Raw genomic sequence first — 57671 nt, forward strand, 5'->3', positions numbered from 1 at the left:
CAGATTATCTCGCGCAATACGTCACTACCGGTGGGCTCCACCGTCATGGCGATCGACGTTGCCGTGTGCGCGCTGTCGGCCCCGGTCTTCTCGGTCGAAAACGCGCTGTATGCGGGCCTTTCGATGGTCATTAGCGGCTACGTGATCGATGCCGTGGTCGACGGCGGCAACAGGCGCCGTATGGTACTCGTCATCTCGGACAAGTTTCCCGATATTGCGGCCGACATCATGTATGGCCTGGGTCGCGGCTGCACCAAGTTTAAGGCGACCGGCATGTACTCGGGCGCCGAGAAGCCGGTGATCATGGTCATTGTGAGCCGCCGCGAGCTCAACACCCTCAAAACGATCGTGCGCGAGCGCGATCCTCACGCCATTGTGACGGTCGCCGACGTTACGGAAACCTTCGGTGAGGGATTCAAGGACATTAACGCGTAGGGCCGACTGCGTTCCATCCAAAAGACGTTCACATTGATAAACCGTTTCATCAGCGGTTCTGCCTGCTCAATTGTTCAAATAATGATAAATACTCTGGTAAAGCTTCCAGTTTCCAGCATAATGAATGACGTACGTGCATCGCGGCTGTGTTGGGACTACCTTTCCGTGCCGTGCGCATCTTGTCTTAAGAGGATGAAAGGAAGGCACAATGAGCGACGAAGAGCTCAAAAAGGTTGCCAACGAGGTAAGGAAGGGCATCGTCACCGGCGTGCACGCTGCCAAGTCCGGCCATCCGGGCGGTTCGCTCGGCGCTGCCGACATCATGACCTATCTGTACTTTGAGGAAATGAACGTCGACCCGGCCGACCCCCGCAAGGCCGACCGCGATCGCTTCGTGCTTTCCAAGGGTCATTGCGCGCCTGGTCTGTACGCCGTGCTCGCCGAGCGCGGATTCTTCCCCAAGGAGGATCTCGAGACGCTGCGCCACATCGGCAGCCACCTGCAAGGTCACCCCAACATGAACGACACCCCGGGCGTCGATATGTCCACCGGTTCGCTCGGCCAGGGCATCTCCGCCGCCGTGGGCATGGCCGTTGCCGCCAAGCACTGGGGCGACGACTATCGCACCTACGCCCTGCTGGGCGACGGCGAGAGCGAGGAGGGCCAGGTTTGGGAGGCCGCCATGTTTGCCGGCAACCAGCAGCTCGATAACCTCTGCGTGATCGTCGACCACAATGGCCTGCAGATCGACGGCCCCGTCGAGGAGGTCAACGACCCCATGCCGCTCGCCGACAAGTTCCGCGCCTTCAAGTTCCACGTGGTGGAGCTCGCCGACGGCAACGATTTCGATCAGATCCGCGCCGCCTTTGCCGAGGCCCGCGCCACCAAGGGTCAGCCGACCGCCATCATCGCCGAGACCACCAAGGGCAAGGGCGTTTCCTTTATGGAGAACCAGGTGGGTTGGCACGGCAAGGCCCCCAACGATGAACAGTTTGAGCAGGCCATGGCAGAGCTCACGGCCGCCGGAGAGGAGCTCTAGGATGGCAGACGTCAAGAAAATCGCCACGCGCGTAAGCTACGGCGAGGCCCTCGTCGAGCTCGCCAACGAGCACGATGACTTTGTGGTCCTCGACGCCGACCTGGCCGCCGCCACGCAGACCGGCAAGTTTAAGGCAGCCTGCCCCGACCGCTTCTTCGATGTGGGCATTGCCGAGAGCAACCTGATGGGTGTTGCCGCCGGTATCGCGACCACCGGCCGCGTCGCCTTCGCGAGCACCTTTGCCATGTTTGCCGCTGGCCGCGCCTTTGAGCAGGTCCGCAACTCCATCGGCTATCCGCACCTTAACGTTAAGATCGGTGCCACGCACGCCGGTATCTCGGTGGGCGAGGACGGCGCCACGCACCAGTGCTGCGAGGATATCGCTCTCATGCGCGTCATCCCCGGCATGACCGTTATCGTTCCCGCCGACGACGTGGAGGCTCGTGCCGTGACGCGCGCCGCCTACGAGTGCGACGGCCCCGTATACATGCGCTTTGCCCGTCTGGCCTCGCCGGTCATCAACGACCCCGAGACCTACAAGTTCGAGGTAGGCAAGGGCATCGTCATGCGCGAGGGCACCGACGTCACCATCATCGCCTGCGGCCTAATGGTTGGCGAGGCCCTCGAGGCCGCCGAGCAGCTCGCTGCCGAGGGCATCGATGCCGAGGTCATCAACATGCACACCATCAAGCCCATCGATGCCGACCTGATCGTCAAGAGCGCCACCAAGACCGGCCACGTCGTGACCGTCGAGGAGCACTCCGTGATCGGTGGCCTGGGCAGCGCCGTTGCCGACGTTCTGTGTGAGCAGTGCCCGACGCCGCTCAAGAAGATTGGCGTCAACGACACCTTCGGCGAGTCCGGCCCGGGTGCCGAGCTCCTGCACAAGTACGGCCTGGACGCCGCCAACATCGTGGCGACCACCAAGGAGTTCTTGGCATAAGGCGGTCTGCTTTGGCCTTAACTTGAGAGCCGCTTTTCGCATTGGGTAACGAATAAGCCGGGGCGCCTTCCATGTGGAGGGCACCCCGGCTTTGTGTTTGAAGGCGGCGGGGAAAGAAGTTAGAGAGGTTTTACGGTCGGGCCAGGGCGCAGTTGCGCAACGTTCAGCCCTAAACCCTAACAGCCAGAGGCGAATCGGAGAGGATTTCGCCCTGACATACGTGAGTTTCCGCAGGTCAGAAAGAGGGAGTAAATTTCGGGGCTGGCACCCGCAGGCCAGGGCGTTGCGAGCTAAATCGGCGGCGCGATAACAAGAAGGCGGGATTAACTCCCGCCTTCAGACAATCCACCTTCGCCCAGATGGTACGCAATCACTCGAAGGTTCGCCGATTCATGCATTCTTGGCGGCAACGGCTCTGCTTGACATCATCAGGCAACCTGATGGCGTTTGAACGTCCTTATCGCGAGAACAATGCCCGCCGCGAAAAGCAGAAGGTAGAAAGCAGCGAGGAACACGGGGAGCTCGACCACGACAGGGCCTATGGCGTACGAGACCATGTCGAAGAGGTTCAAGGGGTTCAGTGCGTCGTAGGGGAACAGGTAGATGATGTGGTTCGCGATGCTGCTCGTCATCGTCGGCACGAAGATCGGAATCAAGATGAGAGCAACGCCGGCTGCGAGGATTCCCATGGGGCTGTCTACCTTGGCCGACAGCGCAAGCACTATCCCAAGGAGGGCGAGGGTTGCGAGATACCCGACGAGGCAGCATATGAGGGCGGCGGCTGACAGGCTTATGCCGTAGGTGCATGTGATGTTGCAGATCTGGATGGGTAGACCTGCGCCGTCGGCTCCGTAGAAGACGAGCGGTATTGCCAGGAAGACGAGTGTGAAGACCCAGTATATGGCGCTTGCCGCGATCACAGAGGCTGCCGCCTTCGCGCGCCCGAGCCTTGATTTGCCGAACTTGGTGGACAGCAGGATGGCGTCGGTTTTGGCCCGGTACTCCCCGTTGAACACCGATGCGCACGTTATCACGACTGCGAGCATCGCGAATATGAGGAACTGGGCGAGGTTGAGGAACTCCGCCCACCCTCCTGCGTATCCGTACTCGATGGGCGTGTGCACACCTTGCGCCTTCTCGCTCCAGAACGCCCTCTCCTCGTCGTTGTACGAGAGGGCCCCGTTCGCGTGGAGCTCGGAGACTATCTTCGAGCGGACTTGTCCGTAGAGGTCGACGGTGCCAGTCGTGTCGATAGTGGCTACCGCGGACACGGGCATCTGGTTGTCTTGCATCCAAGGGCTTGTCAGCAGCGCCATAAGGGAGCCGTTCTTCGCTCTGAACTCCCAGTACTCGTCCGCCTTTTCCCCGTAGGGCTTTCTGTCCATTCTGTACTCTTCCTTGACCTCGCCGTCCGGACCGACGAACTCCTTGAACTCGCGGAGCGCCTCGGTGGCCTTCTTGTCGGTGATGGGGCCTGCGAGCGCTTCCGCGTTTGCCTTTATCTGGGCGATGGCGGCAGTGCCCTCGAATTCGGTGCCCATCTCCTTGGGTTCGAGGGCGTACTGGGACGTTACGTAGAAGAAGGCTATGACCGCGACCAACACCAGGACGGCTGCTATAGAGACCTGCGAGACGCGCCTTGAGAGCATCTTCTTGAGCTCGTATCTGATGAGGCTACCCACGGTGCGCTCCTTTCCTGCGTGCGATTGCGTCCTGCCCCACTTCCGCTTTCGTTTGCGAAACCGGCAGGCACCCGGACTGCTCTTGGAAGAGGTAGAGGCAGACGTCCTCCAACGTCGGCTCCACGGCGCGCGCACTCGGATGCGGACGCTGCTGCGCCACCACGCGAACGATGGCAGAGCCGTCCTGGGCGTAGTGGATGTTGCCCACCGTGAGCGATGCCGACATGGCGTCTGCCTCCCTCGGAGCGACAGCGCACTCCCAGACGCATCCCCCGATGTCCCCCGTGATCTCTTCGACCGTGCCCGTCGTGATGATGCCGCCAGCGCGCATCACGAGAATCTCGTCGGCGATGTACTCCACGTCCGAGACGATGTGCGTGGAGAGGATGACGATCTTGTCTTGGGCGAGAGAGGATATGAGGTTGCGGAAGCGGACGCGCTCCTTGGGGTCGAGCCCCGCGGTGGGCTCGTCGAGCACGAGGACGGACGGGTCGTTGAGCACCGCCTGGGCGATGCCGAGCCGCTGCTTCATGCCGCCGGAGAAGGTCTTGACCTTCCGCTTTGCGGCCTCTGCGAGGCCGACAACGCCCAAGAGTTCGCGCGTGCGCACTTTCGCCTGCTGCGCGGTGAGCCCCTTGAGCGATGCCAGGTACATCATGAAGTCGCAAGCCGTGAAATCCGGGTAGTAGCCGAAGTCCTGGGGCAGGTACCCGAGGCGCGCCCGATAGCCGTCGCCAAGCTGGTCTATGGGGGTGCCCCCGAACAGCACGCTTCCCGATGTCGGCCTCATGACGTCGCATATCATGCGCATGAGCGTGGTCTTGCCCGCGCCGTTGGCCCCGAGTAGGCCGTAGACGCCGGGCGTGAAGCTGAAGCTCACGCGATCGACAGCGATATGGCTGCCGAACTGCTTGGTGAGCCTGTCGAGCCTGAGTTCCATGTTCGTTCCTTGTCCTTCGTTCGATGTTGCAGATAAGCAGGAGGAGAGCTAGAGCGCCGCCTTTGACAGGTGTGGCGAGAGGCCGCCCGAGACGCAGCGCATGAGCCTTGACGCCTCCAGGGCGGCGAGCGCCATGGAGGCCATGAGCGCCGCGACCCATACGGCGAGAGACGCACCCTCGTACCAGAGGGGGAACGTCGCGCTCAGCAGCCAGAGCGCCGCGAGTACGGACATCGCGGGAGCGACGCTGGCGACGAGCGAGTTGCCCGGCAGACGGCGCGCCGCATAGAAGCAGGTGGCACACGAGCAGAAGAACGGCGTGCATGCGTACAGCAGTACGCGAAGCGCGTCGATCCCCGCGAGCGCTGGCACTGCCGCAACGGCGAGCGTAATCCAAAGCACGTCGGCCAGGCCGAAAAGCAAAAGCCTGCTCGCCAGCACTTGCACGCAGCTGAACCGGCATGAGTACTCCATCTCGCAGACGCGGGTCTCGAAGCTCTTGAATACCGATGGTGCCGCTATGGCAACCGAGAGGGCCGATGCCGCCATGACGACGATGGGGCTTCCCGAGTGCGGGCCGATCTCACCGACGAGAACGAGCATGCATGCCAGAAGCGCGATCTGGAGCATCCATGCCCAGGGACGCACGAACCGAACCTGGCTCGCGACGAACCGCCAGAGCGGGATGTAACCCGCCTCCCTCGCGCCTCCGCAGGCGCGAGCCGCCTCTGCTTCCACGAGCAGCAAGGTGCGCTTGCGCGCCGAAGCGTCGGGGGATGCCGCGTCAGCGGCGTAGTAGCTCCTCAGCGCATCCTTTAGCTTCGAGTCATTCATGGCCTTCTCCCATCAGTTCCTTGAGCCTGCCGAGCGCGCGCCGCTCGATTCGATAGAGGGCGAACCTCGACTTCCCCGTCACGGCGGAGATGTCGGACATAGGCAGGTCCTGGCCGTAGCGCAGCTCGATGATCTCGCGCTCCTCTTCCGTAAGGCGGGCAAGGGCGTCTGCCATGATCAGCCGTCCGTCCATGTCCACATGCCGCGCGTCAGGAATTGCCGGCGCATCGTCCTCGTCCAAGGTGCCAACCGGTTTTTGGCCTCGGTAGAAGTCGGCACAGACGTTGCGCGCGCAGGTGTAGAGATACGCGAGGGGCTTTCCATGCTCGGCGTATAGCGCATCGCTCCGCACGAGTCGAAGGAACACCTCCTGAGTCACGTCTCGGGCATCCTCTTTCGAGGGGAGCCTTCGCGCGCAGTAGCGGTATACCTCGTCGTAGTGCTCCTCTGCGAAGCGCCCCACCAAAGAGTCGTTTTCGCGGCCTGGCGCGTCCGTCCTGCCGTTGCTGCCGTATGGAAAGCCTTGCATTCTCTTCCCTCACCTCCTATAGGGCATAACGTGGTTTGGCGCCGGGATGTGCGCGGAATTTTGAAATTTACGTCCCATGCAATGGGGGAAACCGCAGTCAGCGATGCTCGGTGAGTGGCGGATATGCGAGGGTGTGGCAGGCGGAAAGGGAGCTTATTCGCTTTCCCAAACCGCTCTGGTCATTTGAACGAGACGCGCCGGAGACCGTAACCGTCCCGAGTCATCTTCCCCGACTTGAGGTTCTCCTGTGCGTCCTGCCATGCCTTGATGGCAGCGTCAAGCTTCTGGGCTCCCTTTGCCTTCGGGTCGATGCGCAGAGCGCCAGACGGGCTCATCGAGGAAATCGGCCTGCTATACGTCGGCGTCACGCGCGCTCGAAAGGCGGTATATGCCTCCGCCTCGATGCAGTGCAGGACAAAATCGGGGGACTATCAGGCCACCTGTCCCTCTTGTCTAATATCTATTCCGAGTATTGCACCTGTGGGCTGGGCGGTGATGGATGCGGAGAGCTGACTTCTGGTGCTACGAGACGTGTCCGCTATGGCCGTGAGAGCCGGTCAGCCGTCTTGTCCATGACCTCGCTGAGCATGGCCAGGCCGTTCTTCAGCTCGCCCTGCTTGGAGAAGTAGTCCCTGTGCGCCATGAATCGTCTGCGCAGGGCTCGGAGCTGCCCGGCGGCGTCCCCTCTTGCGTTCTCGCTCTTGGCTATGTGCATGTAGCAGAGGGCGAGGGCGGTGAAGTCGTGGACGATGGGCGCTCTCTTAGTGAGTGACACGAGCTCGCGGTCGATCCCCAGCTCCTCGACCGCCATGTGTCCAGGGTCTCCGTACTTCTCGATGAGCCCGCGGGTGTATGAGGACCCTCCCAGCCCGGCGAGACTCCTCTCGGTGTGCTCGGGGTCTATCCCGTCGAGCGAATCCGATGCAAGGTGCAGAATGGAGGCTAGAGCGGAGATGACGGTCTCGGCGTCCTGGGCGGCCAGGTCTCCGGACAGGCCCATGACCGTCGGGGCTTTCGACCGAACAGAGTCGAGATCGACCCTCTTCTCGAGTACCCTGACCTTTCTCTCGCGCTCGGAATTGAAGAAGGACGCCATGAGCTCGTAGGGATCGTCTCCCTCGTCCATGATCATCTTGTTGAGCTCGACCTTCATGTAGTGCTCGATGTCGAGTGTGAGGGAGAGGACTGTCTCGCGAAGGTGGTGGTCGAGCCTCGTGAGCTCGGCGAGGTGGGCGAAGTCGAGGTTGATGTAGGAGCCGAAGTGCTCCGAGTCGGGGTTGGTGTAGCGGGAGAAGCACTTCGCGAACGCCTTCACCTTGAAGAAGAAGTTGCTCTCTCGCAGGAACCGCTCGGCCTCCCGCTCGTCTGTCAGCTCGAAGCGGACCCCTCGGTCCTTGAGGTGGCGGACTTGCTGGGCGGCGCCGATGAGTGGCCGTTCCCTTGTTGTGGCGGTGCCGGAATCTCCCATATCGGCTCCAAAAGATAAGAAAAATGCGGCTGAAGGTACAGGTACCCGCAGCCGCTAAAAGCCCTAGGGCTTTTCACAATGACTGAAGTATACCCGATTGAGGCGGACGGGGGAGGTGTTCGGATGAAGTTGATATTCAAGGGGGCCGACGGGATCCCTAAGCACGCCATGCTTCTTATGTGCAGCAAAGCTAATGCTGCTAAAATACAAAGCGCTCATGTAGTTTAAACGCACGACGATAAGGAGCACCAGTGGGTAACCACTTCCGTACCTCCGGTGCGGGCGATGATGCCCCCAAGACGCAGACAGGCGTCCAGGGCAGCCGTTTCGCCACTCCGGATTCAGAGGGCCAGCCTGTTGCTCAGGCCCCCGCTCAGCCGGCAGATCAGGCACAGCCGGCATCCGATCCCTTTGCCTACAATCCCACCAGCGATGTCGCGCTTTCCGGCACGGCGGGTTTTGAGCCCGTTCAGGCCGTGACCGCTCGCGTGGAGCAGCCTCAGGCTGGCGCCGCCACGCCGCAGCCTACCATGGCCGGCATTCCCGACCCCATGGCCCCTGCGACGCCGGTTCCTCAGCCTGCGCAGTCCGGTCTCTTTGCCGCTATTCCCGATCCCACGCAGCCTGCTGCCCCGGTGGTCGAGAGCGATCAGGCCGCCGAGGTCGCAAGCCTCGATAACGCGCTCAACAACCCCGATTTTACGTCGGTGTTTGCGCCCATCGATCCGCAGGCTAGCCGCAAGAAGATGGCCAAGCAGGCCGGTGTCGAGCCCGTCATCCTTATGGAGCACGTCACTAAGATCTACCCGGCGCAGCCCAACAAGCCCGCGCTCGACGACATTAACATCGAGATCTATCCGGGCGAGTTCGTCTTTTTGGTCGGTCACTCCGGCTCGGGCAAGACCACGCTGCTGTCGACGCTCAACCGCGACGTCAAGCCCACAAGCGGTCGTATTTTGGTCGCCGGCCAGGACCTCATGAAGATCAAGAACCGCAAGGTCCCATTCCTGCGTCGTCAGATTGGTGCCGTGTTCCAGGACTTTAAGCTCCTGCCGCAAAAGACCGCCTACGAAAACGTGGCGTTTGCCCTGCAGTGCATCGGCAAGCCCAAGGGCGTCATCCGCAGCCAGGTGCCCGAGGTGCTGCGTCTGGTCGGTCTGGCCGATCAGATGGACTCGCTGCCCGATCAGCTTTCCGGTGGCGAGCAACAGCGCGTGGCCGTTGCCCGCGCTATGGTCAACCGTCCGCCGCTGCTGATCTGCGACGAGCCCACGGGTAACCTCGACCCGGCGATCTCGCTGGGCATCATGAAGCTGCTCGAGCGTATTAACCGCACCGGCACTACCGTGATCGTCGCCACGCACGACCGCGAGATGGTCGATAGCATGCACCGTCGCGTGATCGCCCTCGAGGGCGGCCACGTTATCCGCGACCAGGAGAGGGGAGGTTACGGCAACTATGGCACCAACTAACGTGGGCTACTCCTTCAAAGAGGCAATCAGTCACTTCTTCCGTAACTGGACTACCTCGCTCGGCGCCGTCATCACGATCTTCCTTTCGCTGTTTATCATCGGCCTGTTCATCATGGGCTCCGCGATGCTGAACTCCGTGATCGGCACCGTCGAGGATCAGGTTGTCATCAACGCGTTCATTAGCGATGACGCCGATCAGGCCGATGTCCAGGCTTTTGAGGCCGAGCTTAAGACGTGGAATAACGTCAAGTCCGTGACCTATAAGGACAAGGACGACGCGCTGGCCGAGTATACGAGCAAGATGTCGGGCAACGCCGACGCTACCATGAGCGCGCTCGATGGCCAGAACCCGCTGCCGGCTTCGTTTGCAATTGAGATGGACGATCCGTCCAAGGTCGAGAGCACGGCCCAGAAGCTCAAGAAGAACGCCGACTTCCAGAAGATCGCGGATGACGGCGACGTCAACGCGAGCGTGCTGTACGGCCAGGAGGAAGTGAGCCGCCTGTTCCAGGTGACCAACTACATCCGCATCGCCGCCGTGGTGCTCGTTGGCCTTCTGACCTTTATCGCATTCATCTTCATCAACAACACGATTCGCCTGTCCATCACGGCGCGTCGTCGTGAGATTGCGATTATGCGTCTGGTCGGCGCCAGCAACGGCTTCATTCGCGGCCCGTTTATCACCGAGGGCGTACTGCAGGCTATTTTGGGCTCGCTGCTTTCCATCGGCGTTCTGGAGCTGCTGCGCAATCTGATGATTCCGCGTTTGCAGGAGAGCATCGGCTGGATGTCGTTTGCCCTGCCGATGCAGTACTACCTGGTGACCTATGCTGCGCTGATTCTGGTCGGTGTGATTATCGGTCTCTTTGGTTCTGCCATAGCCATGCGCCGCTACCTGCGCGTGTAGGCATGCCTGGAATTCATCCCTTCCAACGGGTCGTCTCTTATGGGGCGGCCCGTTTTTTGATCCCTAGGGGACGGCAGGAAAGCGAATCATTTGGGTAGACTCTTTGGAGTTCGTCATCGATAGCAAGGAGGCGCCATGGGGCGCAATAACAAGCATAAGCGTGGAGCTCGCAATAAGCGCGGGCCGGTGCGCAGCGAACGCCGTCCGAGCCTGACCGGGCGCGTGCAGCTCCATGAGCATGGCGCCTATGTCATAACCGAGAGCGGCGACTACAAGGTTATGGGCCGCGGTACGCGCGAGATCATGGATGGCGATACCGTTGCCGTGAGCATTAAGAACAGCCCGCACGGTGAGCGGCGCGCCGTGATCGAAGGCGTGGTTGAGCGCGCAGCCATAAGCGTGGTGGGTACGTACCAGACCGCTGGTCCGCTCGGTGTGATCGAGCCGCTCGATTCGCGCCTGAAGGCCGACTTCTTCATTCTGCCCGAGGATACCTCGGCGGATCGTCTGGGCGTCCACCCGGGTGATGCCGTTGTCGCGCGCATTTTGACCTACCCGACGCGCCTGGAATCGGGCACCGTGACGATCGAACGCCGCATTGGCGGAGATGACGCGCCCGATTTGGGCGTTCAATACGTGATGGCGCGTTACGGCTATACCGATAGCTATCCCGAGGCCGCGCTGGACGAGGCCGAGGGGCTTTCGCTCGATGTGTCCGCGGCGCTTAAGGACCCGCTCCGCCGCGATCTGCGCGACCGCTTTGTCATCACGATCGACCCGGTCGACGCGCGCGACTTTGACGATGCCATTTCGCTTGAGCGCACGTCCGAGGGTGGCTACAAGCTGGGTGTGCATATCGCTGACGTTTCTCACTATGTGGCTTGGGACGGGCATATCGATCTTGAGGCTCGCCATCGTACGACATCGGTGTATCTGGCCGATCGCGTGCTTCCCATGCTGCCCGAACGCCTGTCCAATGACCTGTGTTCGCTTCGCCCTGACGAGGACCGTCTTGCGTTTACCGTTGACATTGAACTCGATGCGCAGGGTCGCGTGCGGCATTACGATCCGTACCCCAGCGTGATTCGCTCGCGTGTGCGTATGGACTATGACGGCGCCGAGGCGCTGCTGGTGCGTGCCGGCGCGGTGGAGTATGGGGTGCTGGAGGGTGCGGCCGAGGATGTTGCGGCTGCTGAGGCCTCGCGCGAGGAGGCGCTTGAGCGCGGTCTTGCGTGCGAGAAGGCCGCCCGCGGCTGCAACGTCGACCTCGGCAATTACCTTGTCGCCGCCAACGAACTCGCCGAACTTCGCCGTCGTATTCGTCGCGTCCGCGGCTCAGTCGATTTTGACACGGCCGAGATTCGCGCTCTATTGGATGAGGACGGAGTACCCGTGCAGATTGTGGCGCGCGAGCGTTCGTGTGCCACGTCGCTTATCGAGGAAGCCATGCTGCTCGCCAACGAGTGCGTTGCAGAGTGGCTGGCAGACCGTGATATCGAGGCCTGCTATCGCGTGCATGAGGATCCGAGCCCCGATAGCCTGCACGGTGCCGCCGTTGCGCTGGCGCAGCTGGGCATCATCGACGATCGCCGTGCTGCCGGTATTGCCCTGGGGAGTCCCGATGAGCTGCAGGCTGCAGTTGATGCTGCCGCCGGTACGGCCAACGCACCGCTCGTCAACACGCTGCTTCTGCGCAGCATGCAGCGCGCGCTGTACAAGCCGCGCAACGAGGGCCACTTTGCGCTCGCCGCGCCGTGCTACTGCCACTTTACGAGTCCCATCCGTCGCTACCCCGATCTGGTGGTGCACCGCGTGCTCAAACTGCAGTTGGCCTATGAGCAGCTCGGCGGCAAGGACGCCTTGGTCCGTACGCCGCGGCTGATCGGCAAGGGGCGCGAGTCGCTGCCGCGCATTCTGCCGCAGATTTGCCGTGCGTGCAGCGATGCGGAGCGTGCGGCCGATGCCGCCGGCCATGCGACGCAAAAGATCAAGATTGCCCAGTACTATGAGGATCGCCTGGGCGAGCGCTATGCCGGAACGGTCTCATGGGTCAGCAGCATGGGCCTCTTTGTGCGCTTGGACCTGACGCAGGTCGAAGGCTTGGTTTCGATCAAGAGCCTGGGCAACGAGTGGTTCGAGTTCGACGAGGATGCGCTCACGCTCACAGGTGCCGACACGGGGACTCGCTATGAACTGGGTCAGCGCGTGATTATCGAGGTCTCGCGCGTCAATACCACGCGTGGGCACTTGGACTTTAAGCTTATCCATTAGCCAAATCTCGACTCATGGCGGGAGAGCGGAGGGCGGTCTTTCGGGGCCGCCCTCCGCATTTGGATCATGGCTACCTTGCCGTCTGCTCGGCCGCCCGCTTACCTGCTATTCGAGAGGTAAAACCTACCAAAATAAACCTGTCCCTTTTTGGCAGGTTTACAAGAAAGCGGGGATGAGATGGCGACGGTGTATGGTTATGCGCGGGTGAGTTCGCGCGATCAGAATCTAAATCGGCAGCTGGATGCGCTGGGCGCCTATGGCGTGGGCTCGGCGAATATTTATGCCGACCATGCGAGCGGCAAGGACTTCGATCGCCCGCGGTATCGCGAGCTGCTGCACATCCTGGGAGACGGGGACGTGCTGGTGGTGCTTTCTATCGACCGACTTGGCCGTAATTACTCCGAGATTCTTGAGGAATGGCGACGCATTACCAAGGAGCTCGGGGTTGCCATTGTGGTGTTGGACATGCCATTGCTTGACACGCGCGCCAGGGCCAGCGGCGCGCCGGATGTGACCAATACCCTGATTGCCGATATTGTGCTACAACTGCTGAGCTACGTGGCGCAGGTGGAGCGCGAGAATATTCATCGGCGCCAAGCGGAGGGGATTGCGGCGGCGCGGGCGCGAGGGGTCCGTTTCGGTCGACCTCGCAAGCCGTGCCCTCCTCAGTTTGAGCTGGTACGCGATAGCTATGAGGCAGGCGATATTACCCGCAGCCAGGCAGCAAAGTGCCTGGGCGTGTGCGTGGGGACGTTCGATCGCTGGATGCGCGAGGCGGGGTAGGGGTTTGCGCCGCTTTGGCGCTTCCTGTTGCGATTCAAATTTTGATACGGTGGCGATGTCATTTGGGGCTACACTCGCTGATATTCAAAAAAGGAGGTAGGCCCTTGGCGCGCGTAAAACAAATAATCGGATGGACCGCGATCGTTCTGTTCGCTGCAACGCTGGCGGGCATCTGGGTGCTGACGGAGCAAAATGCGGTGGAGACGTCGTTGCTGAGCGAGTCCACCGCGCGTGTGGTGGAGGGTCAAGCTACGGGCGTACAGGCTGCCGATGCCACGGGTGAAGCTCAGACGGAGAGCGGAATGACCGGGGGCACCGATTCGGCTGCCTCGAATGTACGGTCTGGCCGACTTGCTTCCATTCGCATGTGGGTGGGCGCGAACGTCCGTCGCGTTGCCCATACCGTAGAGTTTTTCTTCGTCGGATTGTTCGCCTCGGTGGTCGTGGTTTGCTTTTCCGGGCGTCCGTGGAGCGTGTGCTCCCGTTGCGTGCCCGTGTTGCTCTTTTGCGCCGTCTGCTCCGTTGGCGATCAGGTACATAAGATCTTTGTTCCCGGCAGGCATTTCGACGTTATCGATTTAGGATTCGATGCTGCGGGCTATGTCACCGCGATGCTGCTGGTATTGCTGGCAGCGGCGTTGGTGCACTATGCGACTCGGCCGATTGGCGCCCATGCGAGGCGCTAACCGGTAACAAACCCGTTTCTGATAATGCGACCTTGTTGAATTATTTTGTGTCGCGCGTATTTCCGAGCGGTCGGATTTGAGGGGCGAGCGGTAGAACGCTCGCCCTTTGTGCGCCACGATGCGGCACAATGTACCGTAAAAGCTGTTTGTATCCGGTACGAATCGTTCGTTGGTCTTTAATTCTTCTCAACGGAGGTGTTTGAGATGGCAAACGGATTGCTTTTAAGGCTTCGCGAGCGCGAGCTCAGCGCGAGTCCGGCGGAACGCAATGTCATCGCATACGTGAGCGCTCATCCGCACGAGGTGGTCGGGCTGTCCGTCCGCAGTCTTGCCGACGCCACGTTCTCCTCGCCCTCGAGCATTTTGCGTTTTTGCAAGCGCTTGGGTTTTGCGGGCTACAAGGAGTTCCAGCGCGAACTGATTGCCGAACTGGCACTCTTGGGTGACAAGAAAGACGTTGCCCTCGAGGACATCTCCATGGATGACAGCGTCGAACGTATCGTGGGGAAGGTGATGAAAAGCAACGTGCGCACGATCGAGGCGACGGCGCGAACGCTCGATTACACCGTCTTGGAGCGATGCGCGGCCCATCTTAAACGGGCACGCGCGGTCAATCTGTTCGGTATCGGTGCCTCTCGTTTGGTTGCGCACGATCTGGCGCAAAAACTCATGCGTGTCGACAAAGAGTGCCATCTGTACGACGACTGGCATGATCAGCTCCTGTGTGCAAAGAACATGCATGAGGGCGATATGGCAATTGCCTTTAGCTACTCGGGCTTAACGCAAGAAGTGCTGGACTGCACCGTCGAGGCTCAACGTCACAACTGTCCCGTTGTGGCCGTGACCAAAGTAGATGGGTCGTCCAAGCTTGCCGCTATGGCCGATGCCGTGCTCGGCGTCGCTGCGAGTGAGCCCTTGGTCCGCAGCGGTGCCATGGCTTCGCGTATGGCCCAGCTTATGGTTGTCGATGCCCTGTACGCTGCTTACGTTGCCAGCGACTACGAGCGGGCGACGCATGTCATTAAGCAAAACTACATCGAGAAACAGGAAAGATGAGGTGAATGAAATGCTCGATTTAACAAAATTCACGACCGAACAGCGTAATCAAAGGTCAATGGACCTCGATACGATGACATCGCTGCAAATCGTCACGACGATGAATGATGAGGATCTTCGTGCCGTCCAGTCGGTTACGAAAGTGTTGCCCCAGGTTGCCACAGCAATCGACTGGGCTGCCGAGACACTCGAGCGCGGCGGGCGCGTCTTTTACATGGGTGCAGGCACCAGCGGTCGTCTGGGCGTGCTCGACGCTTCGGAGTGCCCGCCCACGTTTGGTGTGTCACCCGATTTGATTGTCGGGCTCATTGCCGGAGGCGAGACGGCGTTTATCAAGGCTGTCGAAGGTGCCGAAGACAGCGAGGAGCTTGGCGCGAGCGACCTGCGGGAGCGTGGACTCTCGGACAAGGATCTTGTCGTTGGCCTGGCGGCAAGCGGTCGTACTCCCTATGTGGTGGGCGGTCTTGTGTACGCCAAAGCAACTGGGTGCAAGACCATCGCAATTGCCTGTAACCAAGGGTCGAAGATCGGGGAGAGCGCAGATCTTGCCATTGAGCCCGTGCCCGGTCCCGAGGTACTGACCGGCTCAACGAGGCTCAAAGCGGGAACGGTCCAAAAGCTCATTCTCAATATGATTTCGACCGGTGCCATGGTCAAGATTGGCAAGGTGTACCAAAACCTGATGGTCGATGTGCAGCAGACGAACGAGAAGTTGGTGGTGCGCGGCCAGAACATCGTGATGGAGGCGACCGGCTGTACGCGCGAGCACGCTATTCAGGCGCTTGCAGATGCCGGCGGCCACGTAAAAACCGCTATTGTCTCGGTGCTGCTGGACTGCGATGCCGAGCAGGCTGCGGTAGCTCTTGAGCGGGCGCGAGGCCATGTCCGTACTGCGGTGAGCGGCCATGAGAAGAGCGATGCCGATGCCCAATAGGTGCACGGCGTGAGCTGATATGACATCCAGACGAGATACCCAATACAAGGAGGAGTTATGACGAACAAAGAGCTGGCTCAAAAGCTGCTGGACCTTTTGGGCGGTAAAGACAACGTGCTCGCAAACGCGGCGTGCATGACGCGCCTGCGCGTGACCGTCAAAGACACGGGCAACGTCGACACGGAGGGTATTAAGGCACTCGACGGCGTGATGGGCCTTGTTGAGGACGACACGATGCAGATCGTGCTGGGTCCGGGCAAGGTGAATAAGGTGCTCGAGGAATTCTCCAAGCTCACCGGCCTTGCGAAAGGCGTTGCTGACGAGAGCGTAGTTGACGCTGCGGCCACAAACAAGGCCGCGCAGAAGGCCAAGTACGAGTCCAAACCGGTTCAGGCCTTCCTTAAGAAGATTTCCAATGTCTTCGTCGCCCTGCTTCCCGGCATCATTGCGGCTGGCCTCATCAACGGTATCTGCAACGTCATCAATGTCTCGACGGCAGGTGCGCTTGCGGGCGAGTGGTGGTATCAGGGCATTCGTTCCATGGGTTGGGCCCTCTTCGCCTATCTGCCCATTTTGGTGGGCTATAACGCGGCACGCGAGTTTGGTGGCTCCGCTGCACTGGGCGGTATCGCCGGCATGATGTGCATCGCCAACAGTGCCATGCCCCTGCTTGCGCCTGGCGCTGCTGATCCTGCCACTGCCATTCTGCTGCCGCTCACCAATGCGCAGTACAATCCTGCCGCGGGCGGCATGATTGCGGCTCTCATCGCTGGTGCGTTTTTCGCCTGGATGGAGCGTCAGATTCGCAAGGTCATGCCCAACGCGCTCGATACGTTCCTGTCCCCGCTGCTGGTGCTCATCATCGGCGCCTTTGCTCTGATGCTTGTCATCCAGCCGGTTGGCGCATGGCTGACGGCCGCAATCTTTAGCGTCCTCACCTTTATCTTCGAGAAGCTGGGCGTCCTGGGCGGCTATATCCTGTCGGCAGGCTTCTTGCCGCTGGTGTCCGTCGGCCTGCATCAGGCGCTCACGCCGATCCACGCTATGCTCAACGATCCCGACGGCGCTACCAAGGGCATCAATTACCTGCTGCCCATCCTTATGATGGCTGGCGGCGGCCAGGTCGGTGCCGGTTTGGCGCTGTACTTTAAGACCAAGAACGCCAAGCTCAAGAAGTATGTCGCCGAGTCCATCCCCGTTGGCATCCTGGGCGTGGGCGAGCCTCTGATGTATGCCGTTACGCTGCCGCTCGTTCGTCCGTTTGTGACGGCCTGCCTGGGTGCCGGATTTGGCGGCGCGCTCGCGGCGCTGCTCCACATCGGCACGGTTTCTCAGGGCGTTTCCGGTCTGTTTGGCCTGCTGATCGTCGTTCCTGGTCAGCAGCTCGGCTACGTTGCCGCTATGCTGCTTGCCTATGTCGCCGGCTTTGTCCTGACGTGGTTCTTTGGCGTGGACGAGCAGAAGATCAACGAGTTTTTCGGCGAGTAGCCTGATGCTGCGCGCTATGTCATTCGAACGTCTTGACGTGACGCAGATCTCTTGATGCTATGGTTGTGCCGGCGGGGCTAACTGCTCCGCCGGCCTTTTTTAAAGGAGCGTTGAAGCGTGAAAACGGGTATTTCGATTTATCTTTCCAGCCCTCTGCAGGATATTGAGCGGACGATTGAGCGTGGTACCGCGGCGGGTGCGCGCTATGCGTTTACCTCACTGCATATTCCCGAGGACGGGGGAGCGGCGTATGCTGATAAGGTCCGCCAGGTGCTGTCGCTGCTTTCCGCCCGCGGCATTGCGCTCATTGCCGACGTGGGGCCGCGCACATGCGATTTGCTCGGGCTTGAGCGCATCGAGGATCTGCGTGACCTGGGGCTGGAATACCTTCGTTTGGACTATGGCTTTAGTGCCCAGCGGGTTGCGGAACTGTCCGGTGTATTTCGCATTGTGGTCAATGCATCGACGGTGAGTTCTGATGAAATCGCATCGTGGCGAGAAGCCGGTGCCGATGTGACTCGTTTTGCCGCCTGCCACAATTTTTATCCCAAGCCTTATACCGGTTTAGCTCTGGAGGACATTGCTCGGACGAATCTTCGTCTTGCGGCGCTCGGCTTCGAAATCATGGCTTTTGTGCCGGGTGATGCCAACGTTCGCGGGCCGGTATTCGAAGGACTGCCGACGGTTGAGGCACAGCGCGGTCGCGCGTCAAAGGTTGCCCTCAACATGCTTGAGCTCGCACATGGCGCCGATTGCGACATTGTGTTGGTCGGCGACCCCGATCTTTCCGATGCGGGTTGGGCACAGTTTGCTCAAGTTTCCGCCGGATACGTAGACCTGCAATGCGAGCTTGACTCCGGCTATGCCTATGTACGTGGTCAGATTCATCACGACCGGCCCGATTCGAGTACCCTCATCTTTAGGTCTCAGGAGTCGCGCGCGACGCTTAAGCCAGATTCCGTGCCGGCGGATACCGGTGCCGGCCTGCCGCGAAAGGCGGGGTCGATCGCTGTGAGCAATAGCGGCTATGGGCGCTACGAAGGCGAGCTTGAGATTGCGCGGGTCGATCTTTCCGGTGACGAGCGCATGAACGTTGCGGGCCATATCACGCCCGAGGCAATGGAGCTGCTGCCGTTCATCAAACGCGGATTCGGGGTACGCTTCGTTTAGCGTGTGACCCGTGGGCTACAATTGCCATATCATGCGAAGGCGCCTCGTATGGTGTGTACCTGTGTTGGCCGATCTATATTCGGAGGATCCCCATGACCGTACTGTTTGTTGAATATCCCAAATGCTCGACGTGTAAAAAGGCCAAGGCATGGCTGGACGAACATAGGGTTGAGTATATCGACCGCGATATCGTTACGGACAATCCCGCGGCCGATGAGCTTGCGACCTGGATTGCTCGTTCGGGGCTGCCGGTGCGACGCTTCTTTAACTCGTCGGGCATGAAATATCGAGAGCTGGGCCTGAAGGCGCGTCTAGATGCGGGCATGACGGATCGGGAGTGCTACGAGCTGCTGGCGACCGACGGCATGCTGGTCAAGCGTCCGCTGTTGGTGGGCGACGACTTTGCGATTCCCGGCTTTAGGGAAGCAGCTTGGACCGAGGCGCTGCTGTAGCGGCTGCGGAAAGCGCGACCCGTTTTGAGCTTCGATTACGGGATACGGTTTCCGGTTGAGGGCTCGATAGGAAAGTGGGGACCAGTTTGAGCTTGAAATCTGGGACGCACTTTCCGCCGGCAGGCTTGCCCCAGTCAGTCCTCCAACTGCGCCCATTCGTGCGGATCGTAGACCTTTACGTGCTTGTTGGGCTTGCCGCTCCAGTACTCCTCGTCCATAAAGGGCAGATATGCCTGAACGCCGGGGCAGATAAAGGGAATCCGCTGCTGTTGCAGTCGCTCGCGCTGTCGCTGCTCCAGGTGCGCCTCGGATATGACAGTCGGCATACCGGACAGCTCGACGAGGCTTGCCTGGATTCGCTTAAGGTCGGGGAGTCCCGCGTGCCATGACATCCGCATGATCAAAAAGGATGCACGGCGGTAGTTTGCCTGCATCACCGTGATGGCGGGGCGCAGAGTGGGATGGATTTTGTCCCGTTCGGGCCAAAGGTCAGCAGTGATCTCGAGGCCCAGGGTCTCCCATAGGTAATCAAGCTCTTCGTCCATGGCGCCTCGATATCCGTGCAATGATGACGGTTCGATTGTGCCATCAGCCGTGAGTGCTGCATTGTTGTAATCTACCAGCGGTAGATGCGGGATGTTTTACGGGCTTTGGCGCCGTACGTGTCGCTGGCGCTTCACAGGTCCTTCACGTGTCGGCCGTATTTGACTGAATTTCAAAAAAGTCAAAATTGGGGCTTGCGTCACGGCCGGACTTCCCGTATATTTCTTTCTTGCGCAAAGGCACAGCCGAGCGCAGCGATGCAGTCATTGGGATGTCGTCTAATGGCAGGACAGCGGATTCTGGTTCCGTCAATGGGGGTTCGACTCCCTCCATCCCAGCCATTGCATTTGCTACATATGGCCCGTTCGTCTAGCGGTTTAGGACGCCGCCCTCTCAAGGCGGAGATCACCAGTTCGAATCTGGTACGGGCTACCAAAATTGAACGCCCGGGCCTCGTAAGAGACCCGGGTTTTGTGTATTGACCGATATTTAAGGCGCGCGTTGAGTCTGCCGCCCGGACCGAGGAGTTGTCATGGACCTGCCTATCAGCTTGGAAGACATCACGTATGCCGAGAACTATCTGGCGCAGGGCGACCTGGCTACGGCGACGCCGCTGCTTGAGCGTCTGGTGGAGCTCGCCGAGGAGTATATCGACGCTGAGTGCAAGACGGAGGAGAAGCGCCAGTACTTTAGCTTCGACAGCAAGTTTGAGCGCCTGGCCTATCGCCGCGTGGAGAAGGATCCGCGCGAGCTGGTGCAGGTCGAGGTTCCCTTTGACCGCCTGTACTCCGACATGGCGTTTGCCTACATTCGCCAGCAGGATTATGTGAGTGCTCGGAATGCCCTGATGCAGGCCGTGCGTTGGGATCCCATGAACTGCAACTATCGCTTGGACTTGGCCGAGCTGTTCCGCGCGCTCGAGGACAAGCAGGAGTGGGCATCGCTCTCGTTCTCGGTGCTGGGGCGTGCAAGCGATGGCAAGTGCGCCGCCCGCGCTTACGCCAATCTAGGTCAGTACTTCTTGGAGCCCGAGACCGAGAACGTTTCGGCTGCCGTGGGCTGCGCGCGTCTGGCGCTGCGCCTGGCGCCCAATGATGCGCATACGACGCGCCTGCTCAACAAGATCCATACCACCTATCCGGATGCCGCGGACGAGAGTGACGACCATGTGATGGGTGAGCTCGCCCTGCAGGGCGTGCCGACCTCGCCTTCGGCCGAGATCGCCATCTGCCTGATCATGTGCGCGACCGACGCTGCGAGCGACGGCGACAAGCAGGAGGCTACGCGCCTGACGGTCCGTGCCCGCGACCTGGTGGGCGAAGAGGCGTGCGCGGCGATTATCAAGCTGGTGCGCGAGAGTGATGCCGAGCTTAACGCCGAGCGCAAGGCAAAGCGCGAGGCTGCGGGCTCAAACGCCGATGGCGCCAAGGAGGCCGGCGATGCCCAGTAAGCGCGAGCGCAAGCTCATTTCCAAGAATCGCTCGGCACATCACGAGTACTTTATCGATGAGACGTTTGAGTGCGGTATTGAGCTGAGCGGTACCGAGGTCAAGTCGATTCGCGAGCGCGCGTGCCAGATTACCGATACCTTTGCACTGATTCGTGGCGGGGAGTGCTGGCTCGTCGGCCTACATATCCACCCTTATAGCCATGGTGGCGTGTGGAATCGCGATCCCGACCGTCGGCGCCGTCTGCTGCTGCACCGCAAGGAGATCGACTTTCTTGACGGCAAACTTCGCAACCGTGGTTATGCGCTGGTTCCGTTGGAGCTCTACTTTAATACCGACGGTCGCGTAAAACTGCTGCTGGGCCTGGGTCGCGGCAAGAAGCTCTACGACAAGCGCGAGGACATGGCCAAGCGCGATGTCCAGCGCGAGATCGACCGCGCCCTTAAAGAACGCAACCGCTAGGAGCGAGTTCACGGGAAGGTGCCCTACCGCGCCCGCCCCGTCTTCCTTGCTGTTTTGCCATATATTTCCAAAAGACGGCGTCCGTTATGGGCGCCGCTTTTTATGGGTACATACAGCCTTAAGGTTCAATCCCGGGTTAGGGGAGTACTTGTTATGGACAAAACTGCGTTCTTTACCATGCCGAGTGGGCTCTATGTGGTGAGTGCCGCGGCCGACGGGCTGCGTGCCGGCTGCGTTATCAACACGGCGGTGCAGGTGACGGCAGCACCACCTCGCATCTCGGTTGCCGTAAACAAGGAAAATGTGACCGCTGGCGTGATCGAGACTGCCAAGGCCTTTGCGCTGACCGTGATCGACCAGACGGCGGATATGCTCTACATTGGCAACTTTGGATTTCGCACCAGCAGCAACTATGACAAGTTTGCCAAATACGAGACCCGCGAGACGGCTCTGGGCATGCCCTATGTGCCCGAGCATGCGGCGGCCCTGTTTAACTGCCGTTTGATCGACACTGTGGATGTGGGCACGCATCTACTGTTTATCGGCGAGGTCGAGGATGCCGAGCGCTTGAGCAACGAGGCGCCACTCACCTACGATTACTACCATAAGGTCCTGAAGGGCAAGACGCCTCCGAAGGCGTCCTCGTATCAAGGCTAGAAATGTTTTAAAAATACTTGCATTATATTATTGAGAATCTATACTGATAAATGAAGTACATCACCAGTCACGTTCGAGAGGAGAACATCATGGCTGAGGAGAAGAAGACGTATAAGTTCGTGTGCATCGTTTGCGGTTACGAGGTTGAGGTCGATACGCCCGAGCTGCCCGAGGATTATGTGTGCCCGGTGTGCGGCGTCGGTCCCGATCAGTTTGAGCTCGTCGAGGAGTAGCTCGCAGGCACACGACTTGCAGCAACACATAGCTCTGTCCAAGGGCCCCGGTCGAATTCACGGCCGGGGCCCTTTTCTTCCGTCCCTAAGGGATCACGGCTGCTGTTAGCCGATCCTGCCTGTCGTGAGTCCGGCCGACCGTTTGTCTCAATCTGTAACATCTAGCAGTGAAAACGGGGTCTACGTGTTACAGATTGAGACAAACGGAGCTGTCCCTCGGAATAATCTCGATCTGTAACATCTAGACATCAAAAGCGGGTTTAGATGTTACAGATCGAGACGTTTGACTGGGTGGACATGCGGCCTCGTTACATCCCGGTCAACAGCACGGCGTCGAGCGCCGTTACGACGACACCGATCCCTACAAGCAGCGCGTTGAGCGGGCGCGAATTGGCGTATTTGCCCATGACGCGGCGTGAACTGGTGAGTCGTATGAGCACAAAGACCGTAATCGGCAGCTGAAGCGACAGCAGTGCCTGGCTCCAGATGAGACCTTCAAAGGGATTTGGAACGACCAGGCACGCCGCCACTGCTCCGGCGAAACAGGCCGCCACCCCGACCGAGGAATGTCGGTCGTGGATGTCGTATTCCTCGTCGAACATGCCCGCAGTGATGGTTCCCGCCGCCATGCCCGCTGTCACGCTGCTCGATAATCCCGCGAACAGCAGCGCTACCGCAAAGATGGTCGAGCTCGTCGGGCCCAAGATGGGGGAGAGCGTGGCCGCTGCGACGGCGAGGTCGTCTACGACAATGCCGTGCATAAAGAAGGTCGTTGCGGCCAGGATGACCATGGCCGAGTTGATTGCCCAGCCCACGCCCATCGAAAAGAGCGTGTCGAAGAGCTCGTAGCGCAGACGCTCTTCGATAACCTGCTCGCCTTGGCCTTCGAAGTGCATGGATTGGATGACCTCGGAGTGCAGAAAAAGGTTGTGGGGCATAACGACCGCACCCAGGACACTCACGATAATCGCGGCAGAGCCAGTGGGCATACTGGGCGTGATCCAGCTTGCGGCGGCTTGCGGCCAGTCGACCTTGACCAGTGCAAGCTCGGCCAAAAACGAGAGTCCTACCACGCCTACGAAGGCGATGATCCAGCGTTCGGCACGCTTGTAGGAGTTGGTCATGAGCATCGCCATCGATACTGCCGCCACGATGACGCAGCCCGCGCGCACGGGCAGCCCAAAGAGCATTTGAAGGGCAATCGCGCCGCCCAGGACTTCGGCCATGGTGGTGGCGATGGTCGCGAGATAGGCGCTGCCGAGCACCGCGCGTCCCACGATGCGGGGGAGAAAGCGGGTCGTGGCCTCGGCAAGACAGGCGCCCGTGGCGATACCCAGGTGTGCCGCGTTGTGCTGCAGCGCAATGAGCATAATCGTGGACAGCGTGACGATCCACAGCAGCGCGTAGCCAAACTGCGAGCCCGCGGCCATATTGGAGGCCCAGTTGCCCGGATCGATAAAGCCGACGGTCACGAGCAGCCCGGGGCCGATATGCCGCGCAATGTCTAGGCCTCCGTGACCACCGGTGCGTCGGGAGCCAAAGTGTTGTTTGAGATGGTTGAGCATGGTGCGCTCCTGCGTATGGGCGGCGTGACGTCGCATCTGGGTCGTGCGGCGCCACGCGTCGGATTTGGGTTGGGGCTACTTGTGCGCTTTGCCCTGATTGGCCACGGCGTCGATCTTGGCGGCGATGGTCGCCGGGTCGCCGATGTAGCGCTTGTCGAGGACGTTGAAATCGGTGTCGAAGGTGTAGACGAGCGGCACGCCGGTGGGGATGTTGACCTTGAGGATCTCCTCGGGCGTGAGGTGCTCGAGCTTCATGACGAGTGAGCGCAGGGAGTTGCCGTGTGCGGCGATGAGTACGCGCTTGCCGGCGAGCATCTGGGGGCGAATCTCGTCTTCGAAATAGGGCCAGGCGCGGGCGATCGTGTCCTTGAGGCACTCGGTATAGGGCAGCTGATCGGGCGCGACATCACGGTATTGCTCCTGGGAGTGGGGATCGCGCGCGTCGTCCGGCTCGAGTGCCGGCGGGCAGACATCGAAGGAGCGGCGCCAGATGAGCACCTGCTCGTCGCCGTGCTCTGCCGCGGCATCGGCCTTGTTGAGACCCTGCAACGCGCCGTAGTGGCGCTCGTTGAGCTTCCAGGATTTGATGACGGGCAACCACTCGCGATCCATTTGGCCGAGCACGATGTCGAGGGTGTGGATCGCGCGCTTGAGGCGCGAAGTGTAGCAGACGTCAAAGTCGAAACCGGCTTCTTTGAGGGCGCGGCCGCCTGCTGCGGCTTCTTCGCGGCCCGTGTCGGTGAGTTCTACGTCGGTCCAGCCGGTGAACAGGTTGAGTTTGTTCCACTCGGATTCTCCGTGACGGATAAGGACGAGTTGCATCGTCTGCTGGTCTGCTTGGTGCGCCATAGGGGCCTCCTTGATCTGGCACGGTGTGCGTGCCGTTTGCTTGACGCCGCAAAGGATACCCGTTTTAGGTTCAAAAGTTAACCAAGTCTAACAAAATTGTTGTATATGAATGGAATCGTGAAAGGGGGCTGCCGAAATGTCTTGATCTGTAACAACTAGGGATGGAAATTGGGCCTAGGTGTTACGGATCGAGACAGGAAGAAATGGTCCTATGGAAAATCTCGATCTGTAACAGCTGACCGCCAAAGCCGGCCCTTCGTGTTACAGATTGAGACATTCGGAACCGTCTCTCAAAAACATCTCAATCTGTAACAGTTAGTCGTCGTAATTGGGCCTTCCTGTTACAGATTGAGATGTTTGAAGTGGTGAGCTAACAGGCCGAACTTGGGGCCTATGTTGTCGCCCTTGAGGTCGGCGGTGTCCACTCGTAGGGTGTGCGTTACGCGATTGTTTCGAAACGGGTGGGAAACACAACGGGCCGGCGATGCTCCTAGTATGCCTATTCAACTGACTGTCTAATATCTAGGGGAGGATCGCGATGCAGGCAGATTCCGCTCAGCAGCAGGGCCTTTATCGCCCCGAATTCGACCATGATGCATGTGGCATCGGCGCGCTTGCCGATATCAACGGTGAGCGCCATCACCAGATTCTGGACGATGCGCTGTCCATTCTGGTCAACTTGGAGCACCGCGGTGGCACGGGACTCGAGAAGAACACCGGCGACGGCGCTGGCATCCTGTTCCAGGTTCCGCATCACTTTTTCCGCAAAGAGGCTCAAAAGTGCGGCCAGATTCTGCCGGCAGAGGGCGACTATGGCGTGGCCATGCTGTTCTTCCCGCAGGACGACAAGGGCGTAGAGGATGCCCGTCGCGTGTTTGAGGAGGGCTGCGCCGAGGCCGGCGTGCCGCTGCTCTTTTGGCGCGAGGTGCCCGTCGACCCGCACGACCTGGGCGAGACGGCTCGCGCCTGCATGCCCACTATCCTGCAGGCCTTCCTGGGCCGTCCGGACGACACGCCCGCCGGCGATGCCTTCGAGCGTCGCCTGTACGTGTGCCGCCGCACCATCGAAAAAAAGGCCGACGCCGAGTTTGCCCTGCGCGACAAGATCTTCTATGTGTGCTCCATGAGCTCGCGCACCATCGTGTACAAGGGCATGCTGGTCGCCACGCAGATGCGCCGCTTCTTCATCGACCTCAACGACGCCGCCGTCAAAACGGCCGTGGCGCTCGTCCACTCGCGCTACTCCACCAACACCACGCCCAGCTGGGAGCGTGCGCACCCCAACCGCTTTATCATTCACAACGGCGAGATCAATACCCTCAAGGGCAACGTCAACTGGATTCGCGCCCGCGAACCCAACCTGTACAGCCCCGTGCTGCAGCACGATCTTGAGCGCGTGATGCCCATCATCAACCGCGAGGGTTCCGACTCCGCGATTCTGGACAACGTGCTCGAATTCTTGGTCATGAACGGTCGCCCGCTGACGCGTGCCGCGTCCATGTTGCTGCCCGAGCCGTGGGACCACAACGATAGCCTGAGTGAGGAGCGCCGCGCCTACGACGCTTACCAGTCCATGCTCATGGAGCCCTGGGACGGCCCGGCGGCCATCGCCTTTACCGACGGTCGCACGCTGGGCGCCGCCCTCGACCGCAACGGCTTGCGCCCCGCCCGCTACTACGTGACGCGCGATGGCCGCTTTATGCTGGCAAGCGAAGTGGGCACCATCGAGGTACGCCCCGAGAACATCCTGACGAGCGGCTGCCTGGGGCCGGGCCAGATGCTCGAGGTCGATTTTGCCCGCGGGCGCGTCATCTACAACGACGAGCTGCGCGCCCGTTACGCCAAGGAAAAGCCCTACCGTGATTGGATTGCCGAGGAGACGCTGACCGTCGACGTGTTCGATAGGCCTGCCGCGGCAACGCCCGCCGAGGACGCCGAGGTACCCGCCGCCGTGCGCATGGCTAAGCTCGGGTATCACTGGGATGACGTCGATGAGGTCGTGCGTCCCATGGCCCAGCAGGGCAAGGCCCCGCTCGCCTCGATGGGCATCGACGCGCCGCTGGCTTGTCTATCCAAGAAGACGCGTTCGTTCTTTGACTACTTCTATCAGCTGTTCGCTCAGGTCACGAACCCGCCCATCGATGCCCTTCGCGAGCATATGGTCACCTCGACCACGCTCTACCTGGGCAACCACGGCAACGTGCTCGAGGATTCCCGTACGGCCTGCCAGCTGGTTCGCCTGGAGCGTCCGCTGCTGAGCGAGGAGGAGTTCGACCGCATTTGCGCCATCGACCGTGTTGGCTTTAAGACCCGTCGTTTCCGTGCCGTGTACCGCCGCGATGCCGGCGAGGGCGCGCTGCAGGCTGCGCTCAAGCAGCTTGCAGAGGACGTTGAGGCTGCGGTCCGCGACGGCGTAAACATCGTGGTGTTGAGCGATCGTGCCGCTGCGGGCGAGGTGCCCGTGCCGTCGCTGCTCGCCGTGGGCTGCGTGCACAATCACCTGATCCGCGCCGGCGTGCGTACCTTTGCCGACATCGTGGTGGAGTGCGGCGACGCCGTGTCCCCGCACGACTTTGCGGCACTGGTGGGCTACTCCGCGAGCGGCATCTATCCGTACAACGCGCATGCGTGCATCCGCGATCTGGCGGCACGCGGCGACCTGGGCGTGACGGCCGAGCAGGGTATCGCCAACTACAACAAGGCTGCGACCGCCGGCATCGTCTCCATCATGTCCAAGATGGGCATCTCCACGGTGCAGAGCTACCATTCGGCGCAAATCTTCGAGGCCGTGGGCTTTACGCCGGAGTTCGTCAACGCGTACTTTGCCGGCACGGTGAGCCGTGTGGGCGGTATGGGTGTCGAGGACGTCGAGCGCGAGCAAAACGAGCGCTACGACGCCGCGCTCGCCATCCTTAAAAGCCCGGCTCCCGATCAGCTGCCCACGCTGGGTCTGACCAAGTGGCGCCCGCTCGGCGGCGAGGATCACCTGATCGATCCGCAGACTGTCTACTTGCTGCAGACCGCCTGCTGTGAGGACAGCTACGACACCTTTAAGGAGTACAGCGCCCGCCTGCACCGCACCGGCCGTGCCGTGCGTCTGCGCGACTTGCTCGACTTTGATGCCAGCGGCCGCACGCCGGTTTCGCTCGACGAGGTCGAGCCCGCGCTCAACATCGTCCGCCGCTTTAACACCGGCGCCATGTCGTACGGCTCCATCAGCAAGGAAGCACACGAGTGCATGGCCATCGCCATGAACCGCCTGCACGGCCGTTCCAACTCGGGCGAGGGCGGTGAGGATCCGCGTCGCGAGACCCCGCTGGCTAACGGTGATTCCAAGAACTCCGCGATCAAGCAGGTGGCAAGTGCGCGCTTTGGCGTGACGAGCCGCTACCTGTGCAGCGCCTTCGAGATTCAGATCAAGATGGCCCAGGGCGCCAAGCCCGGCGAGGGTGGCCACCTGCCCGGCAAGAAGGTCTACCCCTGGATTGCCGAGGTCCGTCAGTCCACGCCCGGCATCGGCCTGATCTCGCCTCCGCCGCACCACGACATCTACTCCATCGAGGACCTGGCAGAGCTGATCTTTGACCTTAAGAACGCCAACCCCGGTGCGCGCGTGTCGGTCAAGCTGGTCAGCGAGGCCGGCGTCGGCACCATTGCTACCGGCGTGGCCAAGGGCGCTGCCGACAAGATCTTGATCAGCGGCCATAACGGCGGCTCGGGTGCCGCGGCGCGCGATTCCATCTGGCATGCGGGCCTGCCGCTGGAACTTGGCCTTGCCGAGGCCCAGCAGACGCTGCTGCAAAATGGCCTGCGCTCACGCGTGGTGCTCGAGGCCGACGGCAAGCTCATGGATGGCACCGACGTCGCCGTCGCCTGCCTGCTGGGTGCCGAGGAGTTTGGCTTTGCGACCATGCCGCTCATCTCCATGGGCTGCCTCATGCAGCGCGACTGCCAGCAGGATACCTGTCCGGCCGGCATTGCCACGCAAAACTGCCGCCTACGTCGCGGCTTCCGCGGCAAGCCCGAGCACGTTGAGCACTTTATGCTCTTTGTTGCCGAGCAGCTGCGCGAGGTCATGGCGAGCCTGGGCTTCCGCACCGTCGATGAGATGGTCGGCCATCCCGAGTGCTTGCGCCAGATCGAGGTCCCGGGCAACCGCAAGGCCAACCTGCTCGATCTGTCGCCCGTGCTGGCGAGCGCGACCTGCGAGTTCGGTGCCCATATTCCGGGCGCCGACGGTCGCCACTTCCTGCCGCAGATGGCCGCGGACAGCGAGCTCGACAAGACGCTCGACTCCACGTTGTTTGTGCCCTATACGGCCGATGCCCGTGCGCACCTGCGTCCGATTCGCTTCCGCGCCGATATCGCCAACGTCAACCGTTGCGTGGGCACCATCCTGGGCAACGCGGTGACCAAGGCGCATCCCGAGGGCCTGCCCGCCGGCTCCATTACCATCGATTGCGACGGTTCGGCCGGTCAGAGCTTTGGCGCTTTCCTGCCGCGCGGCATTACGCTCAACGTGTGCGGTGACGCCAACGACTACTTTGGCAAGGGCCTTTCGGGCGGCGAGGTGTCGGTGCGCCCCAACCCGCATGCGACCTACAAGTTCGACGAGAACATCATCGTGGGCAACGTGGCGTTCTTTGGCGCCACGAGCGGCCGCGGCTTCATTAACGGCCTGGCCGGCCAGCGCTTTGGTGTGCGCAACTCCGGCGCCACCGTGGTGGTCGAGGGCTGCGGCAACCATGGCTGCGAGTACATGACGGGTGGTCTGGCGCTCATTCTGGGCGAGGTCGGGCAGAACTTCGCCGCCGGCATGACAGGAGGCGTGGCCTATGTCTTTGACCAGTACGGCACGCTCGATGCCCGTGTGAACCACGAGAGCGTTGAGCTCAAGGCCCCGACGGCCGGCGAGCTGGCGCAGATTCGCGAGCTCATCCAGGAGCACGTGGACGCGACGCAGAGCCCGCGCGGCATTAAGCTGCTCTACAGCTTTGAGACGATGAGCAAGCACTTTGTGAAGGTCATTCCGACCGAGTACGAGCGCGTGCTGGCGATTGTCGCCGCGGGCGAGGCTGCCGGGAAGACACATGCACAGGCAGAGGAGCTGGCGTTTGACATTGTGACCGGTCGCGCGAGCGCCGCGGATGTCGCTCGCTTCGATGTCGCGGGCGGTGCTGCGGACGCTGCGTCCGTGGCTGCTAGCTCTGCTGCTTCGACCAAGAAGGAGGCGTAAGTGCCATGGGTAAGCCCGGTGCTTTTCTTGATATCGATCGCGTGACCCACGAGCTGCGCCCCGTGGAGGAGCGCAGCCATGATTTTGATCCGCTGTACGTGGAGCTCGATGACGACGCACGTCGCGCCCAGGCGAGCCGCTGCATGATGTGCGGCGTGGCGTTTTGCCAGATGGGCGCGAGTTTTGGCAAGGCACACCCGAGCGGCTGCCCGCTGCACAACCTGATTCCCGAGTGGAACGAGCTGGTGTACCACGGCCGTTGGGATGAGGCTGCCGAGCGCCTGTCGCTCACCTCGCCCATGCCCGAGTTCACGAGCCGCGTGTGCCCGGCGCTGTGCGAGGCCGCGTGCAACCTGGGTTCGGTCGACGGCCAGCCCACGACGATTCACGATAACGAGCGCGCGATCAGCGACCATGAATGGGCAAACGGTGGCCCGCACCGCTTTGAGCCGGCGGGGGAGGACGCGCCCTCGGTCGCCGTGGTTGGTTCTGGCCCGGCTGGTCTGGTGGCAGCATGGGAGCTTGCGCGTCGTGGCGCCCGCGTGACGGTGTTTGAGCGCGACGACCGCCCGGGCGGCCTGCTCATGTACGGCATTCCCAACATGAAGCTCGAGAAGTCTGTGGTCGAGCGCCGCGTGGCGCTCATGCGCGAGCTGGGTATTGTGTTCGAGCTGGGCGCCGACGTGAGCGATCCCAAGGTTACCGCCAGGCTCGACGACTTTGACGCCGTCGTGGTGGCTGCTGGCGCCCGTGCCCCGCGCGGTCTTTCGGCTACGAACGTGGACGCCCCGGGCGTGGTGTACGCCGTGGACTATCTGACGGCTTCGACCGTGTCGGTTCTCGACGGCGGCGAGCCCGCGGTCGATGCGCGTGGCCTGGACGTTGTGGTCATTGGCGGCGGCGATACCGGTAACGACTGTGTGGGTACCGCCGTGCGCCAAGGCGCGCGCAGCGTGCGCCAGTTTGAGTTCTTGCCAGCTGCGCCCGATAAGCGCGCGGCGAGCAACCCCTGGCCGCAGTGGCCCAACGTTAAGAAGACCGATTACGGCCAGCAGGAGGCTATCGCTGCGATGGGTGGTGAGATGCGTGCCTGGGGCGTGGATACGCTCGAGGTGCTGCTGGACAAGAAGGGCGCGGCCGCGGGCCTGCGCGTGGTCGATCTGGACTGGTCGGCGGGAAAGTCCGAGCGCATCGCGGGCTCCGAGCACGAGGTGCCGGCGCAGCTGGTGCTCATCGCCTGCGGCTTTACGGGTCCGGAGCACGGTGTGTTCGATGCGGTGAGCGTACCTGTTGCCACCGCTGGTCGTCCGCTGCCGGTGATGGCTGCCGAGGGCTCGCATCTCGCGGCTCGCACGGAGGGCGTCGCCGCGGATGCCGCGCCGGTGTATGTGGCGGGTGATGCCCGCAACGGCAGCTCGCTCGTGGTGAGTGCCATGGCCGATGCCCTGGCCTGCGCAGCCGAAGTCGCCGAGGCGCTGGAGCTGTAAAGTAGTCATTTAAGAACGTCCCCAATGACTAGCCATTTTTTTGTCTAGTCGTTGGGGACACTCTTTGCGAGTAATTTGCTCGTTTGTCGACGTGCGGGTGTTCATTTGTCGACTTCTTGGGCTGTGGTCACCTGTTGTTTCTGTGGTGGCTGCAGGCATCTGGCTCAAAAGGGCGGGTTGGCCGTCTATGTTTGCCTGCGGTTTTGTTGCGGTGCGCATTTTCGGTCAAGCTTTTCGTCAAGTGTTTGGTCAGCATCTGGTTTGCAGTCGGAGGCCTATTTTGTCCGCGCTGGTCGTGGCTGCCCACCCTCCTCGTAAGCTCAAATTGAGGTCCATCAGTTTGAGGAGGATGCCATGACTGACCACGCTTTTGACCGAGCAGAGCTGGCTGAAGCCGTCGGCAACGATATTGCCGACATGGCCCATTTTTGGATGCTGCGGAAGTTCCAGTTTTTGGAGCCGGCGCGCGAACAGTTCGAGATCATTGTCGACCCGTGGCTCAGCTATTGCACCGAGCCTTCTCAAAACGAAATCATGGCCTACAACATGGCGTTTACCGATTGGCTGCTCTTCGAGCGCCTCTATCGCCATGGCAAAACGCTGCTCGAGCTATATGTTGACGAGCCGCCGGCATCGCTTTCGCCTGCCTCGCTCAAGCGGCTCGAGCAGGTACGCGACACGCAGTATTTCTCGCGCTTTGGCATTTTGGACAAGGATCCTGCGTCCGGCATGGTCGTGCTGAAGGACACGCGCACCGATCATCGCTTTGATGTCTACGATCCGCATATCGTGCAGAAGGAGCACTGGAGTGACGGCGCGATTGCGGTGCGCCTCGCCTGCGTCGATGATGTCTGGCTTACGGCGGGACAGCTCTACCTGTATGACATCGCGCGGCTGAGCGATACGGCGGTCGATGGGCCGGGTGCGGTGCATCCGGAGGACCTGCAGGACGGCTTTGACACCTCGTGCATCAGCTTCTTCTTGCGTCTGGTCCGCGACATCATGGGCGTCCAGGGGCGGTACGTAAAGTCGCTCAACATCTACGAGCAGGAGTGGGAGTAGGGGATGGGTGGTTGTCGCCTGCCTTGCCTTTTGCCTTTTTGTCTCGATCTGTAACGTTTGGGGACAAAAAACCAGCCTATCTGTTACAGATCGAGACGAACGCTTGGGCACCGCTGGTTTGTCTAAATCTGTAACGTTTAGGGGCCTGAAGAACGGTTTACTGTTACAGATCAAGACATTTGTCGGCGGAGGCAACGGTGACGATGGTTCATTTGTCCGATGTGGTGGTGATGGAAGTGTCTAATACCGTTTTCAAGCACAAGCATACGACTCGCAACACGTTGGCGCGGAATAGGATGCTCGCGCGACTCACGGAGGCGACCGAGCAAGGTGCGCTGCTCGCAACGCATGACAATGCCGAGCTCATGTGGCTACGGCGTCATGTGGGAACCGATGATATTGCGGAGCCCGAGCCGTATTTGTTCTGCTTTCAACATGATTGGGGTGTACTGACGCCGGCGGAGCGAGCGCTGCGTACCATCAAAGGGCTTGCAGAGTTTCATCCCGATTGGGCGTTTTGGGGCTATGACGCGGCGCTTTTGTGGGGTCTGGAGGTGCCGAATGATCTGCTTGGGCCACGATATCTTGTTAAGACAGGTTGCTCGGTGCCGCTGAGTGCAGGATGTCGGCTGTTGCGTCCGCAGGCGGCGGGCGCACTTGAACAAGTCGACGGCGTGCAGGCGACGTCGTTTTGGCGCACGGTGGAGGATTGCTTGCTGCGTGCGCCGTTCTCCTACGGGTTGGCGATTGCCGATTCTGCATTGAGGGCAAGGGGCGTATCGCGCGATGACCTGTGCGAGTGTCTCCGCGCCGATTGCGAGGGCAGGCGAGGGTATCGCAGGGCACAGGTGATTGCGTCGTATGCGGACGGGCTGTCTGAAAACGGCGGCGAGTCTCGGTTCCGAGCATTCTTTATTGCGTACGGCTTTCCGGTTCCGGAGCTGCAGGTGGAGTTTCGCGACCCGCTCGATCCGAGCCAGGTGTTTCGCGTCGACTATTTTTGGCGGCTCGAGGACGGGACATGTGTCATCGGCGAGCTCGACGGAAAGGGGAAGTACACCTTGCAGAGCGGCGGGGGTCGGGAGTCGGTTGACCCATTCGTGGCAGAGCGTCAGCGGGAATCTCATCTGACAATGCTCGGGCATAAGGTGCTTCGGTTTACGTTTGATGAACTCAAAGACCCGGGGAAGCTGGCTGAAAAGATGAGGCTGGCGGGTATTTCGCAGCGGGCCGATTTGGCTGAGGGATGGAAGCGTCAGTGGTATGGGTGCTAAGGGGTGCAACTGACGCGAATGTGGTTGTTTCTGCCGAGTTTGTCTCGATCTGTAACAACAAGGGGCCGTTTGGCCTCGTAGCTGTTACAGATCGAGACAGAAGGTTGGCGCCTGGTGAAAGTTCTCAATCTGTAACATCTAACGGCCAAAATTCGACCCAACTGTTACAGATCGAGACAAAGGTTGGACGCGGTGCCGAAAGATCTCGATCTGTAACATCTGGCTGCTAAAACCCGGTCTACCTGTTATAGATCGAGAGATTTCCCTAGTGCCGCTGGGATGGGACTGCAACGTATTCCGTCCCCCACATCCTCTCTTCCTTCCGTTAACCGATGCGTCTGCAGCAATCCAGCGGGACTAGGTGATAATGGACAAATGTTCAAGTTAATCGTGAGGGAGGAGCTCGATATGGCATCTGCCGATCGTTCCACGTTGTTTATCAATGCGACCATTCTGGATGGTTCGGAGCATATGGAGCCGCAACCCGATATGGCCGTGACTGTTGAGCGCGGCGTCATCACCTGGATGGGGCCGAGTGCTGTGGCGCAGGCGCCTGCAGGTGCCGAGGTTATCGACCTGGGTGGTGCGTATCTCATGCCCGGTCTCATCAATATGCACGTGCACCTGTGCGGCTCGGGCAAGCCTGTCTCGGCCGGCGATGCGGGAGCGCTGATGAAGAAACTCGATAATCCCGTGGGCCGTGCCATCGTGCGCTGCATCCTCAAGGGCAGTGCCCAGCAGCAGCTGGCAAGCGGCGTGACCACAGTGCGCGGCGCGGGCGACCCGCTGTTTGCCGACATTGCCGTGCGCGACGCTATCGACGCCGGCAAGTATCAGGGTCCGCGCCTGGTAGCGCCGGGAACGGGCGTCACGGTGCCGGGCGGCCATGGCGCGGGCTTGTTCGCCCAGGTGGCCAACAGCCCCGTCGAGGCAGCCGAGCAGGTGCGAGACCTGTATGCGCGCGGCGCCGACGTCATTAAGCTGTTCGTAACGGGCGGTGTGTTCGATGCGACCGAGGTGGGCGAGCCGGGCGTGCTGCGTATGCCGGTGGAGGTTGCCGCGGCGGCGTGCAAGGCGGCGCACGAGGTGGGTCTGCCGGTTATGGCTCATGTCGAGAGCACCGAGGGCGTGAAGGCCGCGCTTGAGGCCGGGGTCGACACGATCGAGCACGGTGCCCCGATGACGCCCGAGATCCTGGAGCTGTATCGCGGCGCCGCGGGCACACAGCTCGAGGGACGCGCGCCGAGCGTGACCTGCACGATCAGCCCGGCGCTGCCGTTTGTATTGCTCGACCCGGAAAAGACCCATTCGACCGATACACAAAAGAAGAACGGCGACATCGTGTGCTCGGGCATCATCGAGAGCGCCCGTGCCGCACTGGAAGCTGGCATTAAGGTGGGCCTGGGCACGGACTCAAGCTGCCCGTTCGTGACGCAGTACGACATGTGGCGTGAGGTTGCCTATTTTGCCAAGTATGTCGGTGTGAGCAACGCCTTCGCGCTGCATACGGCTACGCAAGTCAATGCCGAGCTGCTGGGGCTGGGCGGCGAGACCGGCACGATCGAGTGCGGCAAGGCTGCCGATATCCTGGTGACGCGCAAGAACCCGCTCGATGACCTGTGCGCGCTGCGTGAGCCGATGCATGTGATGTGTCGCGGTGATCTGGTGCGCAAGCTCAAGGTGAAGTGCATCCCTGAGGTGGATGCCGAGCTCGACGCGATTATGGCCATGCCGGCCGAGGCGCTGGCCGAGGAGCTCGCCCGCGACGGTGTGGCGTAGATGTGACAAAGGGGCAGCTCCGTTGCCGCATGCAAAAAGCCGAGGTCTCAACACGAGGCCTCGGCTTTTTTATCGAACAAATACTTAAGATTTGGGACAAGCAAACCTGATTAATTTGTCCCGCGTGCGGGCGCTAGGAGCGGGTTTCCATCTTGGCGTGGCACTTGGGGCAGGTGACGCGGATCTTACCCTTGCCCTTGGGGACGGAGAGCATCTGACCGCAGTTGGGGCACTTGAGATATGCCGTGGTCTTGCGGCCCTTCCACATCTTCTTGGCCGTTCGCTTGGCACGCTCAAAGTCTTCCTTACTGGTGCCGGCCGCGCGTGAGGTGCTGGCCGCTGCGGCCCCGCTGCCCAAGCTGGCGACGAACTTGCCCAAGCCGGGAACATTGGCAGTCGCGGCGACAAAGGCCTCGTTCTCTTTGCGACGTGCATCGATGTTTTTGGACAGGCCGCGCAGCACGCCAATCACGATGACGGCGATGGCAATCCAGCTGAGCCACTGGATGCGGGCTATCGATCCGATCATCGCGATGACGATGCCGGAAAAGCCCATAACGATGGTGAGCTCATCGGCGCCATTGCGGCCCTTCATAAAGTCATTCATGCAAATTGCCTTTCATTCGATATGCCGCACGCCTTTATACCCGATTTAGAGCAAGGGGGACAGGTCAATCTGCACCAAGGTGGTGCAAACATACCTGTCCCCGATGCACCAAGAAGGTGCAAAGCAGTCCGTCCCCAATGCCCCAATTACTTGGAGAGCTTGTCGACGACGCGTTCGATCTCGGCGAGCTTGGCGGCTTTGAGGTCTTCGTCGCCCGATTCGATTGCCGAAGTCACGCAGCCCTCGATATGCGCCTTGAGCACGTCGGCGTTGATGCGCGCAATGAGCGCCTGCGTTGCCATGAGCTGCGTGGAAATATCGACGCAGTAGCGGTCCTCCTCGACCATCCGCAGGATGCCGTCGATCTGACCGCGTGCCGTCTTGAGCATGCGGGTCACCGATTTATGGTCTGCCATCATGGCGGGTCCTCGTTTCTGGTCGGGGTACGCGTGGGTCGTTACGCGGCGGTTACGGACAGGGCGTGGAACTTCTCGCCGGCGCCCTCGACGGCGGCGGCGAGCTGCTCGGCGGTCACGGTGTCGGCGCACTCCACCTGGACGGTCTGGGTCTCGTGATCGGCGTCGGCGTCGGTCACGCCGGCCACGTTGAGCAGTGCCGTCTCGACAGTAGCGTCGCAGTGACCGCACATAAGGCCCGAAGTCTTAATCGTGTAACGCATTGGTATTCCTCTCTGTTGTGTCGGCTTTCCCAAGCACCCGACCTTGACCTTCAAGCCGTCGCTCGCGTACCAAAGTACGCGTCGCTCCTCTTTCAGGTCAATCTCGGGCACCTGGAAAACCCGTTCTAAATGGACTTAATGGTGAGCCTATTTTGCCACTTTAGGCTTAAAGGATTTCAGGCGCAGCGCATTGCTTACGACGCAGACACTCGATAGGCTCATGGCCGCGGCGCCGAACATCGGCGAGAGCTGCCAACCGGTGAGGGGGAAGAACACGCCCGCCGCCAGCGGAATGCCGATGCCGTTGTAGAACAGCGCCCAGAACAGGTCCTGCTTGATGTTGCGGATTGTGGCACGTGACAGCTCGATGGCGCGCGCAGCATCCATGAGGTCGCTGCGCATGAGCACCACATCTGCCCCTTCTTTGGCGATGTCGGCGCCGGTGCCGATCGCAAGGCCCACGTCGGCGCGCGCCAGGGCGGGGGAGTCGTTGATGCCGTCGCCCACCATGGCGACCTTGCCGCCCGCATCCTGCAGCTCGCGCACGTGGCGTTCCTTGTCGGCGGGGAGGACGTCGGCGATGACCTGTTCGCTGCTCAGCCCCACGCGGCGGGCGATGGCCTCGGCCGTCACGCGGTTGTCGCCGGTGAGCATGCGCACGTCGACGCCGAGCTTGCGCAGCGCGGCGATGGCCCCGGCGCTCGTCTCTTTGACCTCGTCAGCCACGGCGATGGTGCCGATAAGCTCGCCGTTCTTGGCAAAGAACAGCGGTGTTTTGCCCTCGGCGGCAAATTGCTCGGCAAGACCCGCGGGCACGGTAACGCCCAACTCGTCCATCAGGCGTACGTTGCCGGCTGCAATGGCGTTTTGTCCCTCGCGCGCCGTAACGCCTCGTCCAGGCACGGCGGCAAAGTCCTCGACCATGCGCGCGACGATTCCGCGCGACTCGCACTCGGCCATAATCGCCTCGGCCAGCGGGTGCTCGCTCGAGCGCTCCAACGCGGCGGCCAGCTTGAGCAGCGCCTTTTCGCTCATGGCGGGCGAGCCGTCAACGCGCGTGGCCACCACAATGTCGGTCACGGCCGGCTTGCCGCGGGTGACCGTGCCCGTCTTATCGAGCACCACGGTGCCCACGCTGCGCAGATTCTCCAGCGCCTCGGCGCTCTTAAACAGAATGCCCATCTCGGCGCCCTTGCCGGTGCCCACCATAATGGCGACGGGCGTGGCCAGACCCAGTGCGCACGGACAGCTGATCACCAGCACGGCCACGGCGGAGGTGAGCGCCTCGTTGATGCTGCCGGTCAGTGCCATCCACGCCGCAAAGGTCACGGCCGAAATCACGAACACCACGGGCACAAACACGCCGGCGACCTTATCGGCCATGCGGGCGATGGGCGCCTTGGTGGCGTTGGCGTCCTCGACGAGCTGGATGATTTTGGCGAGCGACGTGTCGGCGCCCACGCGCGTGGCACGGAAGGTAAACGATCCGGTGCGGTTGACCGTGGCGGCGTTGACGGTGTTGCCGGCGACCTTTTCCACGGGGATGGACTCGCCGGTGAGCGCACTCTCGTCCACGGCCGAGCTGCCCTCGAGCACCACGCCATCGACGGGGATGGACTCGCCGGGGCGCACGCGCAGGACCTGGCCGGGAAGGATGCTGTCGACGTCGACGGTGGTTTCGGTACCGTCGTCGGCAACGACGGTCGCGGTCTTGGGCGCCAGGTCGATCAGCGCCTCGATGGCGCCGCCGGTTTTGGACTTGCTGCGCGTCTCAAGGTATTTGCCCACGGTGACGAGCGACAGGATCGTGCCCGCACTCTCAAAATACAGGTTGTCCATGCCCGTCATCATGGCCTCGTGCACCTGACCTGTGGCCAGCTGGTCGGCCATGATAAACATGGCATAGAGCGACCAAGCGATGGAGGCGGTGGCGCCGACGGCGATGAGAGCGTCCATGGTGGGCGCGCCGTGCACGAGTGATTTGAAGCCGTTGATAAAGTATGCGTCGTTGACGTAGACGATGGGGATGAGCAGGACAAGCTCGGTGAGGGCGAGCGTCATGCTGTGGATGTGGTCGGTGAAGATGCTGGGCAGCGGCCAGCCGAGCATGTGTCCCATGCCTATGTAGAACAGCGGAATGAGAAAGATGATTGAGATGATGAGACGGGTGCGCATGGCGGAGGCAGTGGCCTCTAGCTTTTTGGTGGGCGATTCCATATGGGTGGCGCCGGATCTGGCTTGCGTGCTGCCGTTTGAGCCGGCGGCACCGGTGCCCGCATCGACGGGCGAGGCCGAGTAGCCTGCGCGGTCGACAGCGGTGCAGATATCGTCGGGGGAGACCTGCGCGGGGTCGTAGTCGACCATCATGGAACCGGCGAGTAGGTTGACCGCGACGCTTTGGACGCCGTCGAGCTTGCTCACGGCACGGTCCACGTGCGCCTGACAGGCGGCGCATGTCATGCCGCCCACATCGAACTTATCTTGAGCCATGGCTTCTCCTTTCTGTGGCGTAGTGTTTGAATTGTTAACCTGCCGATACTATACACCCATACCCCCTGGGGGTGTCCAGTGGAGATGAGAATGTATGACATTTCGCTACAGATGCGGGTGGCTGCTCAATCGTTGGCAGCTCATGTCAAACATCTCGATCTGTAACATCTAGCGGGGAAAATGACCTCTAACTGTTACAGATCGAGATTGTGTTTTGCGATGTTTGAGTTCGTCTCAATCTGTAACGTGTAGACCCGGTTTTGTCTCGTAACTGTTACAGATTGAGGCAATCGGCCCAGACCCGCCCCGTCATCTGTGGTTTACGTGGGGGCATGCGAAGCGCGGGTATACTAACCGGCGGCGAATCTGCTCCATCGCTTAGGGCCGCTGCGTCTGGACGGCGCGTGATAGGGCTGCCAAAGCGATCGCCAGCGTGCTGAGCAACGTCCTCTCTGTGCGCACCTGTTTTGTATGTATTAGCGCACTACCAAGCACGCCCCGCGCGGCTGCATGCCGTGCCCATAACGCGTGCAGATAAGGAACAACAACATATGCGTAATTCTGTATCTGACGTCACGGACGCCGAGATTCTGGACGAGACCCGCGAGGCCATGACCCAGGCTGCCTTCGATGCTGCCGACGAGGCCAATGCTGCCCAGGCCGTCGAGTCCGCGACCGAGAACCTGCCCGCCTTTGACGAGCTGGGACTTTCGGACGAGATGCTTCGTGCCATCGAGAACCTGGGCTACACGGCGCCCACGCCCGTGCAGGCCGGCTCGATCCCCGTGGTGCTCGAGGGCCGCGACCTGCTTGCCGCCGCTCAGACCGGCACCGGCAAGACGGCCGCCTTCTTGCTGCCGACCATGAACAATCTGGAGCACATTGCTCCGCCCAAGCCCGTGCGCGAGCGCGGCGGCCGCAACCGCCGTCGCGGCGCCAAGAAGCCCGAGGGCAACGGCCGCGGCCCCGTGATGCTCGTCATTACCCCCACGCGCGAGCTCGCACAGCAGATCGACGAGGTCGCCAGCAAGATTGCCGACGTCACCGGCCATGTTGCCGTGACCGTCGTGGGCGGCGTGAGCTACAAGCCGCAGACCGCGGCGCTCAAGTACGGCTGCGACATTCTGGTCGCCACGCCGGGCCGTCTGGTCGATCTGATCGAGCAGGGCGCTTGCCACCTGGACGAGGTCAAGGTGCTGGTGCTGGACGAGGCCGACCGCATGCTCGACATGGGCTTTTTGCCCGCCGTCCGCCGCATCGTGCGCGAGACGCCGGCCGAGCGCCAGACGCTGCTGTTCTCGGCCACGCTCGACGAGGAGGCCGTGGGCGAGATCACCGACCTGGTGAGCGATCCGGCCCGCGTGGAGATCGCGCCTGCCACGTCGACCGCCGACACCGTCGACCAGTTTGTGTTCCCGGTGTCCATCGAGGCCAAGAACAACCTGCTGCCCGAGTTCCTCAAGAAGGAGGGTCCGGAGCGCACCATCGTCTTTATGCGTACCAAGCACCGCGCCGACAGCTGCTGCCGTCGTCTGGAGCGTAAGGGCATCAAGGCCGCCGCGATTCACGGCAACCGTAGTCAGGCCCAGCGCGAGCGCGCGCTCTCGGCCTTCCGCGACGGTACCGTCGACGTGCTGGTGGCAACCGACGTGCTTGCCCGCGGCATCGACATCAGCGACGTGCGCTATGTCGTGAACTTTGACGTGCCGGCCGAGCCGACCGATTACATCCACCGCATCGGCCGCACGGGCCGTGCCGGTGAGCTGGGCTGGGCCATCACGTTTGTGACCGAGCAGGACGTCGATGAGTTCTATGAGATCGAGAAGCTCATGGACAAGACCGCCGACATCTACGAGGCCGGCGACCTGCATGTGGGTCCCAACCCGCCCGCGGTTGATCCCGAGCGCGACCCTGCGGCCTTTAAGGTGAAGAAGAAGACCAAGCGCGGCAAGTCCAAGAGCAAGAAGAAGCTCGAGCAGGCACGTCGCGACGGCAAGCGCAACGGCGACGATTACGGCGATGTTGCCGGTCGTTCCAACCGCGGTCGCGATGAGCGTCGCGGCGACGGCGAGCGTCCGAGCCGTCCCAAGCGCGGCGGCAAGACCCGCGTGCGCGAGGGCGTTCAGGCTCGCGTGGACGAGGCTGTGGAGAGCGTGGCTCGCGAGGTGGCTGCCGAGGAGCGCGGGGGTGCTGCTGCTGTCGAGCAGACCCCGCGTGGCAACCGTGCCGAGCGCCGTGCCAAGCAGTTCCAGGGCGAAGCGCACCGCCGTCGTCGTGAAGACGAGGACCGTGGCGGTCGTCGTCGTGTTGAGCGCGAAGACGAGGGCCGCGGTTCGCGCGGTGGCAAGCGCGGTTCGGGTGACCGTCGTCGCTCCGGTCGCGATGGCGAGCGTGGTGGCCGTGATGAGCGTCGCGGCGGCGAAGGCCGTGGTTCGCGTGACGAGCGTGGTACCCGCGGTGGCGAGTCCCGCGGCGGCAAGCGCTTTGACGAGCGCGGAGGCCGCGAGGGCGGCCGCGGTGGTGAGCGTCGCGAGGGCGCTCGTGGCAACGGTGGCCGCAGCGGCGCCGGTCGTTCGAATGAGTCGCGCGATCGTCGCGACCCGCGTGCCAGCCGCGATCGTCGCGATGACTGGCGCAACTACGACGACACCCGCGATGAGCGTCGTGGCGGCTATCGTGGCGGGCGTGGCGGCAACCAGGCCGGCTCCCGCGGCGGCCGTGCCGGCGGTCGCGATAATCGTGGCAGCTATGGCAACAGCCGTGGCGGCAAGCGCGGTAGCAGCTCCCGTCGCCCCGGCGACGGCGGCGGCAAGCGCAAATAACATACGCATCGCCCGCTAGAGCGAGGTGAACCAAGGGCCCCGAGCAACTACGTTCGGGGCCCTTTTGTTTGCCGTATCCGATCGCTAGTTCAAATGTGATTTCCTCGGGAATGCATCTAGAGGATGCCGTGGGCTTGTTTCCTGCCATGCAGCAATGGGTCCTATGGGGTGCGCCGTGCATTTTTTGGAGTATTCTGCAGTTCGAGTTGTCTGCATATGATTCGACGTCGCCAACGGTGGCCTTCGGATATCCCTAGCGAGCGTTCCGAGTCAGATTTCGCCGTTTTCCGGAGCAGGGGGCGCGTCATTCTCGCCATGTCGGGACTTAGAATGATACGGCGCCCTACAGTTTTGCCCACCCGCGGCGGTGCTGGCGCGGTCACGTTGCAGAATACTCCGTTTTTTGTACGGGCCAGGATGAGGTACCTCAGGAGAACACGGCGGTATCCCGTAAATATATACAATCTGTACCGTAATTTATACAAAACGAAGAGGCAGACAGCGTAGGGTGGGTGCATTGGGGTGCCTGGCGCACCAAAACGGGGAGCTCCCCCTCATGCGCCGTATACTCTGTCTGAATGTGAAAACAGCTTGACGCGTTGCCGGGCGTAGGGAGAGGGTGCCTCGATGAGCGTATTCGAAATTGTGTTTAGTCCGACGGGTGGAACGCGGAAGGTGTCTGGCCTTGTGGCCGGGGCGCTGGACAATAATACCGTTACCGTCGATCTGACCGATAGCGGGTTGGATTTCCACGAGGTCTCGATGACGAAGGACGACGTGGCTGTTATCTCCGTGCCGGCGTATGCCGGCAGAGTCCCTGCCGTGGCGGTCGACCGACTGAACATGGTTCACGGCAACGGAGCGCGGGCCGTTCTGGTGTGCGTCTGCGGAAACCGCGCGTTTGAGGACACGCTCGTAGAGCTGGAGGACGTTGCGAAGCATGCGGGATTCCGGGTAATCGCGGCAGTTGCAGCCATTGCAGAACATTCCATTGCGCGACAGTTTGCTGCCGGTCGTCCGGATGCGCAGGATGCGGCGCAGCTCGCAGAGTTTGCGCAGCAAATTCAGCAAAAGCTGTTGGCTGAGGATACATCCGAGCCCTCTATTCCCGGCAATCGTCCTTATAAACAAGCCAGAGGTCACCGCATGGCACCTGAGGCAACAGAGGATTGCGTCTCCTGCGGTGCATGCGCCGCGGCGTGCCCCGTTTGTGCTATCGACAAGGGTGACCCCAAACGAGCAGCTGGCGAGGCGTGCATCTCCTGCATGCGCTGCATCGCCGTATGCCCGCGAGGCGCTCGCGAGCTTGATCCCAACGAGCTATCCGCTGTTTCCCAGATGCTGAGCAAGGTTTGCGTCGTGCGGAAGGAATGCGAGCTCTTCATCTAACGCATGCGAAATTGCTGCAAGGAGTGTCCCTGGGTGCCGGCAGAAAAGGAACGTCCCCAAGTGCCGCTTAAATACCGTTTATCGAAGAAAAAATACCGCTCACCGGTCATAATGATTGTTCTGGCTTTGGGCTTGTCTACAATAGCTTCCGTAAAAAGAAATGCGGAAGGTTACCGAGTCCCTCGGACGTGGGCCTAACCAAAGTCTTTGAACGGATGTGTCTCTATGGACGCATTCGCTTGATTTTGGTTGGGCTATATTTATGAAGGGACATGCCACCATGGGTTTCTTTTCTCGCCTGATGGGCGGTTCGGATGAGCAGAAGACTGCAACTTCCGAGTTCGAAATCCTCGCTCCCGTTTCCGGCGAGCTTGTTCATCTGGAAAAAACCAATGACCCCGCTTTTAGCAGCCGTGCCGTGGGCGATGGCGTTGCCGTGGTTCCCCAAGAGGGAACGGTGTGCGCTCCTGTTTCCGGTACCGTCGCGGCGCTGTTCCCGACCGAGCATGCACTGGGCATCATGTCCGACGACAGCTCTGCTCAGGTGATGCTGCATATCGGAATCGACACTGTTAAACTTGAGGGCAAGGGCTTCCATGCGCTTGTTGCCCAGGGTGACCATGTCGACGCGGGCCAGCCCCTCGTTGAGGTCGATTTTGACGCGGTCCGCGCCGCCGGCTTCGATCCCACGGTCTTCGTTATCGTGTGCGAGCGTTCGGAGAACTCGACTCTTCGTGAGCACGCTTCCGGCCCTGTTGCTGTTAAAGAGCCTGTCGTCTGGCTTTCCGAGTAAATTCTTTTGGTGGGTACCGTGGTTATCAAGCGAGTTTTCAACAATAACGTCGCAATGGTCACTTCGGACGATGGCTCCGAGCTCATTGTCATCGGTCGAGGCCTCTGCTTTGGCCGTCATGCCGGCGACGCTATCGATGAAGCATCGGTCGAAAAGACCTATGCGCTGCAGGAGGGCACTTCTCAGGATTCGCGTACGATTGACCGCTTGGCACATCTTTTGGAGTCCATCCCCACCGTCAACCTCGTGATTTCCGAGGACATCGTTCAGATGCTTCGTCGAGAGCTCAATGTCGATATCAACGACAAGATCCTCATCGCTCTCGCAGACCATATCAGCCTTGCTTTGGAGCGTGAGCGCAAGGGCGTTCCCTGCGAGAACCCGTTGCTGCTCGAGATCCAGCAGTTCTATCGCAAGGAGTACGCGCTTGCGGGCCGTGCGCTGCAGATTATCAAGGAGTATATGGGCATCCAGATGAGCGAAGAAGAGCAGGGTTTTATTACGCTGCATATCGTCAACGCCACCATGCCGCAGCGCTCTGACCGTCTGATTGTTTCGGTCCAGCTTGTTCGCGACGTGCTCGCGATTGTTTCCGAGCACTATGCCACGACCCTTGACGTCACCTCGTTGCCGTACGAGCGTTTCGTTCGCCATCTGCAGTTTTTTGCGCAGCGGGCGCTCGATCCCGCGGCGGGGCAGGTCAATGGCGACGCGCTGTTCCGTATCGATGAAACGGCGTATCCGAGGGCGTTCTCGTGTGCGGAGTCAATTGCCGACCACTTAGCGTCTACCTATAACGTTGTCGTTACCGATGCCGAGAAGAGTTATCTCGCATATCACATTGTTAACCTGCTTGGAGAACCTGGTCTCTAGGCATAACGTGCCCACACATCGATTGATATAAGGCAAGGCTCACGGTCTTGTCCAGGGCACATCTGTCTTAATTTGCGGAAAAGGAAGGGGAGTACCGCTATGACCGCAAAAAAGAAGTTCAATTTCAAAGCGCCGTTGGAGGTGTTCGCGAAGTCAATCGTTCAGCCGATGATGTATCTCTCGGTTGCCGGCATTCTGCTCATCGTGGGCATTATTCTGACCAACAAGACCATCTGCGCCGTGATCCCTGTGCTGGGCTCCGGTCCGTTCCAGCTTGTGGGCGCCGTTGTCTATCAGTCGCTGATGTTTATCATCAACAACCTCTCGATTCTGTTCTGCGTGGGCATCGCCGGCGCCATGGCAAAGAAGAACAAGGGCCATGCTTCGCTGATTGCCCTGATGTCGTTCTTCCTGTTCCTGCAGGCTAACAACATCGTGCTCAACGCCACCGGCTCTCTTGCCGAAGCGAGCGGCATGCTCGGTCTTACCGGAACCGGCCAGAGCACCGTTATGGGCATTCAGGTGCTCGATACCGGCGTGTTTGGCGGCATCATTCTTGGTTGCATCACCGGTGCCGTGTTCAACAAGTACTCGAACAAGCAGTTCCCCATTGCCCTTTCGATGTTCTCGGGCGTTCGTTTTCCGTTCCTGATCATGATCATCATTTCCTGGATCATGGGTGCTGGCTTCTGCATCGTTTGGCCTCCGGTTCAGGGTGCCATCTCCTCCGTTGCCGGCATCATTAAGGAGTCGGGCAACATCGGTCTGTTTATCTACGGCATGCTCAACAAGCTGCTCGTTCCTACCGGTCTGCATCACCTCATCTACACCCCGTTCCAGTTCTCCGATGTGGGTGGCACCCTGACGCTGGGTGATCAGGTTATCGCCGGCGCCTATCCCATCCGTGTCGCCGAGATGGCAATGACGGGCCAGCCCTTCTCCGATAGCACCTACTTCAACAGCTACACCTTCAACAACCTGTGGCCCTACATCGGTATCGGTCTCGCCTTTATCTTCACCGCTTACAAGGGGAACAAGGATAAGACCAAGGCCGTTATCATCCCGCTGATCATCACCGCCGTGCTCTCCTGTGTCACCGAGCCCATGGACTTCCTCTTTGTCTTTGCCGCTCCCGTGCTCTTTGTCGTTCACTCGGTTCTTTCCGGTATCTTCCTGGTCCTGCTCAAGGTTCTCTCCGTGCCCGCTTCGACTGCAGGCGGCATCATCAACATCGTGGTTTCCAACCTGGTTCTTGGTGTCGATAAGACCAACTGGCCGGTTATGCTGGTGCTTGGAGTCGTCAACGCCGCCCTGTACTTCTTCCTCTTCACCTTCCTTATTAAGAAGCTCAACCTCCACACGCCTGGCCGCGAGGAGGAGTCCGAGCTCGCCGAGTCCGTTGCCGAGGGCGAGGCCGCCGCGTCTGTCGCGGTGAAGCAGGGCGCTGTTGCCGCAGCTCCCGCAGAGGGCGTCGATGCAAGTATTGCCGACCTGGTCGCAGGTCTTGGCGGCAAGGACAACATCGAGGAGCTCGAGAACTGCTTTACGCGTCTTCGCGTGAACGTTAAGAACCCGGACCTCATCGATGAGAACCTCATCAACCATGTGCCTAACAGCGGCATCAACCGTAACGGCAACAATATCCAGATCATCTTTGGCATGAAGGTCGCCGAGATGCGCGACAAGGTCGAAAACGCAATTGAGAAGGAGCAGTAAACAATGATCATTACTCTGTGTGGTGGCGGATCCACCTTTACCCCCGGCATCGTCAAGTCCATCGCCCTGCGCAAGGACGAGCTCGACGTTGACGAGATTCGTCTGTACGACATCAACGAGGAGCGCCAGCGCAAGATCGGCGTGCTCGTGGACTGGATTCTGCACGAGGACCTCGGCCTGGACATCAAGCTCACGGTGACCACCGACAAAAAGACGGCTTTTACCGACGCGAGCTTCGTGTTTGCCCAGATGCGCGTGGGCGGCTACGCCATGCGCGAGCAGGACGAGAAGATTCCGCTGCGTCACGGCTGCGTGGGTCAGGAGACTTGCGGTTGCGGCGGCCTTGCCTACGGCATGCGCACCATCTTCCCCATGGTCGAGCTGATCGATGACGTCGAGAAGTACGCCAAGAAGGACTACTGGATTCTCAACTACTCCAACCCTGCTGCCATCGTCTCCGAGGGCTGCCGTGTGCTGCGTCCTAACGCTCGCATCATCAACATCTGCGACATGCCGATCGCGATCATCGACGTGGTTTGCGCCGCACTCGATATCGACAAGAAGGATGTCGAGTACGATTACTTTGGCCTCAACCACTTTGGCTGGTTCACCTCGATCCGCCACAAGGGCGAGGAGGTGCTCCCGCAGCTGCGCGAGTACATCAAGGAGCATGAGATTCTGCTGCCCGATTCGTACCTCAAGGGCATGGGCTCGCTGATGTCTAAGAAGCCCGAGGAGACCACCGACGAGCACCCCGAGCAGAACCGCCACACCAAGGGCAGCTGGTACTACGTCTGGAAGGGCGAGTACGAGATCATGGAGTGCTTCCCGGAGTACCTGCCCAACACGTATCTGAACTACTACCTGCAGCAGAAGGAGTTCGTCGAGCATTCCAACCCCGAGCGCACCCGTGCTAACGAGGTTGAGGAGACGCGCGAGAAGAACCTCTTCGACGGCATCGACCACTACGAGAAGACCGGCGAGATCGACGAGAGTACGTTCTATGCGGGCAGCCACGGCGACTGGATTGCCGACCTGGCCATCGCTCTGAAGAACGATACCAAGCAGCGCTTCCTGGTCATTTGCGAGAACAAGGGCGCTATCCCCAACATGCCCTACGACGCCATGGTCGAGCTGCCTGCCTACATTGGCAAGAACGGCCCCGAGGTCATCAGCCGTGACAACATTCCTCTGTTCCAGCAGGGTCTTATGATGCAGCAGCTGAACTCCGAGAAGCTCGTGGTCGAGGCCACGATCGAGGGTTCGTACGAGAAGGCACTCAAGGCCTTTACGCTGAACAAGACCGTGCCTTCGATGAAGGTCGCCAAGGAGGTTCTCGACGACATGATCGAGGCCAACAAGGGTTACTGGCCCGAGCTTAAGTAAAAGCAACAGGGTCGCTGGCCGCATACCTGGAGCAATGCCCCGTCCACGTGATTGCGTGGGCGGGGCATTGTCATTTGGTAACGCGTTTTATCAAATATGGCATTTATCTGCGGTAATGTTCTATTTCACCGCCGAGGGTGACATTTTATACCGCCTGCCGAACTGCGTGGAGACCTAACAACTTTTTAGGTCAGTGTTGTGCGTGTAGCAACTTCGCCCGGCCTCGCCTCCGGGCTGCCGCATGAGAGGGGATCTTATGGCACGACTGCATGTAATGGAACGCAGCCACGCTCAGGCCGTCATGGACGACCTGCACGATGCGCTCGGACGTCGTCTGGCGGTGAGTTCGCTCGCCCCGTGCCCCGTTGAGTTTACGGCAGCGCTCGTCAACCTGTGCTCCACCCAGAGCTGCGGCAAGTGCACGCCCTGCCGCGTGGGCCTGAGCGCGCTGAGCGATCTGCTCGCCGATGTGCTCGAAGGGCGCGCCGATGAGTCCACGCTCAACCTGATCGAGCGCACGGCCCGCACTATCTATCTTTCGAGCGACTGCGCCATCGGCTACGAAGCTGGCGCCATGGCGCTCACGGCCATTCGCGGTTTCCGCGACGATTTTGAGCACCACATCCGCGAGCACTCCTGTGGCTTTGACCGCGAGGCCCGCGTCCCGTGCGTCTCGGGCTGCCCGGCGCACGTCGACATTCCCGGTTACATTTCGCTCGTCGAGGCCGGCCGCTATGCCGACGCCGTCAAGGTTATCCGCAAGAACAACCCGCTGCCGCTCGTTTGCGGCCTGGTGTGCGAGCATCCCTGCGAGATGCACTGCCGTCGCGGCATGGTCGACGATCCCATGAACATCCTCGCCCTCAAGCGTTTTGCCGTTGAGCACAGCGACCTCAACGACCACAAACCCCATGTAGTGGATAACACCGGCAAGCGCGTCGCCGTGATCGGCGGCGGCCCGACCGGCCTTTCCTGTGCCTACTACCTGGCCGTGATGGGCCATAAGGTGACCATCTTTGAGCAGCGCCACCACCTGGGCGGCATGCTGCGCTACGGCATTCCCAGCTACCGTCTGCCGCGCGAGCGCCTGCAGGCCGAGATCGACTGGATCTTGAGCGCCGGCATCGACGTGGAACTCGACCACTCCGTCAACGGCGAGGAACTTGCCCGCCTGCGCGACGAGTTCGATGCCGTCTACCTGGCTATTGGCGCCCACAGCGATAAGAAGCTTGGCCTTCCGGGCGAAGAGGCGCTCGGCGTGGAGTCGGCCGTCAAGATGCTGCGCGCCATCGGCGATGACGAACTGCCCGACCTGAGCGGCCAGCGCGTGTGCGTCATCGGCGGCGGCAACGTGGCCATGGACGTGGCACGCTCTGCCGTGCGCTGCGGTGCCGAAAAGGTGAGCATCGTCTACCGCCGTCGTATCTGCGACATGACGGCACAGGTCGCCGAGATCGCCGGCGCCCAGGCCGAGGGCTGCGAGGTACTGGAGCTCACGGCCCCGCTCGCTATCGAGACGGGCGGGGGCGGTCGCGTGAGCGGCCTGCGCGTGCAGCCGCAGATTATCGGTGAGCCCCGTCGTGGGCGTCCGGCCCCGCGTGCCGCCGCCACGCCCGAGCGCGTCATTCCCTGCGAGCGCGTGTTTGTGGCCATTGGCCAGGACATCGATTCCAAGCCGTTTGAGGACATGGGCATCGCCTGCAAGTGGGGTCGCGTCGTCACCGATTCGGACGGCGCCGTGCCCAACTTCGATGGTCTCTTTAGCGGCGGCGACTGCCAGACCGGTCCCGCCACCGTCATCCGAGCCATCAACGCCGGCCGCGTTGCTTCGGCAAATATCGACCGCTACCTGGGCTTTGACCACAAGATTAAGCTCGAGGTCGAGCTGCCGACCGTCCAGTTTAAGGGCAAGCATGAGTGCGGCCGCTGCGAGCTGGGCGAGCGCGAGGCCGGCGAGCGTATTCACGATTGGGATCTGGTCGAGCAAGGTCTTACCGAGCAGGAGGCGCGCCAGGAGGCGAGCCGCTGCCTGCGTTGCGATCACTTTGGCTTTGGCGCGTTCCGCGGAGGGAGGAACCTGGAATGGTAGAGCCCAACAACACCACCGTCAGCGACAACACCGAAAACGGAGCGCATAACATGGTCAAGCTCACTATCGATAATTGCGAGGTCGTGGTTCCCGAGCACACCACGATCCTGGATGCGGCCAAGTCCGTCAGCATCCAGATTCCCACCCTGTGCTACCTGCGCGATCTAAACGAGATCGGCGGCTGCCGCGTATGCGTGGTCGAGGTTGAGGGCTGCGACCAGCTGGTTGCCGCCTGCAACAACTACGTGCTCGACGGCATGGTGGTCCACACCAACAGCCCCAAGGCCCGCGAGGCGCGTCGCACCAACGTGCAGCTGCTGCTGTCCCAGCACGATTCGCAGTGCACGAGCTGCGTGCGCAGCGGCAACTGCAACTTGCAGACCATCGCCAACGATCTGGGCATTTTCTATCTGCCGTATCAAAGGCATTTGGCGGGCGAGGGCTGGGATTTCGATTTTCCCATCATCCGCGAAAACGACAAGTGCATTAAATGCATGCGCTGCATCAAGGTGTGCGAGAGCGTGCAGGGCCTAGGGATTTGGGACCTGACCAACCGCGCCACGCATACCGCCGTGGGTACCCGCGGGCGCGCACCGATCGGCAAGACCGATTGCGTCGCGTGCGGCCAGTGCATTACACATTGTCCGACGGGCGCCCTGCGCGAGCGCGACGATACCGAGACCGTGTTTGACGCGCTCGCTAATCCCGACAAGATCGTGCTGGTGCAGATCGCGCCGGCCGTGCGCAGCGCCTGGGGCGAGGAACTCGGCATATCTCGCGAGGAGGCCACCGTTGAGCGCCTGGCCTGCGCGCTGCGCCGCGTGGGCTTTGAGTACGTGTTCGACACCGATTTCTCGGCCGACCTCACCATTATGGAGGAGGGATCCGAACTGATCGAGCGCCTGGGCGCCGCCGCCAAGGGCGAGGGCGACAGCCGCGGCTGGCCCATGTTTACGAGCTGCTGCCCGGGCTGGGTGCGCTTTGTGAAGGCGCGCTATCCGGAGTTTGTCGACAGCCTGTCCACGTCCAAGTCGCCGCAGCAGATGTTCGGCGCTATTGCCAAGACCTACTACGCCAAGGTGCTGGGCGTGGAGTCCGAGCGCCTGTTCGTGGTGTCCGTTATGCCGTGCACGGCCAAGAAGGCCGAGTGCGCGCTGCCGAGCATGGTGGGCGAGGACGGCACGCCCGATGTGGACGTTGCGCTGACGGTGCGCGAGATGGTGCGCATGATCCGTGCGAGCCACGTGAGCGTTGACACGCTGGTCGAGGAGCCGCTCGATACGCCGCTGGGCTTTGGCACGGGCGCGGGCGTGATCTTTGGCGCCACGGGCGGCGTGATGGAGGCAGCCGTGCGCTCGGCATATTACCTGGTGACGGGCAAGAACCCCGATGCGGACTTCTTTACCGATGTGCGCGGCCTGGACGGCTGGAAAGAAGCCGTCGCCGATATCGATGGCACCAAGGTGCGCGTCGCCGTGGCGCACGGGCTGGGTAACGCCGCCCGCCTGCTCGACGCGATTCGCGACGGCCGTGCGAGCTATGACTTCGTCGAGGTCATGGCGTGCCCGGGCGGCTGCGTCGGTGGCGGCGGTCAGCCCATCCACGACGGCTGCGAGCTGGCGGCCGAGCGCGGCCAGGTGCTGTGGGGCCTGGATGCCGCTGCGGACATTCGCTTCTCGCACGAGAACCCCGATGTTCAGGCGTGCTACCGCGAGTTTTTGGGCGCGCCGCTCTCGCCGCTGGCCGAGGAGTTGCTGCATACCGACCATCACGCCTGGTCGATGCCCAACGAAGGGAAGTGCTAGCGATGCGTGCGTTTAATGTTGAGATGACGCGCCGAGGGTTTGCCTCGGCGCTTGCCGCGGGCGCGCTGTCGCTTGCGCTCGCGGGCTGTGGCGGCGGGGGTGCCGGTGCCGGGTCCGCCGCGGGCTCGGCTGCCACGGACGGCGCCGGTGCTGCTGCCGAGCCGGTCGAGGTGCACGTCGCCTCGCTCAAGGGGCCGACGTCGATTGGTCTGGTGCAGTTTATGGACCAGGCAGCGAGTGGCGAGACGGATAACGAGTTCGACTTTGCGATCAGCGCCGCGGCCGACGAGATCGTGCCCAAGGTCATTCAGGGCGATGTCGACATTGCCTTGGTGCCCGCCAACGTGGCGAGCGTGCTCTACAACAAGACCGAGGGCGCGGCGCAGGTCATCGACATCAACACGCTGGGCGTGCTGAACGTTGTGACGGGCGACGCGAGTGTGGCCTCGTTTGGCGATCTGGCGGGCCATACCGTCTATATGACGGGCAAGGGCGCCACGCCGGAGTACGTCATGAACTACCTGCTGGAGCGCGCGGGCCTGACCGGCCAGGTGACGCTTGAGTTTAAGAGCGAGCCTACCGAGGTGCTGTCGGCGTTGCTTGCCGATCCGTCTGCCGTGGGCGTGCTGCCCGAGCCGTTCAAGACGGCGGCCATCGCCAAGAGCGAAGGCAAGCTGTCGGCGCCGGTAAGTCTGACCGATGTGTGGGACGAGCTGGCAGGAGACACGGGCTCCCGTTTGCTGACGGGCGTGACCGTGGTGCGCCGGGCCTTTGCCGAGGAACATCCCGAGGCCGTGGCGGAATTCTTGAGCTGCCATGCGGCGAGCGTTGAGGCCGTGAACGCGGCGCCGGCAGATTGGGCACAGGCCGTGGTCGATGCGGGTATCGTCGATAACGCCGCGATTGCCGAAAAGGCGATTCCCGGGTGCATGCTCGTGTGCCAGACGGGGAAGGACATGAAGGCGGCGCTCGGTGGGTACCTGCAGGTGCTGGCCGATGCGGACGCGAGCGCCGTGGGCGGCAAGCTCCCGGCCGATGATTTCTACTATATGGAGTAGCCCGTGCGTGCGTTTGCTCGACAAATGACAGAGCGTATGAAGGCGGTGGCGGCAGCAGGTGCCGTTGCCGCCTTTTGGCTTGCCGTGTGGGTGCTGATGGCGGGTTTCGTGGCGCAGCCGTTGATTTTGCCGGGGCCGGGTGCCGTCGTGGTGGCGTTGCTGCGACTGGTATGCGATGCCAGCACATGGGCGATTCTGGCAGGCTCGGGTGCGCGTATCTTGGGCGGGCTGGCGCTTGCCGCGGTGTGCGGCGGCGTACTGGCGGGAGTCTCGGTGCGATCGCTGACGTTTGCCCGCTTGGTGGCGCCGGCGCTTTCGTTTGTTAAGGCGACACCGGTTGCCTGCGTGGTGGTCCTGCTGCTCATTTGGTTGGGGTCGGCGCGCGTGAGCATTGCAGCGGTCTTTTTGATGGCTCTGCCGGGCGTGTATTTTTCGTTGGTCGAGGGCTTGATGCAAGCGGATAAACCGCTGGAGCAGATGTTTCGTCTGCATGGCGTGCGGGGCTGGCGACTGTTTTGTGCCCACACCTGGCGCGAAGTCCTGCCGTTTGTGCTTTCGTGTGCCCGCGCCGTGATTGGCATGAGCTGGAAGGCCGGTGTGGCGGCGGAGCTGATCGGCATGGCGACGGGCACCGTGGGCGAGCGCATCTATCAGGCGAAGCTTTTGATTGAGACTGCCGATTTGCTGGCCTGGACCGTGCTGGTTGTTATGGCTTCGTGGGCATGCGAGCGCGTGCTGGTGTGGCTGCTGCGGGCTTCGGGGCCCGTGGCATGGCGTGCGGCGGTGCTGTCGCATGGACGCGGCTTGCACGGGCGTGCGGGCGGTTCTGCTGGCGGCGGGGTTGCGGCGGAGCTTGCGCTTGCTGTGGGCGATCGTGCGCTCTGGGCGCCGGCGCTTGACGGACTGGTACTTCGCGTGCCCGCCGGTGGACGGACCTGCGTGATGGGCGCCTCGGGTGTGGGCAAGTCGACGTTGCTTGCACTGGCGGCGGGGGAGTGCGCGCCGTGTTCCATGGTGTTTCAGGATGTGCGCCTAGTCGAGGACGTTTCTGCCCTGGATAACGTGCTGGTGTGCGCCGACGCGCGCGTGGACGCCTCGAGTGCCGCGGCTCTGTTGCGCCTGCTGGTGCCGGGGGTCGATGTGCATGCTCGTGTGGCCGAGCTCTCGGGCGGGCAGCGCCGTCGCGTCGAGATTGCCCGAGCCCTGCTGTGCCCAGGCGACGCGGTGATTCTGGACGAGCCCTTTACCGGTCTAGATACCGCTGCGCGCGACGCATGCGCCGAGGTCGTGCTCGACTTGCTCGACGGTCGCATGCTGTTGCTTGCTACGCACGATGCCGTCGACGCTCAGGTCCTCAATATCTCGGACATCATCACGCTCTAAATACTAACTCAGCAACAAAATGATCCGTTTTCCTCCGTCCCCATGGGGTCGGGTGTGGTATTCTATCTGTGGGGTAATACTTAGGAATACCAAGTAATACCAACGCCGCAGAAACAAACTCCGGATGCGGGCCAATCGGGTTGCCTTCACAGCCCGTCGCCCAGCCGCGTGGCCCGCATCTATCCGCACCACCGTCGTTTCAAAAAGGAAGCGCCATGGCAGAACACATGACCCCGGTTGTCGCGAAGGTCTTGCCCGAGGAGAAGGCAGCCTTCGCGGCGGCAACCCAGCTCGTGGGCACCACGCCGTCCAACGCCATCCGCATGTTTATCGCCGCGTTCAATCGCTGCGGCACCTTCCCGTTCGACATCTCGCCCAACGGGGCCTTTGGCAAAGACTGTCCCCAACGGCTGGTCGTTGAAGAACGTCCCCAATGACTAGTCGTTGGGGACGTTCTTATATGACTACCCGTCGGGAGGAGGTTGGCATGCTCAATGCGCTGGTTTGGGCGCTTGCCTGTTTTGGCGTCGTCGCTGCCGATATCGCTCTGAGCGTGGTTTTGTTCTCCGCTCTGGGCGTCGCATCGGTTTTCATGGGCTTTTCGATTGACGACCTCGATATTCAATTGCTTCAGGCTGCCGCGCAGATGGCGTCGTTTTTGATGGCGCTGCTGTGGTGGCGTTATCTGTGGCCGCGCTCGTTTATGACGCGCTGGCAGGGCGAGCGCCCGCTTGGCGGGGGAGCAGGCAAAGCATGGAGGCGCATCGCCTGCGTTATCGTGATCGGCCTTGCCCTGCAGGTGGTCGTTGGCTACGTGACCGACGCCGTGCTGTCGCTGTTGCCCGAGGTCGCGGCCGACTACAGTGAACTTGTCGAGGAAACAGGCATGGGCGACACGAGCTACCTGGCCGTCCTGACCACGGTGCTCGGCGCTCCGTTTTGCGAGGAGTTGCTGGTGCGCGGCATCATTTTTGAGTTTTCGCTCCGAGCATTTAACCCGCAGTGCCGTCCGCTCTGGAAGCGCCGGCGTCGTGCGGGTGCGCAGGACGGCGCCATGGTGCCTTGGGCGGCCCCGAGCACGTGGGGTATCGCCGCGGCAATCGTACTGCAGGCGGCAATCTTCGGCTTTATGCACATGAATTGGGTACAGGGCTGCTATGCGGGCGCTGCCGGCCTCATTTTTGGCTGGGTGCTCGTGACGACCGGAAAGCTCCGCTACACGATCCTGTTGCACTTTGCCTTTAATGCCGGCTCGTATCTCATGACGTTGCTCTGGTTTGTGAACACGCCGTTCGACGTGATAATCACGGTCGCAATCGCCGGCGTGATCCTGGTGGAGGCAATGCGCTCGCTGCGCCAAGCGTGTGGGATGGACGCAGCGAGAGCACCATTTCGCTAGTTGCGGCGACCGCCTCCGTTGGCACCCTGACGCCCCTGAGCTGCGCGGTTGCGGCCTGCGGTGTTCTGCGCGCGCGACATGCCGCCGTGACCCTTGCTGCCCTTGGGTCCCTTGCCGGCGGCGTCACCGTGCGGCTTGCCGCCCTTCTTGCCGGTGCCATGCCCACCGCCAGCAGACGTCTCGCCCGGGCGCGGCGGCACGGGGCGAATCAGGCAATGCTTGGTGTAGCCGATCAGATCGCGACGGCCAGCCTTTTCCAGTGCCTCGCGCACGAGCTTGTAGTTCTCGGGCTTGCGGTACTGGATGAGCGCGCGCTGCATGGCCTTCTCGTGCGGGTCGCGCGCTACATAGATCGGCTCCATGGTGCGCGGGTCCACGCCGGTGTAGTACATGCAGGTCGACATGGTGGACGGGGTGGGGTAGAAGTCCTGCACCTGCTCGGGCATGTAGCCCATGTCGCGCACGGCCTCGGCAAGGTCCACAGCTTCCTTCATGGTTGAGCCCGGGTGGCTCGAGATCAGATATGGCACCACGTACTGCTTGAGTCCGTATTCGCGGTTCAGACGTTCAAACTTACGGCAGAACGCATCGTAGACGGCGCGGCTCGGCTTGCCCATCACGGACAGCACTGCATCGCTCACGTGCTCGGGCGCTACGCGCAGCTGGCCCGAGACATGGTGCTCCAAAAGCTCGCGCAAAAACTCGTCCGAGGCATCGGCCATGGTGTAGTCAAAGCGGATGCCGCTGCGGACAAAGACCTTCTTGACGCCCGGCAGCTGGCGCAGGTCGCGCAGCAGCTGCGTGTAGCCGCTCTCGTCGACCACCATGTTCTTGCACACGCTTGGCCACAGGCAGCGCTTGTTCTTGCATACGCCGTGCTTGAGCTGCTTGTCGCAGGCGGGACGGCTAAAGTTTGCCGTCGGTCCGCCCACGTCGTTGATGTAGCCCTTAAACTCGGGATCGTGTGTGAGCAGCTCGGCCTCGCGCATGATCGAGTCGTGGCTGCGCATCTGCAGCACGCGGCCCTGGTGGAAGGTGAGGGCGCAAAACGAGCACTCGCCAAAACAGCCGCGGTTGGAGCTAATGGAAAACTTGATCTCGGCAAAGGCCGGCACGCCGCCCGCCGCGTCGTAGTCGGGATGCCAATCGCGTGCGTAGGGGAGCCCGGCCATCTCGTCCATCTCATCGGTGGTGAGTGTTGCCGACGGCGGGTTCTGTACCACATAGACGCTGTTGGGGTAGGGCTCTACCAGGCGATGTCCGGTGATGGGGTCCATATTCTGCTGCTGCACGTTAAAGCTGCGCGCGTAGTTGAGCTTGTCGGCGGCAAGGTCGTCCCAGCTGGGAAGCAGGTCGTAGTCATAGACCTCGTCGAGCGAGCTGGTGCGGTAGACGGTGCCGTTGATATAGGTGATCTGATCGACGGGCAGTCCGGCGTCGAGCGCGTCAGCGATCTCGACGATCGCGTGCTCGCCCATGCCGTAGATGAGGATGTCGG

Annotated in this window: 47 protein-coding genes and 2 tRNA genes (2 of these 49 cut by a window edge); 36 read left to right on the forward strand and 13 right to left on the reverse strand. The window is 61.5% G+C overall.

What is annotated here, in order from left to right; translation table 11 throughout:
• From DW796_RS05095 to DW796_RS05105, 3 genes are all read left to right on the forward strand, one after another.
• On the forward strand, positions 1-435 hold the final stretch of the coding sequence (locus DW796_RS05095) for a YitT family protein (protein ID WP_118094470.1). The gene continues 456 nt to the left of window position 1, outside the view; only the last 435 of its 891 coding nucleotides appear in the window; its start codon lies beyond the left edge, outside the window; its stop codon occupies positions 433-435.
• Positions 436-643: 208 nt separating this feature from the next.
• On the forward strand, positions 644-1474 hold the full coding sequence (locus DW796_RS05100) for a transketolase (RefSeq protein ID WP_099432020.1): 831 nt from the start codon (positions 644-646) through the stop codon (positions 1472-1474).
• A gap of 1 nt (position 1475) precedes the next feature.
• A complete protein-coding gene (locus DW796_RS05105) occupies positions 1476-2417 on the forward strand; it encodes a transketolase family protein (RefSeq protein ID WP_089572234.1) in 942 nt (313 codons plus the stop codon).
• 428 nt (positions 2418-2845) lie between these two features.
• Here DW796_RS05105 and DW796_RS05110 read toward each other — a convergent pair whose 3' ends face one another.
• The 5 genes from DW796_RS05110 to DW796_RS05130 form a co-directional block, all read right to left on the reverse strand.
• A complete protein-coding gene (locus DW796_RS05110; RefSeq protein ID WP_118094471.1) occupies positions 2846-4099 on the reverse strand; it encodes a hypothetical protein in 1254 nt (417 codons plus the stop codon).
• Positions 4092-5039 (reverse strand): ABC transporter ATP-binding protein, encoded by a 948-nt coding sequence (locus tag DW796_RS05115; protein ID WP_118094472.1) that lies wholly within the window; start codon positions 5037-5039, stop codon positions 4092-4094. The genes DW796_RS05110 and DW796_RS05115 overlap by 8 nt, the downstream gene beginning before the upstream one ends.
• 48 nt (positions 5040-5087) lie before the next feature.
• Positions 5088-5873 (reverse strand): hypothetical protein, encoded by a 786-nt coding sequence (locus DW796_RS05120; protein ID WP_118094473.1) that lies wholly within the window; start codon positions 5871-5873, stop codon positions 5088-5090.
• Positions 5866-6402 (reverse strand): RNA polymerase sigma factor, encoded by a 537-nt coding sequence (locus tag DW796_RS05125; RefSeq protein ID WP_118094474.1) that lies wholly within the window; start codon positions 6400-6402, stop codon positions 5866-5868. The genes DW796_RS05120 and DW796_RS05125 overlap by 8 nt, the downstream gene beginning before the upstream one ends.
• A gap of 538 nt (positions 6403-6940) precedes the next feature.
• Positions 6941-7870, reverse strand: coding sequence for an Abi family protein (locus tag DW796_RS05130; protein WP_118094475.1), 930 nt, complete (start codon positions 7868-7870; stop codon positions 6941-6943).
• A 251-nt stretch (positions 7871-8121) separates the two neighbouring features.
• On the opposite strand from DW796_RS05130, the gene ftsE reads away from it, so the two are divergent.
• The 10 genes from ftsE to DW796_RS05180 all read left to right on the forward strand — a co-directional run bounded on the left by ftsE (position 8122) and on the right by DW796_RS05180 (position 19089).
• On the forward strand, positions 8122-9342 hold the full coding sequence (gene ftsE, locus DW796_RS05135) for a cell division ATP-binding protein FtsE (protein ID WP_117583023.1): 1221 nt from the start codon (positions 8122-8124) through the stop codon (positions 9340-9342).
• Positions 9329-10249, forward strand: a complete 921-nt coding sequence (gene ftsX / locus DW796_RS05140) for a permease-like cell division protein FtsX (RefSeq protein WP_089572231.1) — start codon at positions 9329-9331, stop codon at positions 10247-10249. The genes ftsE and ftsX overlap by 14 nt, the downstream gene beginning before the upstream one ends.
• 135 nt (positions 10250-10384) lie before the next feature.
• Positions 10385-12520: a ribonuclease R family protein gene (locus tag DW796_RS05145; RefSeq protein WP_118094476.1), complete on the forward strand. Its 2136-nt coding sequence runs from the start codon at positions 10385-10387 to the stop codon at positions 12518-12520.
• Positions 12521-12697: 177 nt separating this feature from the next.
• Positions 12698-13303 (forward strand): recombinase family protein, encoded by a 606-nt coding sequence (locus DW796_RS05150; protein WP_117629497.1) that lies wholly within the window; start codon positions 12698-12700, stop codon positions 13301-13303.
• Positions 13304-13407: 104 nt separating this feature from the next.
• On the forward strand, positions 13408-13989 hold the full coding sequence (locus tag DW796_RS05155) for a VanZ family protein (protein WP_158567697.1): 582 nt from the start codon (positions 13408-13410) through the stop codon (positions 13987-13989).
• 204 nt (positions 13990-14193) lie between these two features.
• Positions 14194-15045, forward strand: coding sequence for a MurR/RpiR family transcriptional regulator (locus tag DW796_RS05160; protein ID WP_118094478.1), 852 nt, complete (start codon positions 14194-14196; stop codon positions 15043-15045).
• Positions 15046-15055: 10 nt separating this feature from the next.
• The gene (gene murQ, locus DW796_RS05165) at positions 15056-15979 is read left to right on the forward strand and encodes an N-acetylmuramic acid 6-phosphate etherase (protein WP_118094479.1); all 924 of its coding nucleotides are present in this window, start codon (positions 15056-15058) and stop codon (positions 15977-15979) included.
• A 57-nt stretch (positions 15980-16036) separates the two neighbouring features.
• A complete protein-coding gene (locus DW796_RS05170; RefSeq protein WP_118094480.1) occupies positions 16037-17467 on the forward strand; it encodes a PTS transporter subunit EIIC in 1431 nt (476 codons plus the stop codon).
• Between the two features lie 117 nt (positions 17468-17584).
• Positions 17585-18637 carry a MupG family TIM beta-alpha barrel fold protein gene (locus DW796_RS05175; protein ID WP_118094481.1) on the forward strand — a complete coding sequence of 351 codons (1053 nt, stop codon included), beginning with the start codon at positions 17585-17587 and terminating at the stop codon, positions 18635-18637.
• A 92-nt stretch (positions 18638-18729) separates the two neighbouring features.
• Positions 18730-19089 (forward strand): arsenate reductase family protein, encoded by a 360-nt coding sequence (locus tag DW796_RS05180; protein ID WP_118094482.1) that lies wholly within the window; start codon positions 18730-18732, stop codon positions 19087-19089.
• Positions 19090-19223: 134 nt separating this feature from the next.
• Here DW796_RS05180 and DW796_RS05185 read toward each other — a convergent pair whose 3' ends face one another.
• A complete protein-coding gene (locus DW796_RS05185) occupies positions 19224-19634 on the reverse strand; it encodes a hypothetical protein (RefSeq protein WP_117763185.1) in 411 nt (136 codons plus the stop codon).
• A gap of 265 nt (positions 19635-19899) precedes the next feature.
• Here DW796_RS05185 and DW796_RS05190 point away from each other — a divergent pair.
• From DW796_RS05190 to DW796_RS05215, 6 genes are all read left to right on the forward strand, one after another.
• Positions 19900-19973: transfer RNA gene (locus DW796_RS05190), tRNA-Gln, on the forward strand.
• A gap of 17 nt (positions 19974-19990) precedes the next feature.
• Positions 19991-20067: transfer RNA gene (locus DW796_RS05195), tRNA-Glu, on the forward strand.
• 97 nt (positions 20068-20164) lie between these two features.
• Positions 20165-21082 carry a hypothetical protein gene (locus DW796_RS05200; RefSeq protein ID WP_118094483.1) on the forward strand — a complete coding sequence of 306 codons (918 nt, stop codon included), beginning with the start codon at positions 20165-20167 and terminating at the stop codon, positions 21080-21082.
• On the forward strand, positions 21072-21542 hold the full coding sequence (gene smpB, locus DW796_RS05205) for an SsrA-binding protein SmpB (protein WP_006235325.1): 471 nt from the start codon (positions 21072-21074) through the stop codon (positions 21540-21542). The genes DW796_RS05200 and smpB overlap by 11 nt, the downstream gene beginning before the upstream one ends.
• A 153-nt stretch (positions 21543-21695) precedes the next feature.
• A complete protein-coding gene (locus tag DW796_RS05210; protein ID WP_118094484.1) occupies positions 21696-22199 on the forward strand; it encodes a flavin reductase family protein in 504 nt (167 codons plus the stop codon).
• Positions 22200-22288: 89 nt separating this feature from the next.
• Positions 22289-22432 carry a rubredoxin-like domain-containing protein gene (locus DW796_RS05215; protein WP_117638060.1) on the forward strand — a complete coding sequence of 48 codons (144 nt, stop codon included), beginning with the start codon at positions 22289-22291 and terminating at the stop codon, positions 22430-22432.
• 308 nt (positions 22433-22740) lie between these two features.
• Here the strand turns inward: DW796_RS05215 and DW796_RS05220 are convergent, their stop codons facing one another.
• Together DW796_RS05220 and gpmA are read right to left on the reverse strand one after the other, a co-directional pair.
• Complete coding sequence (locus DW796_RS05220; protein WP_118094485.1) at positions 22741-23997, reverse strand: Nramp family divalent metal transporter; 1257 nt, start codon at positions 23995-23997, stop codon at positions 22741-22743.
• A gap of 75 nt (positions 23998-24072) precedes the next feature.
• Positions 24073-24819, reverse strand: coding sequence for a 2,3-diphosphoglycerate-dependent phosphoglycerate mutase (gene gpmA / locus DW796_RS05225; protein WP_187362375.1), 747 nt, complete (start codon positions 24817-24819; stop codon positions 24073-24075).
• Between the two features lie 565 nt (positions 24820-25384).
• Here gpmA and gltB point away from each other — a divergent pair.
• The 5 genes from gltB (at position 25385) to DW796_RS05250 (ending at position 35684) form a co-directional block, all read left to right on the forward strand.
• Positions 25385-30082 (forward strand): glutamate synthase large subunit, encoded by a 4698-nt coding sequence (gene gltB / locus DW796_RS05230; protein WP_118094487.1) that lies wholly within the window; start codon positions 25385-25387, stop codon positions 30080-30082.
• A gap of 5 nt (positions 30083-30087) precedes the next feature.
• The gene (locus tag DW796_RS05235; RefSeq protein WP_118094488.1) at positions 30088-31569 is read left to right on the forward strand and encodes a glutamate synthase subunit beta; all 1482 of its coding nucleotides are present in this window, start codon (positions 30088-30090) and stop codon (positions 31567-31569) included.
• 354 nt (positions 31570-31923) lie between these two features.
• Complete coding sequence (locus DW796_RS05240) at positions 31924-32631, forward strand: hypothetical protein (RefSeq protein WP_118094489.1); 708 nt, start codon at positions 31924-31926, stop codon at positions 32629-32631.
• Between the two features lie 197 nt (positions 32632-32828).
• Complete coding sequence (locus tag DW796_RS05245) at positions 32829-33905, forward strand: hypothetical protein (RefSeq protein ID WP_147336390.1); 1077 nt, start codon at positions 32829-32831, stop codon at positions 33903-33905.
• Between the two features lie 408 nt (positions 33906-34313).
• Positions 34314-35684, forward strand: coding sequence for an amidohydrolase family protein (locus DW796_RS05250; RefSeq protein WP_233539672.1), 1371 nt, complete (start codon positions 34314-34316; stop codon positions 35682-35684).
• Positions 35685-35817: 133 nt separating this feature from the next.
• On the opposite strand, the gene DW796_RS05255 is transcribed toward DW796_RS05250, so the two are convergent.
• From DW796_RS05255 to DW796_RS05270, 4 genes are all read right to left on the reverse strand, one after another.
• Positions 35818-36291 (reverse strand): hypothetical protein, encoded by a 474-nt coding sequence (locus DW796_RS05255; RefSeq protein ID WP_117759490.1) that lies wholly within the window; start codon positions 36289-36291, stop codon positions 35818-35820.
• Between the two features lie 146 nt (positions 36292-36437).
• A complete protein-coding gene (locus DW796_RS05260; RefSeq protein WP_006235337.1) occupies positions 36438-36710 on the reverse strand; it encodes a metal-sensing transcriptional repressor in 273 nt (90 codons plus the stop codon).
• Positions 36711-36748: 38 nt separating this feature from the next.
• Positions 36749-36970 carry a heavy-metal-associated domain-containing protein gene (locus DW796_RS05265; protein ID WP_006235338.1) on the reverse strand — a complete coding sequence of 74 codons (222 nt, stop codon included), beginning with the start codon at positions 36968-36970 and terminating at the stop codon, positions 36749-36751.
• 147 nt (positions 36971-37117) lie between these two features.
• Complete coding sequence (locus tag DW796_RS05270; protein WP_117759898.1) at positions 37118-39460, reverse strand: cation-translocating P-type ATPase; 2343 nt, start codon at positions 39458-39460, stop codon at positions 37118-37120.
• Between the two features lie 551 nt (positions 39461-40011).
• On the opposite strand from DW796_RS05270, the gene DW796_RS05275 reads away from it, so the two are divergent.
• The 12 genes from DW796_RS05275 (at position 40012) to DW796_RS05330 (ending at position 56173) form a co-directional block, all read left to right on the forward strand.
• Positions 40012-42282, forward strand: a complete 2271-nt coding sequence (locus DW796_RS05275; RefSeq protein ID WP_187362374.1) for a DEAD/DEAH box helicase — start codon at positions 40012-40014, stop codon at positions 42280-42282.
• Positions 42283-42969: 687 nt separating this feature from the next.
• Positions 42970-43671, forward strand: coding sequence for a 4Fe-4S dicluster domain-containing protein (locus tag DW796_RS05280; protein ID WP_233539673.1), 702 nt, complete (start codon positions 42970-42972; stop codon positions 43669-43671).
• Positions 43672-43951: 280 nt separating this feature from the next.
• The gene (locus DW796_RS05285) at positions 43952-44464 is read left to right on the forward strand and encodes a PTS glucose transporter subunit IIA (RefSeq protein ID WP_158563755.1); all 513 of its coding nucleotides are present in this window, start codon (positions 43952-43954) and stop codon (positions 44462-44464) included.
• Positions 44465-44482: 18 nt separating this feature from the next.
• On the forward strand, positions 44483-45337 hold the full coding sequence (locus DW796_RS05290) for a PRD domain-containing protein (RefSeq protein WP_117862088.1): 855 nt from the start codon (positions 44483-44485) through the stop codon (positions 45335-45337).
• A 99-nt stretch (positions 45338-45436) separates the two neighbouring features.
• The gene (locus DW796_RS05295) at positions 45437-47053 is read left to right on the forward strand and encodes a PTS transporter subunit EIIC (RefSeq protein WP_118094492.1); all 1617 of its coding nucleotides are present in this window, start codon (positions 45437-45439) and stop codon (positions 47051-47053) included.
• Positions 47054-47056: 3 nt separating this feature from the next.
• Positions 47057-48439 carry a 6-phospho-alpha-glucosidase gene (locus tag DW796_RS05300; RefSeq protein ID WP_117716899.1) on the forward strand — a complete coding sequence of 461 codons (1383 nt, stop codon included), beginning with the start codon at positions 47057-47059 and terminating at the stop codon, positions 48437-48439.
• Positions 48440-48695: 256 nt separating this feature from the next.
• Positions 48696-50528 (forward strand): NAD(P)-binding protein, encoded by a 1833-nt coding sequence (locus DW796_RS05305; RefSeq protein ID WP_118094493.1) that lies wholly within the window; start codon positions 48696-48698, stop codon positions 50526-50528.
• Between the two features lie 50 nt (positions 50529-50578).
• Positions 50579-52333: a [FeFe] hydrogenase, group A gene (locus tag DW796_RS05310; protein WP_117716919.1), complete on the forward strand. Its 1755-nt coding sequence runs from the start codon at positions 50579-50581 to the stop codon at positions 52331-52333.
• A gap of 2 nt (positions 52334-52335) precedes the next feature.
• Positions 52336-53391 carry an ABC transporter substrate-binding protein gene (locus tag DW796_RS05315; protein WP_118094494.1) on the forward strand — a complete coding sequence of 352 codons (1056 nt, stop codon included), beginning with the start codon at positions 52336-52338 and terminating at the stop codon, positions 53389-53391.
• Positions 53392-53394: 3 nt separating this feature from the next.
• Positions 53395-54774, forward strand: coding sequence for an ATP-binding cassette domain-containing protein (locus DW796_RS05320; RefSeq protein ID WP_147351018.1), 1380 nt, complete (start codon positions 53395-53397; stop codon positions 54772-54774).
• A 215-nt stretch (positions 54775-54989) separates the two neighbouring features.
• Positions 54990-55211 (forward strand): hypothetical protein, encoded by a 222-nt coding sequence (locus tag DW796_RS05325; RefSeq protein ID WP_117778481.1) that lies wholly within the window; start codon positions 54990-54992, stop codon positions 55209-55211.
• Between the two features lie 50 nt (positions 55212-55261).
• Complete coding sequence (locus DW796_RS05330; protein ID WP_158567698.1) at positions 55262-56173, forward strand: CPBP family intramembrane glutamic endopeptidase; 912 nt, start codon at positions 55262-55264, stop codon at positions 56171-56173.
• On the opposite strand, the gene DW796_RS05335 is transcribed toward DW796_RS05330, so the two are convergent.
• Positions 56170-57671 carry the 3' portion of a YgiQ family radical SAM protein gene (locus tag DW796_RS05335; protein ID WP_233539674.1) on the reverse strand. It continues 634 nt past the right edge of the window, so the window shows 1502 of its 2136 coding nt (coding positions 635-2136); its start codon lies beyond the right edge, outside the window; its stop codon occupies positions 56170-56172. The two genes, DW796_RS05330 and DW796_RS05335, sit on opposite strands and share 4 nt — an antisense overlap.

Source organism: Collinsella sp. AM31-2AC (assembly GCF_003469285.1).
Classification (GTDB): domain Bacteria; phylum Actinomycetota; class Coriobacteriia; order Coriobacteriales; family Coriobacteriaceae; genus Collinsella; species Collinsella aerofaciens_AT.

Bases quoted from the DNA above. Each gene is read 5' to 3' on its own strand.
- DW796_RS05100 (WP_099432020.1), top strand. From the start codon at position 644: ATGAGCGACGAAGAGCTCAAAAAGGTTGCCAACGAGGTAAGGAAGGGC.
- DW796_RS05105 (WP_089572234.1), top strand. From the start codon at position 1,476: ATGGCAGACGTCAAGAAAATCGCCACGCGCGTAAGCTACGGCGAGGCC.
- DW796_RS05115 (WP_118094472.1), bottom strand. From the start codon at position 5,039: ATGGAACTCAGGCTCGACAGGCTCACCAAGCAGTTCGGCAGCCATATC.
- DW796_RS05120 (WP_118094473.1), bottom strand. From the start codon at position 5,873: ATGAATGACTCGAAGCTAAAGGATGCGCTGAGGAGCTACTACGCCGCT.
- DW796_RS05125 (WP_118094474.1), bottom strand. From the start codon at position 6,402: ATGCAAGGCTTTCCATACGGCAGCAACGGCAGGACGGACGCGCCAGGC.
- DW796_RS05130 (WP_118094475.1), bottom strand. From the start codon at position 7,870: ATGGGAGATTCCGGCACCGCCACAACAAGGGAACGGCCACTCATCGGC.
- ftsX (WP_089572231.1), top strand. From the start codon at position 9,329: ATGGCACCAACTAACGTGGGCTACTCCTTCAAAGAGGCAATCAGTCAC.
- DW796_RS05145 (WP_118094476.1), top strand. From the start codon at position 10,385: ATGGGGCGCAATAACAAGCATAAGCGTGGAGCTCGCAATAAGCGCGGG.
- DW796_RS05150 (WP_117629497.1), top strand. From the start codon at position 12,698: ATGGCGACGGTGTATGGTTATGCGCGGGTGAGTTCGCGCGATCAGAAT.
- DW796_RS05160 (WP_118094478.1), top strand. From the start codon at position 14,194: ATGGCAAACGGATTGCTTTTAAGGCTTCGCGAGCGCGAGCTCAGCGCG.
- murQ (WP_118094479.1), top strand. From the start codon at position 15,056: ATGCTCGATTTAACAAAATTCACGACCGAACAGCGTAATCAAAGGTCA.
- DW796_RS05170 (WP_118094480.1), top strand. From the start codon at position 16,037: ATGACGAACAAAGAGCTGGCTCAAAAGCTGCTGGACCTTTTGGGCGGT.
- DW796_RS05180 (WP_118094482.1), top strand. From the start codon at position 18,730: ATGACCGTACTGTTTGTTGAATATCCCAAATGCTCGACGTGTAAAAAG.
- DW796_RS05185 (WP_117763185.1), bottom strand. From the start codon at position 19,634: ATGGACGAAGAGCTTGATTACCTATGGGAGACCCTGGGCCTCGAGATC.
- DW796_RS05200 (WP_118094483.1), top strand. From the start codon at position 20,165: ATGGACCTGCCTATCAGCTTGGAAGACATCACGTATGCCGAGAACTAT.
- smpB (WP_006235325.1), top strand. From the start codon at position 21,072: ATGCCCAGTAAGCGCGAGCGCAAGCTCATTTCCAAGAATCGCTCGGCA.
- DW796_RS05210 (WP_118094484.1), top strand. From the start codon at position 21,696: ATGGACAAAACTGCGTTCTTTACCATGCCGAGTGGGCTCTATGTGGTG.
- DW796_RS05215 (WP_117638060.1), top strand. From the start codon at position 22,289: ATGGCTGAGGAGAAGAAGACGTATAAGTTCGTGTGCATCGTTTGCGGT.
- DW796_RS05220 (WP_118094485.1), bottom strand. From the start codon at position 23,997: ATGCTCAACCATCTCAAACAACACTTTGGCTCCCGACGCACCGGTGGT.
- gpmA (WP_187362375.1), bottom strand. From the start codon at position 24,819: ATGCAACTCGTCCTTATCCGTCACGGAGAATCCGAGTGGAACAAACTC.
- gltB (WP_118094487.1), top strand. From the start codon at position 25,385: ATGCAGGCAGATTCCGCTCAGCAGCAGGGCCTTTATCGCCCCGAATTC.
- DW796_RS05235 (WP_118094488.1), top strand. From the start codon at position 30,088: ATGGGTAAGCCCGGTGCTTTTCTTGATATCGATCGCGTGACCCACGAG.
- DW796_RS05240 (WP_118094489.1), top strand. From the start codon at position 31,924: ATGACTGACCACGCTTTTGACCGAGCAGAGCTGGCTGAAGCCGTCGGC.
- DW796_RS05250 (WP_233539672.1), top strand. From the start codon at position 34,314: ATGGCATCTGCCGATCGTTCCACGTTGTTTATCAATGCGACCATTCTG.
- DW796_RS05255 (WP_117759490.1), bottom strand. From the start codon at position 36,291: ATGAATGACTTTATGAAGGGCCGCAATGGCGCCGATGAGCTCACCATC.
- DW796_RS05260 (WP_006235337.1), bottom strand. From the start codon at position 36,710: ATGATGGCAGACCATAAATCGGTGACCCGCATGCTCAAGACGGCACGC.
- DW796_RS05265 (WP_006235338.1), bottom strand. From the start codon at position 36,970: ATGCGTTACACGATTAAGACTTCGGGCCTTATGTGCGGTCACTGCGAC.
- DW796_RS05270 (WP_117759898.1), bottom strand. From the start codon at position 39,460: ATGGCTCAAGATAAGTTCGATGTGGGCGGCATGACATGCGCCGCCTGT.
- DW796_RS05275 (WP_187362374.1), top strand. From the start codon at position 40,012: ATGCGTAATTCTGTATCTGACGTCACGGACGCCGAGATTCTGGACGAG.
- DW796_RS05285 (WP_158563755.1), top strand. From the start codon at position 43,952: ATGGGTTTCTTTTCTCGCCTGATGGGCGGTTCGGATGAGCAGAAGACT.
- DW796_RS05295 (WP_118094492.1), top strand. From the start codon at position 45,437: ATGACCGCAAAAAAGAAGTTCAATTTCAAAGCGCCGTTGGAGGTGTTC.
- DW796_RS05300 (WP_117716899.1), top strand. From the start codon at position 47,057: ATGATCATTACTCTGTGTGGTGGCGGATCCACCTTTACCCCCGGCATC.
- DW796_RS05305 (WP_118094493.1), top strand. From the start codon at position 48,696: ATGGCACGACTGCATGTAATGGAACGCAGCCACGCTCAGGCCGTCATG.
- DW796_RS05310 (WP_117716919.1), top strand. From the start codon at position 50,579: ATGGTCAAGCTCACTATCGATAATTGCGAGGTCGTGGTTCCCGAGCAC.
- DW796_RS05315 (WP_118094494.1), top strand. From the start codon at position 52,336: ATGCGTGCGTTTAATGTTGAGATGACGCGCCGAGGGTTTGCCTCGGCG.
- DW796_RS05325 (WP_117778481.1), top strand. From the start codon at position 54,990: ATGGCAGAACACATGACCCCGGTTGTCGCGAAGGTCTTGCCCGAGGAG.
- DW796_RS05330 (WP_158567698.1), top strand. From the start codon at position 55,262: ATGCTCAATGCGCTGGTTTGGGCGCTTGCCTGTTTTGGCGTCGTCGCT.